The organism is Curtobacterium sp. Arg-1, from assembly GCF_025643395.1.
GTDB classification, from domain to species: domain Bacteria; phylum Actinomycetota; class Actinomycetes; order Actinomycetales; family Microbacteriaceae; genus Curtobacterium; species Curtobacterium poinsettiae.
Window position 1 is genome coordinate 1253734 of the sequence record NZ_CP095731.1, and the last position, 55197, is coordinate 1308930.

57 protein-coding genes (2 of these 57 cut by a window edge) are annotated in these 55197 nt (G+C 71.1%); 27 read left to right on the top strand and 30 right to left on the bottom strand.

Translation table 11 applies throughout. The features are described from left to right. Positions 1-30 carry the 5' portion of a TetR/AcrR family transcriptional regulator gene (locus MXD64_RS06020; protein ID WP_017885862.1) on the bottom strand. Its footprint begins 588 nt before the window's first position, so 30 of the gene's 618 nt are visible here — the first part of the coding sequence; its start codon is at positions 28-30; the stop codon falls past the left edge of the window. Between the two features lie 78 nt (positions 31-108). On the opposite strand from MXD64_RS06020, the gene MXD64_RS06025 reads away from it, so the two are divergent. The 3 genes from MXD64_RS06025 to MXD64_RS06035 all read left to right on the top strand — a co-directional run bounded on the left by MXD64_RS06025 (position 109) and on the right by MXD64_RS06035 (position 2464). Further along, complete coding sequence (locus tag MXD64_RS06025; RefSeq protein WP_263137250.1) at positions 109-1059, top strand: hypothetical protein; 951 nt, start codon at positions 109-111, stop codon at positions 1057-1059. A 52-nt stretch (positions 1060-1111) separates the two neighbouring features. After that, positions 1112-1300 carry a hypothetical protein gene (locus MXD64_RS06030; protein ID WP_263137251.1) on the top strand — a complete coding sequence of 63 codons (189 nt, stop codon included), beginning with the start codon at positions 1112-1114 and terminating at the stop codon, positions 1298-1300. Positions 1301-1399: 99 nt separating this feature from the next. Next, complete coding sequence (locus MXD64_RS06035) at positions 1400-2464, top strand: amidohydrolase family protein (RefSeq protein ID WP_081612183.1); 1065 nt, start codon at positions 1400-1402, stop codon at positions 2462-2464. A gap of 150 nt (positions 2465-2614) precedes the next feature. Here the strand turns inward: MXD64_RS06035 and MXD64_RS06040 are convergent, their stop codons facing one another. Both MXD64_RS06040 and MXD64_RS06045 read right to left on the bottom strand, forming a co-directional pair. Next, positions 2615-3808 carry an MFS transporter gene (locus MXD64_RS06040; protein ID WP_263137252.1) on the bottom strand — a complete coding sequence of 398 codons (1194 nt, stop codon included), beginning with the start codon at positions 3806-3808 and terminating at the stop codon, positions 2615-2617. A gap of 118 nt (positions 3809-3926) precedes the next feature. Then, on the bottom strand, positions 3927-4409 hold the full coding sequence (locus MXD64_RS06045) for a MarR family winged helix-turn-helix transcriptional regulator (RefSeq protein ID WP_263137253.1): 483 nt from the start codon (positions 4407-4409) through the stop codon (positions 3927-3929). Positions 4410-4464: 55 nt separating this feature from the next. Here MXD64_RS06045 and MXD64_RS06050 point away from each other — a divergent pair, with 55 nt between their 5' ends. Then, positions 4465-5661, top strand: a complete 1197-nt coding sequence (locus tag MXD64_RS06050) for an FAD-dependent monooxygenase (RefSeq protein WP_031259164.1) — start codon at positions 4465-4467, stop codon at positions 5659-5661. Between the two features lie 101 nt (positions 5662-5762). Here MXD64_RS06050 and MXD64_RS06055 read toward each other — a convergent pair whose 3' ends face one another. Beyond that, the gene (locus tag MXD64_RS06055; RefSeq protein ID WP_259577057.1) at positions 5763-6143 is read right to left on the bottom strand and encodes a VOC family protein; all 381 of its coding nucleotides are present in this window, start codon (positions 6141-6143) and stop codon (positions 5763-5765) included. Between the two features lie 96 nt (positions 6144-6239). Then, on the bottom strand, positions 6240-6935 hold the full coding sequence (locus MXD64_RS06060; RefSeq protein WP_263137254.1) for a helix-turn-helix transcriptional regulator: 696 nt from the start codon (positions 6933-6935) through the stop codon (positions 6240-6242). A 254-nt stretch (positions 6936-7189) separates the two neighbouring features. Between MXD64_RS06060 and MXD64_RS06065 the strand changes: the two genes are divergently transcribed. Next, entirely contained in the window at positions 7190-8260 is a 1071-nt protein-coding gene (locus MXD64_RS06065) for a magnesium and cobalt transport protein CorA (protein ID WP_056071174.1), read from the top strand. Between the two features lie 61 nt (positions 8261-8321). Here MXD64_RS06065 and MXD64_RS06070 read toward each other — a convergent pair whose 3' ends face one another. The 4 genes from MXD64_RS06070 to MXD64_RS06085 form a co-directional block, all read right to left on the bottom strand. Continuing rightward, positions 8322-9101, bottom strand: a complete 780-nt coding sequence (locus tag MXD64_RS06070) for a hypothetical protein (RefSeq protein ID WP_071252399.1) — start codon at positions 9099-9101, stop codon at positions 8322-8324. A gap of 25 nt (positions 9102-9126) precedes the next feature. Then, positions 9127-9666 (bottom strand): RNA polymerase sigma factor, encoded by a 540-nt coding sequence (locus tag MXD64_RS06075; RefSeq protein WP_083389453.1) that lies wholly within the window; start codon positions 9664-9666, stop codon positions 9127-9129. A 133-nt stretch (positions 9667-9799) separates the two neighbouring features. After that, entirely contained in the window at positions 9800-10744 is a 945-nt protein-coding gene (locus MXD64_RS06080) for a GNAT family N-acetyltransferase (protein ID WP_017887150.1), read from the bottom strand. A 129-nt stretch (positions 10745-10873) separates the two neighbouring features. Next, a complete protein-coding gene (locus MXD64_RS06085; RefSeq protein WP_259577044.1) occupies positions 10874-12391 on the bottom strand; it encodes a SulP family inorganic anion transporter in 1518 nt (505 codons plus the stop codon). Positions 12392-12603: 212 nt separating this feature from the next. On the opposite strand from MXD64_RS06085, the gene MXD64_RS06090 reads away from it, so the two are divergent. The 3 genes from MXD64_RS06090 (at position 12604) to MXD64_RS06100 (ending at position 15184) form a co-directional block, all read left to right on the top strand. Then, the gene (locus tag MXD64_RS06090; protein WP_042536882.1) at positions 12604-12990 is read left to right on the top strand and encodes a MerR family transcriptional regulator; all 387 of its coding nucleotides are present in this window, start codon (positions 12604-12606) and stop codon (positions 12988-12990) included. 170 nt (positions 12991-13160) lie between these two features. Then, on the top strand, positions 13161-13973 hold the full coding sequence (locus MXD64_RS06095; RefSeq protein ID WP_214584588.1) for an HAD-IIB family hydrolase: 813 nt from the start codon (positions 13161-13163) through the stop codon (positions 13971-13973). Continuing rightward, positions 13970-15184 carry a glycosyl transferase gene (locus MXD64_RS06100; protein ID WP_027464806.1) on the top strand — a complete coding sequence of 405 codons (1215 nt, stop codon included), beginning with the start codon at positions 13970-13972 and terminating at the stop codon, positions 15182-15184. Before MXD64_RS06095 ends, MXD64_RS06100 begins: the two co-directional genes overlap by 4 nt. A gap of 99 nt (positions 15185-15283) precedes the next feature. Here the strand turns inward: MXD64_RS06100 and MXD64_RS06105 are convergent, their stop codons facing one another. Then, on the bottom strand, positions 15284-16315 hold the full coding sequence (locus tag MXD64_RS06105; RefSeq protein ID WP_042536878.1) for an LLM class flavin-dependent oxidoreductase: 1032 nt from the start codon (positions 16313-16315) through the stop codon (positions 15284-15286). A gap of 57 nt (positions 16316-16372) precedes the next feature. Between MXD64_RS06105 and MXD64_RS06110 the strand changes: the two genes are divergently transcribed. Genes MXD64_RS06110 through MXD64_RS06125 form a run of 4 tightly spaced genes read left to right on the top strand, consistent with a single transcriptional unit; the run spans position 16373 to position 19114 of the window. After that, entirely contained in the window at positions 16373-17239 is an 867-nt protein-coding gene (locus MXD64_RS06110; protein WP_201300458.1) for an SMP-30/gluconolactonase/LRE family protein, read from the top strand. Then, positions 17236-17838 (top strand): hypothetical protein, encoded by a 603-nt coding sequence (locus tag MXD64_RS06115; protein ID WP_263137255.1) that lies wholly within the window; start codon positions 17236-17238, stop codon positions 17836-17838. The genes MXD64_RS06110 and MXD64_RS06115 overlap by 4 nt, the downstream gene beginning before the upstream one ends. A gap of 51 nt (positions 17839-17889) precedes the next feature. Next, a complete protein-coding gene (locus MXD64_RS06120; protein ID WP_082046784.1) occupies positions 17890-18258 on the top strand; it encodes an SdpI family protein in 369 nt (122 codons plus the stop codon). A 22-nt stretch (positions 18259-18280) separates the two neighbouring features. Continuing rightward, positions 18281-19114: an acyl-CoA thioester hydrolase/BAAT C-terminal domain-containing protein gene (locus MXD64_RS06125; RefSeq protein WP_197068609.1), complete on the top strand. Its 834-nt coding sequence runs from the start codon at positions 18281-18283 to the stop codon at positions 19112-19114. 107 nt (positions 19115-19221) lie between these two features. Here MXD64_RS06125 and MXD64_RS06130 read toward each other — a convergent pair whose 3' ends face one another. From MXD64_RS06130 to MXD64_RS06165, 8 genes are all read right to left on the bottom strand, one after another. After that, positions 19222-19536, bottom strand: a complete 315-nt coding sequence (locus MXD64_RS06130) for a DMT family transporter (protein ID WP_159557840.1) — start codon at positions 19534-19536, stop codon at positions 19222-19224. Beyond that, entirely contained in the window at positions 19536-19883 is a 348-nt protein-coding gene (locus MXD64_RS06135) for a DMT family transporter (protein ID WP_263137256.1), read from the bottom strand. The genes MXD64_RS06130 and MXD64_RS06135 overlap by 1 nt, the downstream gene beginning before the upstream one ends. Then, positions 19880-20494 carry a TetR/AcrR family transcriptional regulator gene (locus tag MXD64_RS06140; RefSeq protein WP_017887485.1) on the bottom strand — a complete coding sequence of 205 codons (615 nt, stop codon included), beginning with the start codon at positions 20492-20494 and terminating at the stop codon, positions 19880-19882. The genes MXD64_RS06135 and MXD64_RS06140 overlap by 4 nt, the downstream gene beginning before the upstream one ends. A 135-nt stretch (positions 20495-20629) precedes the next feature. After that, positions 20630-21898, bottom strand: a complete 1269-nt coding sequence (locus tag MXD64_RS06145; protein ID WP_056071139.1) for a sugar ABC transporter permease — start codon at positions 21896-21898, stop codon at positions 20630-20632. Then, complete coding sequence (locus MXD64_RS06150) at positions 21895-22659, bottom strand: ATP-binding cassette domain-containing protein (RefSeq protein ID WP_111038920.1); 765 nt, start codon at positions 22657-22659, stop codon at positions 21895-21897. Before MXD64_RS06150 ends, MXD64_RS06145 begins: the two co-directional genes overlap by 4 nt. Before the next feature lie 129 nt (positions 22660-22788). Then, a complete protein-coding gene (locus MXD64_RS06155; protein WP_042540478.1) occupies positions 22789-23904 on the bottom strand; it encodes a sugar ABC transporter substrate-binding protein in 1116 nt (371 codons plus the stop codon). 187 nt (positions 23905-24091) lie between these two features. Further along, positions 24092-25264 (bottom strand): ROK family transcriptional regulator, encoded by a 1173-nt coding sequence (locus MXD64_RS06160; RefSeq protein ID WP_056071133.1) that lies wholly within the window; start codon positions 25262-25264, stop codon positions 24092-24094. A 116-nt stretch (positions 25265-25380) separates the two neighbouring features. Beyond that, a complete protein-coding gene (locus MXD64_RS06165) occupies positions 25381-26316 on the bottom strand; it encodes a ketopantoate reductase family protein (RefSeq protein WP_159557844.1) in 936 nt (311 codons plus the stop codon). 96 nt (positions 26317-26412) lie between these two features. Between MXD64_RS06165 and MXD64_RS06170 the strand changes: the two genes are divergently transcribed. After that, positions 26413-26961 (top strand): TetR/AcrR family transcriptional regulator, encoded by a 549-nt coding sequence (locus MXD64_RS06170; protein WP_236559567.1) that lies wholly within the window; start codon positions 26413-26415, stop codon positions 26959-26961. 35 nt (positions 26962-26996) lie between these two features. Here MXD64_RS06170 and MXD64_RS06175 read toward each other — a convergent pair whose 3' ends face one another. Both MXD64_RS06175 and MXD64_RS06180 read right to left on the bottom strand, forming a co-directional pair. Continuing rightward, positions 26997-27956: a hypothetical protein gene (locus MXD64_RS06175; RefSeq protein WP_175470794.1), complete on the bottom strand. Its 960-nt coding sequence runs from the start codon at positions 27954-27956 to the stop codon at positions 26997-26999. Continuing rightward, positions 27953-28600, bottom strand: coding sequence for a MerR family transcriptional regulator (locus MXD64_RS06180; protein WP_017886941.1), 648 nt, complete (start codon positions 28598-28600; stop codon positions 27953-27955). The genes MXD64_RS06175 and MXD64_RS06180 overlap by 4 nt, the downstream gene beginning before the upstream one ends. A gap of 338 nt (positions 28601-28938) precedes the next feature. On the opposite strand from MXD64_RS06180, the gene MXD64_RS06185 reads away from it, so the two are divergent. The 6 genes from MXD64_RS06185 (at position 28939) to MXD64_RS06210 (ending at position 33684) form a co-directional block, all read left to right on the top strand. Then, entirely contained in the window at positions 28939-29508 is a 570-nt protein-coding gene (locus tag MXD64_RS06185; RefSeq protein ID WP_017886942.1) for an alternate-type signal peptide domain-containing protein, read from the top strand. Further along, complete coding sequence (locus MXD64_RS06190) at positions 29505-30092, top strand: hypothetical protein (protein WP_263137257.1); 588 nt, start codon at positions 29505-29507, stop codon at positions 30090-30092. The genes MXD64_RS06185 and MXD64_RS06190 overlap by 4 nt, the downstream gene beginning before the upstream one ends. Continuing rightward, a complete protein-coding gene (locus MXD64_RS06195) occupies positions 30089-31357 on the top strand; it encodes a ricin-type beta-trefoil lectin domain protein (protein ID WP_263137258.1) in 1269 nt (422 codons plus the stop codon). The genes MXD64_RS06190 and MXD64_RS06195 overlap by 4 nt, the downstream gene beginning before the upstream one ends. Then, positions 31354-31998 carry a signal peptidase I gene (locus MXD64_RS06200; protein WP_263137259.1) on the top strand — a complete coding sequence of 215 codons (645 nt, stop codon included), beginning with the start codon at positions 31354-31356 and terminating at the stop codon, positions 31996-31998. Before MXD64_RS06195 ends, MXD64_RS06200 begins: the two co-directional genes overlap by 4 nt. Positions 31999-32173: 175 nt before the next feature. Beyond that, a complete protein-coding gene (locus tag MXD64_RS06205; protein WP_042540505.1) occupies positions 32174-32767 on the top strand; it encodes a MarR family winged helix-turn-helix transcriptional regulator in 594 nt (197 codons plus the stop codon). Continuing rightward, a complete protein-coding gene (locus MXD64_RS06210) occupies positions 32764-33684 on the top strand; it encodes an NmrA family NAD(P)-binding protein (RefSeq protein WP_263137260.1) in 921 nt (306 codons plus the stop codon). Before MXD64_RS06205 ends, MXD64_RS06210 begins: the two co-directional genes overlap by 4 nt. Here the strand turns inward: MXD64_RS06210 and MXD64_RS06215 are convergent. From MXD64_RS06215 to MXD64_RS06225, 3 genes are all read right to left on the bottom strand, one after another. Continuing rightward, positions 33653-33961, bottom strand: coding sequence for a hypothetical protein (locus MXD64_RS06215; RefSeq protein WP_056071110.1), 309 nt, complete (start codon positions 33959-33961; stop codon positions 33653-33655). The two genes, MXD64_RS06210 and MXD64_RS06215, sit on opposite strands and share 32 nt — an antisense overlap. 5 nt (positions 33962-33966) lie before the next feature. Next, entirely contained in the window at positions 33967-34212 is a 246-nt protein-coding gene (locus tag MXD64_RS06220; protein WP_017886949.1) for a hypothetical protein, read from the bottom strand. A gap of 375 nt (positions 34213-34587) precedes the next feature. Beyond that, entirely contained in the window at positions 34588-40059 is a 5472-nt protein-coding gene (locus MXD64_RS06225) for a discoidin domain-containing protein (protein ID WP_263137261.1), read from the bottom strand. Positions 40060-40210: 151 nt separating this feature from the next. Here MXD64_RS06225 and MXD64_RS06230 point away from each other — a divergent pair, with 151 nt between their 5' ends. Then, complete coding sequence (locus tag MXD64_RS06230) at positions 40211-41365, top strand: low temperature requirement protein A (RefSeq protein WP_263137262.1); 1155 nt, start codon at positions 40211-40213, stop codon at positions 41363-41365. A gap of 135 nt (positions 41366-41500) precedes the next feature. On the opposite strand, the gene MXD64_RS06235 is transcribed toward MXD64_RS06230, so the two are convergent. Further along, positions 41501-43330 carry a BCCT family transporter gene (locus MXD64_RS06235; protein WP_240048699.1) on the bottom strand — a complete coding sequence of 610 codons (1830 nt, stop codon included), beginning with the start codon at positions 43328-43330 and terminating at the stop codon, positions 41501-41503. Between the two features lie 53 nt (positions 43331-43383). After that, entirely contained in the window at positions 43384-43668 is a 285-nt protein-coding gene (locus MXD64_RS06240; protein WP_017886936.1) for a YrhK family protein, read from the bottom strand. Between the two features lie 222 nt (positions 43669-43890). Here MXD64_RS06240 and MXD64_RS06245 point away from each other — a divergent pair, with 222 nt between their 5' ends. From MXD64_RS06245 to MXD64_RS06260, 4 genes are read left to right on the top strand one after another with little or no spacing between them, the layout of a single operon-like run. Continuing rightward, positions 43891-45198 (top strand): ABC transporter substrate-binding protein, encoded by a 1308-nt coding sequence (locus MXD64_RS06245; RefSeq protein ID WP_263137263.1) that lies wholly within the window; start codon positions 43891-43893, stop codon positions 45196-45198. A gap of 25 nt (positions 45199-45223) precedes the next feature. Then, positions 45224-46195: a carbohydrate ABC transporter permease gene (locus tag MXD64_RS06250; protein ID WP_263137264.1), complete on the top strand. Its 972-nt coding sequence runs from the start codon at positions 45224-45226 to the stop codon at positions 46193-46195. Next, on the top strand, positions 46192-47100 hold the full coding sequence (locus MXD64_RS06255) for a carbohydrate ABC transporter permease (RefSeq protein ID WP_214532580.1): 909 nt from the start codon (positions 46192-46194) through the stop codon (positions 47098-47100). The genes MXD64_RS06250 and MXD64_RS06255 overlap by 4 nt, the downstream gene beginning before the upstream one ends. A gap of 10 nt (positions 47101-47110) precedes the next feature. Next, on the top strand, positions 47111-49579 hold the full coding sequence (locus MXD64_RS06260; RefSeq protein WP_263137265.1) for a glycoside hydrolase family 31 protein: 2469 nt from the start codon (positions 47111-47113) through the stop codon (positions 49577-49579). 130 nt (positions 49580-49709) lie between these two features. Here MXD64_RS06260 and MXD64_RS06265 read toward each other — a convergent pair whose 3' ends face one another. From MXD64_RS06265 to MXD64_RS06285, 5 genes are all read right to left on the bottom strand, one after another. Further along, positions 49710-50756 carry a LacI family DNA-binding transcriptional regulator gene (locus MXD64_RS06265; protein ID WP_083389447.1) on the bottom strand — a complete coding sequence of 349 codons (1047 nt, stop codon included), beginning with the start codon at positions 50754-50756 and terminating at the stop codon, positions 49710-49712. 89 nt (positions 50757-50845) lie between these two features. Beyond that, a complete protein-coding gene (locus MXD64_RS06270; RefSeq protein ID WP_263137266.1) occupies positions 50846-51559 on the bottom strand; it encodes a GAF and ANTAR domain-containing protein in 714 nt (237 codons plus the stop codon). Then, positions 51556-52269: a GAF and ANTAR domain-containing protein gene (locus tag MXD64_RS06275; protein WP_042540450.1), complete on the bottom strand. Its 714-nt coding sequence runs from the start codon at positions 52267-52269 to the stop codon at positions 51556-51558. The genes MXD64_RS06270 and MXD64_RS06275 overlap by 4 nt, the downstream gene beginning before the upstream one ends. Next, positions 52262-52597 (bottom strand): hypothetical protein, encoded by a 336-nt coding sequence (locus tag MXD64_RS06280; protein WP_263137267.1) that lies wholly within the window; start codon positions 52595-52597, stop codon positions 52262-52264. Before MXD64_RS06280 ends, MXD64_RS06275 begins: the two co-directional genes overlap by 8 nt. A 117-nt stretch (positions 52598-52714) precedes the next feature. Further along, positions 52715-53068 (bottom strand): helix-turn-helix transcriptional regulator, encoded by a 354-nt coding sequence (locus tag MXD64_RS06285; RefSeq protein WP_263137268.1) that lies wholly within the window; start codon positions 53066-53068, stop codon positions 52715-52717. Between the two features lie 184 nt (positions 53069-53252). Here MXD64_RS06285 and MXD64_RS06290 point away from each other — a divergent pair, with 184 nt between their 5' ends. The 3 genes from MXD64_RS06290 to MXD64_RS06300 form a co-directional block, all read left to right on the top strand. Beyond that, complete coding sequence (locus MXD64_RS06290) at positions 53253-53585, top strand: hypothetical protein (RefSeq protein WP_017887473.1); 333 nt, start codon at positions 53253-53255, stop codon at positions 53583-53585. Then, positions 53582-54622, top strand: a complete 1041-nt coding sequence (locus tag MXD64_RS06295; protein ID WP_263137269.1) for an AraC family transcriptional regulator — start codon at positions 53582-53584, stop codon at positions 54620-54622. The genes MXD64_RS06290 and MXD64_RS06295 overlap by 4 nt, the downstream gene beginning before the upstream one ends. A 134-nt stretch (positions 54623-54756) precedes the next feature. Beyond that, positions 54757-55197: the start of a fatty acid desaturase family protein gene (locus tag MXD64_RS06300; protein WP_042540448.1), read on the top strand. It continues 669 nt past the right edge of the window; the window shows 441 of its 1110 coding nt (coding positions 1-441); it begins with the start codon at positions 54757-54759; its stop codon lies beyond the right edge, outside the window.

A 55197-nucleotide genomic window follows, 5' to 3' on the forward strand; every position in this document is an offset into this window, starting at 1 on the left:
GAGTGCCGCCGTGGGCGTTCCCTCCGTCATGCGTCCATCTTGCCAGACTGAGAGCTCTGATGTACGTTCGTCATCTACTGGACAACTGTAAAGGACATCATGACGCACGTGACCGAACCCGCACCGGACCGGCGAGACGGCCCGCAGCACCCGGCCTTCGAAGCGGCGGTCGCGGGCGGAACGCTGAACTCCGAAGGGCCGGGATCGGCTCATCGCTACCGGAACGTGATCCTCGGCGGGATCGCGATCCTGCTCCTCGCGATGGCGATGCTGACGAGCTACTCGAGCGCGTTCGGCGACCCGACGCCGAACAACGTGCACCTCGCGGTCACCGGCGACGCTGACGCGATCGTCGCGCTCGAGCAGCAAGGATCGCTGGACCTCACCGTCGTGGCCTCTGACCAGCAGGCGCGGACCGCGGTGCTCGACCGCGACGTCGACGGCGCTGTCGTGTTACCTGCTCCGGGGAAGGGCGCCGGCGTCACCACCTACATCGCCAGCGGCGGCGGCCGTGGCCTCGGACAGGCGATCTCCGGTATCGGTGACTCGATCGCAGCGAAACTGCGGACCACCAACACGGCCGCAGACCTCGCACCCCTGCCGAAGCAGGACCCGGTCGGATCGATCGAGTTCTACGCGATCCTCTTCGCCGGCCTGGGGGCCGCCCTCGGTGCGACGGTGTTCGGACGCGTCCTCGGCACTGTCGACACGGCGGCGAAGTTCATCGAGCGCAGCATCGTCCTCGTGCTCGACACCGGTCTCCTCGCCGGACTGATCACCCTGTGGATCGACTCCGCACTCGGAGCGGTGACCGTCGGCCCCTGGGCCGTGTTCGGGACCCTCTGGCTGACCGGACTCGCCATCGGGGGAGCGGTCACGGGCGTCGCAGCACTCGGCGGAACCATCGCGGCTCTGGTGATGACGCTCGCCCTGGTGATCCTCGGGAACACGTCGTCCGGTGGCCCGCTCGGGATCCACGTCCTCAACGACTTCTTCCAGACGCTCTACTACGTCTTCCCACAGGGCGACGCGCTCGACCTGCTGCGGTCCGTCCAGTAGCTTCGACGGCGCCGCGGTCGCCGCCCCGATCATCCGGCTGAGCATCTGGGCCGTGGCAGGCATCCTGCTCACGCTGACGGCGATGCTCATCCGGAACCGACGCGAAGCCGCGGCTCGACCGAAGGGCGGCCTCCGCTCCGAGCACGATCCCCGCCAGACGGCCGGACCCTCGGGCTCCCACCTCGAGGCCGCTGCAGTCACGCCCAACGCGGCCTTGCTGCCGTTGACCCCAACGCCCTGAATGCAACAGGGGTCCTCGACGGGCGGGGATCCCTCGAGGCACCCACTCCTGCACACGACAACCAGCCCTCATTGCTGAGGACGATCGGAGGACCGCACCATGCCAGGAAAGATCGATGTCCACCAGCACCTGCTCCCGCCCCGCTACTTCGAGGCGCTGGCAGCGGCAGGATCGAAAGCGATGGGGGCCGGCGCCCCGGGGGATGCGCCGGCTGCGACCGGAGGGTCCGCGCAGTGGGACCCGTGGGGTGGAAGCGGCGGGACCGCACCGCGACGAGGGCCTCGGGCCATCGGTGGCTGGCTGATGCCGGAGTGGAGCCCCCGAGCGGCGATCGAGATGATGGACGAGGCGGGAATCGAGACCGGAATGCTCTCGATCAGCGCACCCGGCGTGCACTTCGGTGACGACGCCGCGGCGCGGGAACTCGCCCGCGAACTGAACGACTACCAGGCCGAGCTGGTCCGTGAGGCGCCGGACCGGTTCGGGCACTTCGCGGTGCTGCCGTTGCCGGACTTCGATGGTGCCGTCGCCGAGGCCGTGCGAGCACTCGACGAACTCCACGCCGACGGGGTGCTCCTGCTGTCGAACGCGCACGGACGGTACCTCGGCGACCCCGCGTACGAGCCGCTCTGGGCAGAACTCGCCGCGCGCTCGGCCGTGGTCTTCGTGCACCCCACCGCACCACCGATCACCCAGCTGCCAGGGATGCCGACTGCATTGCTGGACTTCCCGTTCGACACCACCCGCACCGCCGTGGACCTCGTCGCGCACGGCGTGTTCGACCGGTACCCGAACCTCCGCGTCATCCTCTCCCACGCCGGCGGGTTCCTGCCCTACGCAGCCAGTCGATTCAGCGCCGCCGCGATGTTCAACCCCGACACCACGCCGGAGAGCATCCAGGCGGGCCTCCGGAAGTTCTACTTCGACACCGCACTGTCCGCGTCTCCCGCCTCGCTGCCGTCACTGCTGGCGTTCGCGGAACCCGGCCATGTCCTCTACGGCAGCGACTTCCCCTACGCGCACCCCGATTGGAGCGCCCGCTTCGACCACGACCTGGACACCTACGACGGCCCCGGCGCAGAACGACTGGGCGAGGTGCACCGAACAGCCGCCGAGCAGCTCTTCCCCCGCTTGAGCGCCGAGCGCGTTCCGGGGAGCGAGTGAGTGTCGAAGCGGTCCGTGAGCCGCCAGGCTGCACCAGCCTGACCGTTCAGCCGAGTGTCCGCGGGGTCTCACCCGCGGAGCCGATCCGCAGCGTCCGACGCGGCACCGACCATGCGGCGGATGAACGCGGCGTGGTGCTCGAGCTCCCCGTTACCGAACGGCGATCGTCCTGAGTGGTGAGCACATCGCCACGACGACGGCGCCGGCGAACACGAGCGTCACCGCGAGCAGCGCGACGCCATCTCCAGCGACGGTCATGAGCGCGCCGCCGCCCACTGCTCCTGCAGCCGCGACGGTCCTGTTCGCGCTGCGCATCGTGCCGTTCATCCGACCGAGCAGCGCGTCGGGTGTGACGGTCTGGCGGAGACTCATCTCGTTCGCGTTCTCGCAGCCCGCTGCAGCGCCGTGCACGGCGAAGGCGACGAACAACACCGCGACAGTCGCCGGTGTTCCTGCGGTGCCGGTGCCGACCGTCGTGAGCGTGACGGCGGCCCAGGCGACCGGGTACGCGGCTCGAGCGGCGATGATCGTCCGGCCGGCACCGAAGCGGGTACCGAGGCGCGGCGCAGCGGTGGCGCCGAGGAGCATCGCGACACCGCTGACGGCGAGGATGCCCCCGTACACGGCCGCTGGGAGCGCGAAGGTGCGGAGCGCGAGTGTCGCGAACACCGTCAGTCCGGCGGCGTTGGCGAGGAACCAGAGATGTGTCGACAGCGCCAGCGGTGCGAGCGTCGCATGACCGTACGTCCACCGCAGACCGTCGGCGATGTCGCTCCGCAACCGCGCACCCGCCGTGCGCGCTGGCGTCTGCTCGATGACGCGGACGCGCGCGATGAGGACGGCGTCGATGAAGTAGCTCACCGCGTCGAGGGCGATCGCGACCGGCGCGGTCACGATGCTGACCAGGACACCTCCGAGAGCCGGGCCCACCGTCTGCGCTGCCGCATCACTCTGGTCGACCCGCGCATTCGCCGCCAGGAGGAGCGGGCGAGGGACGATTCGAGGGAGGAGGGACTGCGTCGCGGCGAATCCGATGACGGACAGGATGCCGAACACCGGGATCGCGCCCAGGCACACGCCACGACCGACACTCGCCCAGATCAGGAGTGGCTTGCGCCGGAATCGATCGACGTACGCGCCGACGATCAGCCCGAACAACGCGTACGGGAGGAACTGGGCAGCGTTCACCAGCCCCACCTCGAACGGGCTGGCGTGCAGCACGGTCACCACGAGAACCGGTACGGCGACCGCGCTGACTGCTGATCCGAACGATGAGACGGTCGCGGCGGACCAGTACGAGCGGAACCCGGGTACTCGGCGCAGCGTGGTCACGTCCTCGCCCATGCGCCAACGCTGGCAGACGGCGACGCCGCGAGCAAGACACTTCCCACTCCGCATCGCTGTGGGGTGGTCGATCGGCCGACGAGAAGGCCAGTCCTCGATCGACGGACCTCGACGGCGTCTATCCGCGGAGCCGGTCCGCGGCATACGACGCGGCACCGACCATGCGGCGGATGAACGCGGCGTGGTGCTCGAGCTCTGCTGCAGGCACCTGTTGCAGGGCGGCAGCGATCTCGGCGGTCGACCGCTCCGTGAACGCCCGCGCACGCTCCCGTGCCGCCGGTGTCGGACGGAGCGTCACCCGGCGCCGGTCGGTGTGCTCGCGGCTGCGCGCGAGCAGACCGGCCGCTTCCAAGCGGTTCAGCAGGACGGTCACGGATCCGGAGGTCATCCCGATCCGCTGCCCGAGCCGGGCGGGTGACAGCGGTTCCCCGGACGAGTCTGCCCAGAGCACCTGTCCGAGGGCGTTCGCATCGGTGGTCGGCAGGTCGAGCCAGGAGGACATCAGCTGGTTGAGCTCCGCGAACGCCACCGCCCATGTCTGGAGCGCCTCCATCACCTCGACCTGAGGCGCGTCCCACTCCATCCCGAACACGTCGTCCATCAGACTCCTTTACTGTGTAGTATCTTTATTGTAAAGCTCGCAACGGAGGAACACCATGGCAAACCGCACCGCTGTCATCTCAGGAGCCAGTATCGCTGGCCTCTCGACCGCCTACTGGCTCCGCCGGACCGGATGGGACGTGACGGTCATCGAACGAGCCGCTGCGTTCCGTGACGGCGGACAGAACGTCGACGTCCGGGGCGTCGCGCGCGACGTGCTCCGCAAGATGGGCTTGTTCGACGCCGTGAAGGCACGGAACACCACCGAGACGGGCACCGTCCTCGTCGACGGGCGTGGAACAGTCACCGCTGAGCTGCCCTCCGACGGGGCCGGCGGTGCGACAGCGGAACTCGAGATCCTGCGCGGCGACCTCGCTCGGACGATCCTCGACAACCTGCCGCCCGGCGTCTCGTTCGTCTACGGCGACACCGTTGTCGACGTCGACGACGACGCCGCGGGAGTCGCCGTGACGACCGCGAAGGGCCAGCGCCTGCGTGCCGACCTGTTCGTCATCGCCGAGGGTGTGCGGTCCCGCACCCGTGCGATGGTCTTCGACCAGGACGACGTCGACCAGCGCGACCTCGACGTCACCATGGTGTTCGGGACCATCCCACGGACCGACGGCGACGACGACCGTTGGCGGTGGCACAACGCCGTCCGAGGGCGCCAGGTCCACCTCCGACCTGACCCGTACGGCACCACCCGTGCGATCCTCGCCTACTCTCCCGGGGACGACGTCATCGGTCTGAGTCGTGAGCAGACACTGGCGGCGGTGCGGCGCCGGTACGACGGAGTCGGGTGGGAGGCGCCGCGGGTCCTGGACGCGCTCGACACGTCGCCCGACGTCTACATCGACCAGCTCCAGCAGATCCGGATGCGGACCTGGCACCGCGGCCACGTCGTCATGGCCGGGGATGCCGGATGGTGCGTCACGCCCATGGGTGGCGGCGGCGCCTCGCTCGCGCTCACCGCCGGCTACGTCCTGGCCGCCGAGCTCTCCGACGCGACGCAGGACCAGGAGGCAGCGTTGACCGCCTACGAGACGTGGATGCGCCCACTGGTCGACGATGTGCAGGATCTGCCTCGTGGGCTCAAGGCCCTGGCGTACCCGCAGTCCCGACTCGCTCTCGCACTCCGCGGGCTCCTGAACAAGGTGCTGATGTCACGGCCGCTCCGACCGGTCGCCATGAAGCTCACGCAGGTCGCCGAGACCGACCGCGAGTTGCCGGCCCTGCGGGCCGTCGTCAGCTGAGGAGCCTTCGCCCCGCTCCTCGGACGTGCGCATCTGCCCCGCCGCCGGGTACGGCTTCACTGAGCCTCACCCATCAGCAGGCTCAACAACCTGCCTGGCCATCACACCGAGCTGGCGGCGGGCCTGCTGAACAGGTTGACGACGTTGCCGTCCGGATCACGGACCAGTGCGGAGCGGTTGCCCCACGGCATCGTGGTCGGCTCGAGGACGACGTCGTCGCTCCTCAGCTGCAGTCCGGTGAAGGCACCGTCGACGTCGGCGACCTCGAACTCGATGAGCACGGAACGGTTCGTCGCGGGCACCAGCGCATCGCCGAGCATGGCGACCGTGGCGGTGCTCGCGATCGCGAGGGTCCCACCCTGGCCGCTGAACTGCGCGAAGACCGGTGCGGGGCGCTCGGCCGGCTGGCCGGTGACCCGCTCGTAGAAGGCGACCACGCCTTCGAGGTCGTCGGTGATGATGCGGACGGATGCGAACGACATGGGTTCCTCACGGTGGTGCTGCTGACTCGGAGCGACCAGCTTCACCGGCGGTTGCGACACCGTCCTGTCGGTGTTTCCGGAAACCGACTGCGCCGGCTAGTCGTCGAGGACCGGCCGGAGTCGTCCGTACCGGATCGCGAGGTCCTCGGATCGCAAGACGCGCTGCGCGGGCCGCTCGTCGGTGACCTCGACCGTCAGCATCCGGTCGCCCCGGAACGCCCGCACCCCGTCGCGCATGCGGCACCAGGCGATCAGGTACCACTGACCGTCCTTCCCGATCGACCCCAACGGTTCGACGTCTCGGACCGACTCCGCTCCGTCGGCGTCCCGGTACCGGAGCCGCACCACTCGATCCGCGCGCAGGGCCGCCGCGAACTCAGCCGGGGCGACCACGTCCTCCTCGTCCTCCAGCAAGTGCACCCGGGACGCCAGTGCGCTCGCTCGTGTCGCATCTGCGGCGGACATGACCGCGAGCGTCTTCCTGGCGGCGGTGTGCGCCGCGTGCCGGAAGGGACCGCGCCCGAGCGAGCCGAGCCCGATCAGCACCGCGAGGGCTTCATCCGGCGTGAAGCCCGCCGGGCCGAGCGTCGCGGACGCGTCGATGACGTACCCGCCGGTCCGGCCGGGCTCCGCCCAGATGGGCAGACCCGACTGCTGCAGCGCGGAGATGTCCCGTTCGATGGTCCGCACCGACACCTCGAACCGTGCCGCGAGACGACGCGCGCTCCGCGGCTGAGGCGCGACGGCGCGCAACTCCTCCACGAGTCCGTAGAGCCGGTCGGTGCGGTTCACCCTGGTCATCTTCCCTGCCGCACCGGGATTCCGTCAGCTCCACGCCGTCTCGTCTGCCACGTGTCGGACTGGAGGCACGGTGCCAGCTGGCACCGTGCCTCCAGTCCGTCCTGGGTCGCGCCCAGGGCGTGTCAGGACTCCGACAGGAATCCGGCGCGCAGCGTGAGGGCTCCGTCAGGGAAGCGCTCGCACCGTCGGCGGTCCGGCATGATCGGCAGGTTGCCCGCACGCCCCACGGAACCAGGAGGACACCGGTGGCCCTCATCGACAACGGCATCTACGTCAACGGAACGCGGACCCAGTCGCCGCAGGACCTCAGCCTGACCTACGAGGCACTCGACGCCGCGGGCAGCGGGGCGATGGCCTGGATCGGGCTGTTCCGACCGACCGCCACCGAACTCGCGTCCGTCGCGGACGAGTTCGGGCTGCACCCGCTCGCCGTCGAGGACGCGCACAAGGGGCACCAGCGCGCGAAGCTCGAGCGCTACGGCGACACGCTCTTCGTGGTGCTGCGACCCGCCTGGTACGACGAGGACGAGGAGACGGTCGAGTTCGGCGAGGTGCACCTGTTCACCGGGCGGGGCTTCGTGGTCACCGTGCGGCAGGCGGAACGGCCGAACCTGGCCGACGTGCGGAAGCGACTCGAAGCCGATCCGGAAGCCCTGGGGCGAGGGTCCGAGGCGGTGCTCTGCGCCGTCCTCGACGAGGTCATCGACAGCTACGCCCCGGTCGTCGCCGGGCTGCAGGACGACATCGACGACATCGAGGACGACCTGTTCGACGGGGACGTCGACCCCGCGTCGTCGCGGCGGATCTACCAGCTGCTCAGCGAGGTCATCGGGTTCCAGCGCGCCATCGGACCACTGCCCGAGATGCTCAACGCGTTGCTCCGCGGTGCCGAGAAGTACGGCACCGACATCGAGGTGCAGAACCAGCTGCGGAACGTCCTCGACCACGCGATCCGCGTGACCGAGCGGGTGGACACCTTCCGGACGCTGCTCGAGAACGCCCTCACGCTGCACTCGACCCTGGTGACGCAGGAGCAGAACGACGCGATGCGCCGGATGACCAGCGCGAGCCTGGCGCAGGGGGAGGAGAGCCGGCGGCTGGCGCGGGCGTCGATGGAGCAGGGCGAAGAGGTGAAGAAGATCTCGTCGTGGGCGGCGATCCTGTTCGCGCCCACGTTGGTCGCGTCGATCTACGGCATGAACTTCGAGCACATGCCCGAGCTGCGGTGGGTGTGGGGGTACCCGGCGGCCATCGTCGCGATGGTCGTGTTGGCGGTCGTGCTCTGGGCGGTGTTCAAGCGGCGGCACTGGCTCTGAGCGTGCGTGGCGACGGACTGGAGGGACGGTGCCAGCTGGCACCGTCCCTCCAGTCCGTCGGTCAGTCCGTCCAGGTCTGCTGCACCAGGGCCTCGAGGAGGCCGTCGGTCGGGACGTTCGACTGCGTGATCGAGATCCAGGTGTCGCCGCGCACGAAGAACGTGTGCGTCGTCTCCACCTGATCCGAGTAGTACATCGACGTCTCGGTGTGCTGGCACGAACGTCCACCGAGCGTGTCGGTGCAGGTCCAGTCCTTGTCGGCGACGACGCGGAGGCGAGCCTGCAGGACGTCACGATCTGCCGTGCCCATCTCGAGGAACAGCCCCTCGTCGCCCTCGGAGGTACCGCCCGGTGTCCAGGAACAGACCAGCTCCGCGTCCTCCTTGAACGGGATCTCGGGGTCGATGTAGTAGTCGGTCCTGCCGCCCGGTACCTGGGGGCGGAACTGGGTGATCTCCAGCGAACCGAACAAGCGCGGAGCATCGGCGGCCGGCACAGCATCGGTGCACGCCCCGGGGATCGTCGCCGTGGTGTCGGCCGGCGCCGGGGTCGGCGTGATGCGGGCCGCGGACGGTGACGGTGACCCGGTCGGTGCCGGTGTCGGCGGTGCAGAGGACGGCACGGGTGCCGGTGCTGCGGCGAAGGGCGTCGGAACGAGTCCGAGCGCCACCGAACCGCTCGCGGTGCCGATGCCGAGCACCCCGATCAACGCCACGATGAGGCCGACGCGACGGCGTGCGGAGGCCGGGCGTGGCTTGTCGTGCATGCCCCGGACGACCTGCTGCCGCATGCCGGCGAGCATCCGGCGCATGTCGTCGCCACCGGGCGGCTCGTTGCTCATCGGGGACCCGTGGTCGCTTCGTCGTTCATCGTTCATCGTTCGTCACCGCCTTCTTGATCCGTGCACGGGACCGCCACACGCGCTGGGTGACGGCGCCGACGCTCATGCCGAGCAGGTCGGCGGCCTCGGCGTAGGAGCGGCCCTCGATGAGGCAGAGCTCGCACACCTGGCGATCGAGTGGTGCGAGCGCGTCGATCTCGGCGCGGACCCACCGCAGCCGTTCGCGGGCGTCGTCGTCCGGCTCGGGCGCGGCGAGCTCGTCGGGCAGGTCGACACCCTCGTGCCGCCGCTGCTGTCGCCGCAGGTTCGCGGCGTGGTTCCGGCACACGACGAGCAGCCACGGCAGGAGCGACTCCCCGGGGACCTCCACGGTGTCGGCCTTCTGCCAGAGGGTCAGGAACGCGTCCTGCACGATCTCCTCGACGTCCATGCGCCGCGTGACCAGTGCCCACGTGTACCGGGTCATGGTCTCGGCGTGACGGTCGAACAACGCGGTGACCGCACTGCGGTCGCCGCGCGCGGCTGCCGCCACGAGCGCGCTGTCCGGCTCGGCTGATCGGTTCATGTCCACCCCCTTCACTCCGCAGTGTGCACGGAGGGGACATCCTCACAGATCGGTCGTCGCCGGGCGTGTCGTCGGGTCTGCGCTCCCGCCGTGGCTCTGGCTCTGCCCGGCGTCCACGGCCCGCCCGCGCTCGTCACTGCGCGTGGACGATCCGCACGCGTGTGACGGCGAAGCCGGCTCGTTCGAAGGCCGCTCGCATCGGGGTGTTGGCGGCGTCGGTGGTCCCGACGATGCGGTCTTGCCCGTCGTCGTGGTGGACGTGGGTCATCTCGGCCAGCAGGTCGTGGACGAACCCGTGTCCGCGGTGTTCCGGCAGGACCCCGAGGTAGCTGATGCTCGCGTCGTACGCCGTCCTGGTGGGGATGATGAACCCCACGGCGTTGCCGTCGGACAGGTGCGCCGTGCGCCACGCGTGCCGGTCGCCGGGCAGCGAGCGGTAGAACTCGAGATCGTCGTCGGCCAGTGCATCGACGCCCTCGCGGGCGACCATGTCGTTGGTGTGGTCGTCGAGGGAACCGGGCGCGACGGCCGCGAACAGCGCCCGGAAGGTCGTGTCCTCAGCCGGGGCGAACCGGAGCCGCGTCGGACGCGGTGGTCTCGGGGTCGCAGCGGTGCGCGCGAAGCTGATGCGCTCGGTGGTCCGGGTGAAGCCGCCGAGGTGCGCTGCTTCGTGTCGCCACCGGACCGCTTCGACTGCTGCCGGGTCGTCCGTCCAGGTCGGCGCGACGTCCACGTTGTACTCGAGCGGAGCGCCGGCGCCGAACGCGTCGAGCCCGGCCCGGACCAACGCGGCACCGACGTCGACCGCGGCGGCGCCTCGAACACTCGTCGAGAGACAGTCCAGGGTGGCGGGTCGTTCGCTGTCTGCCTGCCCCCACCAGAGCGCTCGGCCGACGGGCTGCCCTGCGCGTTCGGCGATCCACGACCATTGCGGTCGGTAGTTGCCCGTGCGGAGTTCGTCGGTCAGGCGCTCGGCGTCGACCCACGCCACGGTCTCGTCGCTGCTCCAGCGGGTGAGGGCCGGCACGTCGTCGGGCGTTGCGCGTCGGATCCGCAGCTGCGGGGAGGAGTCGGTCATCGAGCACGAGCCTGACGGATCGGCGGTCGATCCGCCAGGCCCGCGCTGCTCCGGGATCCGCTGCGCGCTCGTCCCGGCGAACGGCCGACGCTGACGGGCGTTGCCAGGTGGCGGGCCGAGGTCAGGAGGTCAGTGACCGGCGCCGAGGTTCCCGGCGAGGCGCCCGTGGAAGGCTCGGCTGGCGTCGTTCAGCCCGGCGATCTCGACCCGCTTGCCGTGCTGGTGGTACTTCGTCTCGATGGCGTCGAGCGCGGCGACGGTGGAGGCGTCCCAGATGTGTGACCCGGTCATGTCGATGACGACGAGCTCGGGGTCGTCGACGTAGTCGAACTGGGTGGTGAGGTCGTTGCTCGACGCGAAGAAGAGTTCGCCCTCGACCGTGTAGAGCGCGTGCTGCTCACCGGTGCTGAGCGTCTCGATGCTCCGCGACACGTTGGTGAAGTGCGACACCCGGCGGGCGAAGACGATCATCGCGGCGATCACCCCGATGATCACGCCGATGGCCAGGTTGTCCGTGGCGACGACGATCACGACGGTGAGGACCATGACGACGGTCTCGCCGACCGGCATCCGCTTGAGGGTGGAGGGCTTGATGCTGTGCCAGTCGAAGGTGCCGACGGACACCATGACCATCACGGCGACGAGTGCGGCCATCGGGATGATCGCGACGACGTCACCGAGCCCGACGACGAGGACCAGCAGGAACACGCCGGACAGGAACGTCGAGATCCGGGTGCGGGCACCGGACGCCTTCACGTTGATCATCGTCTGGCCGATCATCGCGCAGCCACCCATGCCGCCCATGAACCCGGAGCAGATGTTCGCCACGCCCTGCCCGAGCGCTTCGCGGGTCTTGCGGGAGCCGGTGTCGGTGACCTCGTCGACGAGCTTCGCCGTCATCAGCGACTCGAGCAGGCCCACCAGCGCCATCGCGAGGGCGTAGGGGGCGATGATCGTCAGCGTCTCGAGCGTGAGCGGGACGTTCGGGATGAACAGGGTCGGCAGGCTGTCCGGCAGCTTGCCCTCGTCGCCGACGGTCGGGATGGCGATCGAGGCCAGCACGGTGACGAGCGTCAGGACGACGATCGCCACGAGCGGTGCCGGGATGGCCTTGGTGACACGGGGCAGCAGCACGATGATCGCGATGCCGACGGCGCCGATCGGCCAGACGAGCCAGTCGACGCCGATGATGTTCGGCAGCTGCGCGGTGAAGATCAGGATCGCGAGGGCGTTGACGAACCCCACCATCACCGACCTCGGCACGAAGCGCATCAGCTTGGCCGCGCCGAGCCCACCGAGGACGAGCTGGAAGACGCCGCCGAGGATGACGGTGGCGATCAGGTAGTCGAGCCCGTGGTCCCGCATGACCGGTGCGACGACGAGTGCGATCGCGCCGGTCGCACCGGAGATCATCGCGGCTCGCCCGCCGACGAACGAGATCACCACGGCCATCACGAACGCCGAGAACAGGCCGACGCGCGGATCGACGCCCGCGATGATCGAGAACGAGATCGCTTCCGGGATCAGCGCGAGGGCCACGACGAGGCCGGCGAGGACCTCGCGGAGCAGGATCTTCGGGTTCCGCAGGGCGGACAGGACGGTGGGGCTGGCGTGCACCGGAGCCGGTGCGGGCGTGACGGTCGTCACGGTTCTCCTTCGGTGAGGGGGTGCGGATGCTCGGCGTCCGCGGGGGAATGTCGTGGGGGCGCTTCGTCGCGCACTGACCGAGTGCGGCCAGGAACCAGAACCTTCCGCAACGGAAGAGTCGGTCGTGTCTGACTCTAACGCAACGGAAGGGTTGCTGCGCAAGCATCGGTACGATCGGTCCGGACCGGGCAACCGGGCGGAAGGGGTCAGCAGTGACGGACGCAGCAGGTGCATCGACGATGCGGATCGGTGAACTCGCAGACCGGACCGGGCTCTCCATCCGGACCGTGCGCCACTACGACGACGTCGGACTGCTCCACCCCACCGGACGGACCGAGGGCGGCTTCCGGCTGTACTCCGACGACGACCTGCATCGCCTGCTCGTGATCCGCCGGATGAAGCCACTCGGCTACTCCCTCGAGCAGATGGCGGAGCTCCTCGGCATCCTCGACGGGCTCGAGACGGCGGACGGCATCGAGCGCGACCGGCTGCAGGCGCAGCTCGACGCGTACGTCGTGGACACCGAGGAGCGCCGGGCGAAGCTCGCCCGCAACCTCGAGTGGGCCGACGAGTTCCTCGGCATCCTGCGCCGGCACTGAGGCGCCGTGACGGACGGGAGGCGCGGTGCCAGCTGACGCCGTGCCTCCCGTCCGTCCGCTGGTCGCGTCGCGCGACCGACGCCGGCTTGTTCACCCAACCGACGCATGCGCGTGGCAGGGTGGTCCGGGGCATCGTCGCCCGCAGCCCAGCCAGCCGCCAGCGGAGCACGATGCCAACACCCGACCTGATGATCGTCACGGACCTCGACGGGACGTTCCTCGACCACCACGACTACTCGTTCGACGCGGCCCTGCCGATGCTCGAACAGCTGCGGGCGGACGACGTCCCCGTGGTGTTCTGCAGCAGCAAGACGCGCGCCGAGATCACGGCACTGCAGACTCGCACCGGGCTCGACGGGCACGCCTTCGTGGCGGAGAACGGCGCGGTCGTGGTCGGACCGGCGGGCGAGGTGCTGGTCGGACCGCGCGACGGGGACCTCGAGCGGCTGCACGCGGAGCTCGTCCGCGTCCGCCAGTCACTGGAGCTGCACTTCGAGACCTTCGGCGGCGTGACCGACGCGGTCGTCGCCGCGTGGACGGGCCTCGACCTCGAAGCCGCCGGACGAGCGCAGCAGCGCGAGGCGTCCGAGGTCCTGCTCTGGCACGCCGAGGACGACGACCGGGCGGACGCGTTCCGCGCGGCGCTCGCCGCGGTCGGCCTCGACCTGGTGCGCGGTGGCCGGTTCTGGCACGTGCTGCCGACGGGCCGCGACAAGGGCGCGGCGGTCCGGACGTTGATCGTCGACCACGAGCGCCGAACGGGCACGGTCCCGCGCACGATCGGACTCGGCGACGGCCCGAACGACACCGCGTTGCTCGACGCCGTCGACTTCGCCGTCGTGGTCCGCGGACACGGCCCGGCACCGGGGCCGCTCGCCGACGACCGACCCGAGCGCGTCCACCGCACGACCGTCCCCGGCCCGCAGGGCTGGACCGAGGGCCTCACCCGGTTCACCACCCCGTCCGTCAGGAGCCACCGATGAGCGACTTCCACCAGAACGGCGTCATCACGACGTTCCACGACCTCGGTCGCCGCAGCACCGCGAGCCTCGAAGAGGACCTGCGGGGCTTCGCCGAGAAGCGTCCGATGAGCCTGATCCTGCCGGCGCTGTACTCCGAGCTCGAGCGCCCGGCGCTGTCGCGGATCGTCGACGAGCTGGCCGAGGCCGACTGGCTCAGCGAGATCGTGATCGGGCTCGACCGGGCTGACCGCTCGCAGTTCGAGCACGCCCGCGAGTTCTTCTCGCGGCTGCCGCAGCGGCACCGGATCCTGTGGAACGACGGGCCGCGGTTGCGCGAGCTCGACGCCGAACTGGAGCGCGCGGGGCTGGCACCGGGGGAGCCCGGCAAGGGCCGGAACGTCTGGTACTGCACCGGCTACGCCCTGGCATCGGAGCGGGCGGACTGCATCGCCCTGCACGACTGCGACATCACCACCTACGAGCGGGGCATGCTCGCGCGGCTGTTCTACCCGGTCGCGAACCCCGCGTTCGACTACGAGTTCTCGAAGGGCTACTACGCACGCGTCGCCGACGGCCGGATCAACGGCCGCGCCGCACGGCTGCTCGTCGGGCCGCTGCTCCGCTCGCTCCGCCAGGTCTACGGGGAGTCCGAGTACCTGGAGTACCTCAGCAGCTTCCGGTACCCGCTGTCCGGCGAGTTCGCGATGCGCGCCCACGTGCTGAACGGCCTGAAGATCCCCGGCGACTGGGGACTCGAGATCGGGATGCTCTCCGAGGTCTACCGCGACTACGCGACCCGGCAGGTGTGCCAGGTGGAGATCGCCGACGCCTACGACCACAAGCACCAGCCCCTCGCCGAGGCCGACGGCACCGGCGGCCTGGCACGGATGGGCAACGACATCGTGCAGTCGCTGCTCCGGAAGCTCGCGACGATGGGCGTCCCGCTCACGTCCGACTCGTTCCGGGTGCTCAAGGCGACGTACTACCGGAACGCGCTCGACATCGTCGAGGTCTACCGGCACGAAGCCGAGATGAGCGGGCTCGCGTTCGACCAGCACGCCGAGGAAGCCGCCGTGGAGCTCTTCACCAAGGCGATCCTCGACGCCGGCGGCGCCTTCACGGCGCGGCCGAACGACAAGCCGTTCATCCCGAGCTGGAGCCGGGTGCGCTCGGCGGTGCCGGACGTGCTCGACCGGCTGCGCGACGCGGTGGAGGCGGACCAGCAGGACTGATCCGGCGCCCTGCGCGCGCCCTGGGCGCGAGTCGACGGCGGACGGGAGGCACGGTGCCAGCTGGCCCCGTGCCTCCCGTCCGTCGGTCTGGCGCCGTTCTCAGGCCGCACCCTGCGGCGCCCAGCCGAGTTCCGGACCCAGACGCTCCGCGATGTCGGTGATGATCTGCGCGTAGTCGTCGGGCTCGAACGAGAACGGGAGTGCGAAGGCGACCTCGGTGACCGCCTGGTAGCCGACGTCGGTGCGCAGCCGGTCCGCGATCTCGGCCGACGTGCCGACCAGGTCCGCAGCGAAGAGCATCCCTGCTGGACCCATCGGCACGCCGACGCGGCTCGAGCGGCTGTCGACGTAGGCGCGGTAGCGGGCCTCCTGCTCGCTCGTCGCGGTGTCGGTCGGGATGACGACCAGGCCCTGCGAGACGCGGGCGGCAGCGGGGTCGGGGTGGACGTCGAGGTACGCGTCGATCTGGGCGCGCTGGTTCGTGGCGAAGTCGGTGCCGACCTCGCTGCGGGTGACGCTCGAGGTGAGCAGGTGGAAGCCGTTCTCGCCCGCCCACACGGCCGACTTCGTGCTGCCGGTGCCGTACCAGATCCGGTCGGCCAGGCCGGTGCTGTGCGGCTGGACGGTGCTCGCGAACTCCTCGATGCCCCGACGTTCGACGGTCTCGGTGTCCGTCACCGGGTCACCGCGCACCAGGTCACGGAAGCGCAGGAGCCGGTCGTTGCCGAGGTCCTCGTGCTCCAGGGTGTGGGGGTAGATCGCGTCGCGGTACAGGTCGAAGTTCATCGGGGTCCCGACGGAGAACCCGGGGTTCAGGCGGCCACCGAGCAGGACGTCGACCGTGCTGAGGTCCTCGGCCAGGCGGAACGGGTTCTCGGCGCCGATCGGGGTGACGGCGGTGCCGAGGTCGATGCGCGAGGTGCGCTGCGAGGCGGCGGCCAGCACCGCGACGGGGGAGGAGATGCCGTGCTGCAGGTGCCGGTGGCGCAGCCAGGCGCTGTCGAAACCCACGGCCTCGGCACGCTCGATCACGCGCAGGGTGTCCTCGTGGCCCTCGGACGGTCGGGCGGGGTCGAACGACCCGATCGTCAGGAAGCCGAGCCGGTGCAGGGGAGTTCCGTCGAGGGGCATGGGTCGATCGTGCCAGACCATCGGGTGGCGCGGGGGTCCGGATGGCAGGGTGTATCCGTGCACATCACCCTGGATTCTGCGACCGACATCGTCATCTCCGGCATCCGGTTCCCGGAGGGCAACCGCTGGCACGACGGGCGGCTCTGGTACTCGGACATGCACACCGGCGAAGTCTTCTCGGTCGACCCGTCCTCGACCGACGGCCCCCGGCTCGAGGCCACCGTCGACGGGCAGTCGTCCGGACTCGGGTGGCTGGCCGACGGACGTCTCATCATCAGCTCGATGGAGTCCCGCACGGTCGTCGCCGTCGAGCCGGACGGCAGCACCTCGGTGTTCGCCGACCTGTCCACGATCGAGTCGTCGCTCGTGAACGACCTGGTCGTCGACGCCCAGACCGGCCGGACCTACATCGGTGCCTTCGGCTACGACCTGTACGCGGGCGAGGAACTGCGCCCCGGCCCGCTCTACGTGATCGACCCCGACGGCTCCGTCCGTCTGGCCGCCGAGGGCCTGGTGTTCCCGAACAGCGCCAACGTCCTGCCCGGCACCCGGACCCTGGTGGTCAGCGAGACGTGGGGCGGCCGGCTCACCGCGTTCGACATCGAGGACGACGGTTCGTTGACCGGGCGTCGCGAGTGGGCAGCCCTGCCCGGTGGCGTGACCCCGGACGGCAGCACCGTGGACCGTGACGGTGCCGTCTGGGTCTGCTCGGTCGACACGGGGGAGTTCCTGCGGGTCGTCGAGGGCGGCGAGGTGACCGACCGCGTCGACGCGCCCGGGGAGTGCGCGATCGACTGTGCGCTCGGTGGCGAGGACGGTCGCACCCTCTACCTGGCGACAGCCGACAGCTACGACCCGGCCGTGACGGCGACGACGCGCTCCGGCCGGATCAGTTCGGTCCGGGTCGAGGTCCCCGGGTGGTGAACCCGAGCGACCTCGCCGAGGCGACGCGGCGCGCGGAGCACCTGGTCGAGCACGGGCCGACCGTGGTCGTCATGTCGCAGCAGGCGGGACTCGCCGCGCTGTCGGTCCTCTGGGTGGCCGCCACTGCCCCCGCCGCCTTGCGGCTCAGCATGCTGGTCTGGTTCCTCCTCGCCGTCGCCGGAGCGGTCGTGGCGGTGACCGCCTGGGTCCGCGCTCGACGGCACCGCAGGCTGCTGCCCTACATCGTCGACACGCCCGAACGGCCGCTCGGCGCGCTCACCCCTGCGGACCGCAAGTCCGTGACCCGGCAGTTCATCGGGCGGGCCGCGATGACGCCCGAGACCATGCCGCTCGTGCAGGCGCTGCTCGCGTGGCAGCGACGGTCGACGCGGATGGCGATCCCGGCGCTCATCGGTATGGGCCTCGGCCTCCTCGGCCTGGCGGCGTCCGCACTCGCCACGCTGGGTCCGTGGCGCTGGCTGTTCGTCGTGCTCATCGTCTGCGCTGCAGCGTTCGTCACCGTCTTGTCGATGATCGAGAAGCGGCGGCGCGACCGGATCCTGGCCGAGATCGATTCGGCAGGCGCGCCGGTCTCCTGACCTCGCGCGCGCCGCCTCCACCGCGCGTTAGCGTGGTGCGGGGAGGCCGTGATGGACAGTCCGGGCTGGTGGGCCGCGATCGGCTGCGCCGTGCTCCTGCTCATCGTCGAGGCGGCGATCTGGGGCATCGTGTCGATCGCTGCAGAGGGCCTGGGACGGAACCGCGCAGCGGGTATCCGACTGCCGTCGCTCATGCGGAGCGACGCTGCCTGGCACGCCGGACACCGGGCCGCCCGCCGGGTCATGCGGCCGTTGCTCATCGCCGCCGCGGTCGTGGCGATCGTGTCCGTACCGGCCCAGCTCATCCCGGTGCTCTACGTGGTGCTGCTCGGGCTGTCCCTGGCGACCACGCTGGCGGCGCTCGTCGTCGGTGCGGTGTCGGCGTCCCGTGCTGCGAACAGCGTTCCTCGCGACGATTGATCGGAGCGGCCATGCTGGTCCCGTGCAGCGAATCGGGCTCAGCGACCCAGAAGGTGTTCGGTTCGTCCCTCCCCGCGGATCGGGGACCGGCGTCCTGGTGCTCGCGGGGTCGAGCGGGCGGATCGACGAGGACCGCGCGCGGGTCTTCGCGGAACTCGGGCACGTCGCTGAATCGATCCGGTGGTTCGGGGGAGCCGGCCAGCAACCGGGACCGTGGTCCGTCCCCCTCGAGCTGTTCCTCGCCCGTATCGACGATCTCGAGCGGACCTGCGATCGGGTCTGGCTCGTCGGGACGTCCCTCGGGGCCGAGGCCGCGCTGGTCCTCGGCGCCCTCCGCCCCTCGGTCGCGGGTGTCATCGCGTTCGCGCCCACCGACGTGGTGTGGCCCTGGCCGGACGACGAGGGCGTGGAACGATCGCACTGGACCCTCGACGGCTCGCCACTGCCGCACGTGCCGTTGGCGTGGGACACCTGGCGGCGGGAAGAACCACCGCGCTTCCGATCGCTCTACGAACACTCGTACGAAGCTGCCGCGGACCGGGTTCGGGCAGCGGCGGTACCCGTCGAGCGGATACCGCAGCTCGTCCTGATCGCCGGTGAGGACGACCAGGTCTGGCCCAGCGCCCAGAGCGTTCGCCGCATCGCAGCTCGGCGAACCGCGGCCGGGCACACCACGACCGTGGTCATCCATCGGCACGCAGGGCACCGGGCAGTCCTGCCGACCGAGCCGGTCGTGGCCGGAGGGATCGCGATGGTGCGCGGCGGTACCGCCACCGCCGACGCGGCGCTCGGGCTGACGGCACTCGAGACGATCCGGATCGCCCTTGCTCAGGACCGCTTCCGTTCATCGAGCTGACCGCAGGGGCTGTCTGTCGCCGATCGGTGCGAGGTTGCACACGTGGTGCGAGGCATCAGGCTCGCACCACGCGTGCAACCTCGCACCAGGCGGAAATGGCACGACGCTCAGTGCCCGAGCTCGACGAGGAGCACGCCGACGATGATCAGCGCGATCCCGCCGAGCATGAGCGCCGTGAGCGGTTCGCGGAAGAGCACGCGTCCGAGGACGGCGGTCAGGGCGACGCCGGTCGCGGCCCAGATGCCGTAGACCACCCCGATCGGCAGGCCGAGCGTCAACGCGACCGCGAGCAGGCTGAACGCGGTCAGGTACCCCGCGACGACGGCGACGTACCAGACGCGTTTCCCGTCCGTCGCGAGCTTGAGGCTGATCGTCGCGCCGACCTCGGTGACGATCGCGATCGCGAGCAGGACCCACCCCATCAGCGGGCCTCCTGCTCGCGACGTGCCAGCGCCCGCTGGGACCCGATCTCGACCAGGAGCACGCCCACCGCGATGAGCGCGATCCCGACGATCATCGTGAGGGTCAGGGCCTGCCCGAACAGGACGGCGGCGAGCACCGCGGTCAGTGCGACGCCGGAAGCGCCCCAGATACGGTAGGCGACGCCGACGGCCATGCCGCTCCGGAGCACCCGGATGAGCATGACGAAGGCGGTGACGTACCCGACGGCGACGACGGCGTACCAGGCCGGTTGCTCGACGGCTGCCTGCATGGACAGGGCCCCCGTGACCTCGGCGACGATCGCGATCCCGAGGAAGAGCCACTTCACGAGGCACCGCCGCCGACGAGGCTGGCGATCGCCCGAGCCGCCGTGGCGACGGTCTCGGAAGCGGCGGTGTCGTCACGATCGGCGAGCCACGACCCGCTGACGCCGTCGGCGGTCGCGATGAGCAGGCGTGCGACCTGCTCGACGGGTACCGCCCACGTGATCCCGTCCTCGCTCGACCAGGCGTCGACGTGCGCGCGGACGGCTTCGAGGTACGCCCCCTGTTCCCACGCGGCGAGCTCTGCCAGGTCGGCATCGCGACGGGAGTGCGTGACGAGTTCGACGAGGGCGAGTGCGGTCGCCGGGTCGCTCTTGGTCTGCCCGAGGTGCGCCGCCAGGCCCGCGGCGATCCGCGCCCGTGGATCGAGCCGTGTGGTCGGCGTCGCGAACGCGGCCGCCATCGCGCCCCGCAGCTGTCGTTCGAGCACCGCCCGGAACAGCGCCGACTTCGAGGCGAAGCAGTAGTGGAACGCACCGTGCGGGAGTCCGGCGGCCGTGGTGACGGCGCGCGTGGTGAGCGCGGCGATCCCGCCGTCGCGCAGGACAGCGATCGCCGCGTCGACGAGCTGGTGTCGCCGTTCCTCGATGCTGCGGTGCTCCTGGTGCAGGGTCATGGACCGACCGTACCGCCTGACTTGGCCAGGTGGCCAAGTCAGGCGGTGAACTGTCAGGGACGAACGGACGGGAGGCACGGTGCCAGCTGGCACCGTGCCTCCCGTCCGCCGACGTGGCGGGGTCCAGGGCCCCGCTCAGGCCGCGCCGTGACTGGCGCGGCTGCGCCGTGAGAGCGAGTCGATGATGACGGCCAGCAGCAGGACCGCGCCGGTGATCATGTAGCGGATCGACGAGTCGAGGCTCAGCAGGGTGAGGCCGTTCGAGATCGACTGGATCACGATGATGCCGAGCAGCGCCGACCAGGCACTGCCACGACCGCCGAACAGGCTGGTCCCGCCGATGACGGCGGCGGCGATCGCGTTGAGGTTCGTGTCGCCGGCACCGGAGGACAGGCTCGCCGAGTTGAGGCGGGCGGCGGCGAGGATGCCGCCGACGGTGGCGAAGAGCGAGGTCAGCATGAACACTGAGATGTAGATGCGGTTCACCCGGATGCCGGAGCGCCGTGCAGCCTCGACGTTGCCGCCGACCGCGAAGACCGAACGGCCCCAGCGGGTGCGCTTGAGCACGAAGTTCATCAGCACGACCAGCACGATGAAGAACACGAACGAGGTGCCGGTGCCGAAGTCGCGTGACAGGTACCAGACCATCAGCGCCAGGCCGAGGAACAGGGCGACGGACTTCACGATCGTCAGGGACACCGCCCCGGTCGACAGTCCGGCGCGACGGCGACGGGCAGCGCGGCGGATCTCGGTGAAGAAGAGTCCTCCGGCGGCCAGGACGGCGAGCAGGTAGGCGAGCCACGGCGGCAGGTACGACGCCGAGGCGAACTGCACGATCGGCGAGTCGTACGGCAGGTTGATCGAGCCGTTCGGGCCGAGGATGAGCAGCTGCAGCCCGAGGAACCCGAGCAGACCGGCGAGCGTGATGACGAAGCTCGGCACCCCGAAGCGGGTGAACAACAGGCCGTAGAGCAGACCGGCGGCGGCACCGACGGCCAGGGCGACGGTGATCACGAGCCACAGCGGCCAGCCGAGCGTCGTGAGGCCCTGGCCGAGGATCGCGGCGGAGAGCCCGCTGACGCTGCCGACGGACAGGTCGATCTCGCCGAGCAGCAGCACGAGCACGATGCCGATCGCGATGGTGCCGACCGCCGCGCACTGCAGGGCGAGGTTGACCAGGTTGCCCGGGGACAGGAAGTCGGGGGAGAGCGCCTGGAACACCGCCCAGATGACGATGAGCCCGACGACCACCGGCAGCGAACCGATGTCACCGCCGCGGACCCGCCGGACGAACGCCTTCGCCGCGCCGCCGATCCCCTGGTCGCGCAGGAGCCGCTCGTCCTGCAGGTCGGCCGCCGAGGGGGTCGGGGTCGCCGCGGTGAGGGTCTCGTCGGTCTTGCTCATGCGCTGGTCTCCTGCTCGGTCCGGGCGGCGGCGCGACGGGTGACGGCGTTGTCGGTGGCGCCGGTGATGGCCGCGATGATCTCCTCGTAGGAGACGTCGTCGATGCGGAACGTGCCGTTGTTGCGCCCGAGCCGCAGGACCGCGACCCGGTCGGCGACGGCCTGCACGTCCGCGAGGTTGTGGCTGATGAGCACGACGCCGAGGCCGCGCTCGCGCAGGCGTTCGACGAGGTTCAGGACCTCGGCGGTCTGCGCGACACCGAGTGCGGCGGTGGGCTCGTCGAGGACGACCACCTGCGGGTCGCCGATCAGTGAGCGGGCGATCGCCACGGTCTGCCGCTGCCCACCGGACAGCGACGCGATGGGGATCCGCACCGACGGGATCCGGGCCGCGAGCTGCTGCAGGAGCTCCCACGAGCGGCGCTCCATCTCCTCTTCGTCGAGGAACGGGTGCGCGATCTCGCGGCCGAGGAACAGGTTCGAGACCACGTCGAGGTTGTCGGCGAGGGCGAGGTCCTGGAACACGGTGGCGATGCCGAGGGTCTGGGCCGCCGCGGGGTTCGGGACGGTGACCTCGTCACCGCCGAACGTGATCGTGCCGCCGTCCGGGGTGTAGACCCCGGCGAGGATCTTCACGAACGTCGACTTGCCGGCGCCGTTGTCGCCGACGATGGCGACCACCTCGCCCGGGTAGACGTCGAAGTCGATGTCACTGAGGGCCTGGACGGCGCCGAACCGCTTGGTGATCCCGCGCAGGGACATCACCGGTTCGGCGGAGGGGTGTGCTGCTGGTGACGCGTTGCTCACGGGTGTCGTGCTCACGGGTGTCGTCCTCGATCGGTGAGGCCCGCCCGGTCCGCAGTCGGACCGGGCGGGCAGAGGGGGTCGGACCTACTTGATACCGGCGCTGTCGCAGGCCGACTTGTACTGCGCGGTGCAGATCTTCGACACCTCGTACAGGCCGTCCTTGACGACCGTCGACTCGACGTTGTCCGTGGTGACGGCGACCGGGTCGAGCAGCGTCGACTGGACGCTGGCGCCGCCGGCGGTGTCGACGGTCGTGTCGCCCTTCGGGGTCTCACCCTTGGCGAACTGGATCGCCAGGTCGGCGGCCTTCGACGCCTCGGGCTTGAAGGCCTTGTAGACGGTCATGTACTGCTCACCGGCGAGGATCCGCTGGATGCCCGCGAGCGAGGCGTCCTGCCCGGTGACGGGCGGGAGCTCGGTGACGCCGGCCGACTTCAGGGCCGCGATGACACCGCCGCCGGTGTCGTCGTTCGCCGCGTAGACGCCCGTGATCTTGTCCTTGCCGAGCTTGCTGATCTGGCCGGCTGCCCAGTCCTGCGCCTTGGCGGGGTCCCATCCGGGGGTGTCGTACTCGGCGAGCACCTTGTAGCCGCTGTCGTCGATGACCGAGTGGGCGCCCTTCTTGAACTGCGAGGCGTTGTTGTCGGTCGGGGAGCCGTTCACCATGATGATGCCCGAGCCCTCCGGGACCTTCTTGGCCTTGAGGGCGTCGACGAGCGCCTGGCCCTGCAGCTCACCGACCTTCTCGTTGTCGAACGAGATGTAGTAGCTCAGGTCGGGGCTGTTGATGAGTCGGTCGTACGAGATGACCGGCACCTTCTTGGCCTTCGCCTGCTGGACGATGGACGCAGCGGCCTCGCCGTCGAACGGGTCGAGGACCAGGACCTTGACGCCCTGCGTGAGCATCGACTGGGCCTGCTGCAGCTGCTTCGACGCGTCGCCGTCGGCGTTCGCGTAGATGACCGAGCAGCCGCTGCACTGCTTCTTCACCTCGGCGGTGAAGAGCGGGCGGTCGGCGCTGGCGTACCGGGCGGTGACGGAGTCGGGCAGGAGCAGGCCGATCTTGGCCTTCGACGCGTCTCCGCCGCCTCCGCCGGAACCGGTCCCGGCGTCCGCGCCGTTGGAACAGCCCGCCAGGGTGGTGATCGCGAGCAGCAGGGCGCTGACGCCCAGCATCGCTCGTGTGGTGGATTTCTTCATTGAAACGTCCTCCAACAGTGGACCGCCCCCATCGGCGGTGCCCTGAGTGTGACAGTGAGCGTTCTTGGCAGCAAGAGTTGAACGCAAGGACCGCGTGCCGTGACGAAAACGTTATCCGGTGGGCGCGGAGCGGTGCGGCCGGTGCAGCACGGAGCGCCCCGGCCGGCACGCCCCGGCGAGGGTCCGCCTAGCGCGCGCGCGTCACGTCCACGGCCTCGATCGCCAGGGCCAGCGCGCCGGTCACCGAGGCCTTCTCGCCGAGCTGTCCCTGCACCACGTCCGGGGTGCCGTCGACGTCGACGATCAACGACGACTCGAGGGCGTGCCGCATCGGGCCGAGCAGCAGCTCCCCGGCACGGGCGAACTCGCCGGTGACGACGACCCGCTCGGGGTCGAGGACGTTGCACAGGCCCACCGCCGCCGAACCGATCGCCCGCCCGGCCTCGGCGACGGCGCGCATGCAGACCTGGTCACCGGCCATGGCGCGCAGGATCAGGTCCGCCAGCTTGAGGGTGCCGACCTCGTCGCGCACGCCCTCGAGCACGGCGGGTGCTCCGGCGATCGCCTCGAGGCACCCGCGGTTGCCGCACCGGCACAGCGGCCCGTTCGGCAGGACGGGGGTGTGCCCGAACTCGCCGGCGATGCCGTGGTGCCCGCGGAACAGGTGTCCGCCCAGCACGAGTCCGGCGCCGATGCCGTTGCCGACGTCGAGCGTCACGACGGTGTCGCGACCCCGGGCGGCGCCGCTCCGGTGTTCGGCCAGGGCGGCGAGGTTGGCCGAGTTGTCGACCTGCACGGGCTTGTCCATCCGCCGGGCGAGTGACTGGCCGAGCGCGATGCCGTCCCAGCCGCGCAGGATCCCGCCGCGCGCCGTCATCCCGGTGCGGGCGTCGATCGGGGCGGCCACGGCGAGGCCGACGGCGAGCACCTCGTCCATCGACGACTCGATGGACTCCGCCATGTCCAGCACGAGCAGCGCGGTCTTGTCGAGCTCGGCATCGGCCCGGTGGTCGCGGGCCAGGGGCATGTGCCGCTCGGCCAGCACGGCGCCGTTCAGGTCCGACAGCGCCAGCCGCAGGTGCCGCGGTGAGACGTGCACCCCGGCGACCAGCCCGAGGCCGTGCGGCAGGGTCACGCGGAGCGCCCGGCGGCCGCTCGAGGTGCTCGGCGTCGCGTGCAGGGCGCCGGTCGCGACGAGCTCCTTGACGATGTTCGACACGGTCGCGGGGGAGAGTCCGGTGACCCCGGCGAGCTCGACCTGGGTCAGCCCGCCGTGCCGCTTGACCGCGCTGACGACCCGGCCCCGGTTGGCTTCACGCAGTGAAGCTTGGTTCCCCGGACTGCGGCGCGGCTCTGACACGGGGACAGCGTAACGGGCGGGTCCGGAACGCTCGCCGTGCCGGACTGGAGGCACGGTGCCAGCTGGCACCGAGCCTCCAGGCCGTTGCTGGTCGCGTCCACCGCCCGCACCCGTCGTCAGGCGCGTCGCGCCGCCCGGTCGAGGCGCGGGGTCGGGATGCCCAGGGCGGCGGCGGTCCGCCGGACGTCCTCGAGGACCGCCAGGGGTTCCGCGGCGGTCGGGTCGTCGTGCGCGGCGAGGCTCGCACGCGCGATCGGGACCAGCGCAGTGCCCGCGGCGACGAGCGTTGCCGTCGTCCCCGGCAGTCGGACGGGCAGCGTCGTGGAGCGGTGTCGGGAGAGGTCGACGCCCCGCGCCTCCAGCACCGGGAGGAGTTCCCGCCCGATCCGGAACGCCTCGCGGAGCGCCCGCCGATCCCCGACCATCGTCGCCAGACCACCGCTGTGCAGGGCCTGCGCGAACATGCCGGCGTCGAGCACGACGTGCAGCCACAGCCACCCGCGGATGTCGTCCTCGTCCTGCACGGTGAACCCGGCCCGCTGGAACACCGACCGCACGAGCTCCTGCCGGCCCGGAGCCGTGCCGGTCGTCCCGAGCCGGACCGACCGGAGGACGGCACCGTGCAGGACCCCGTCGGCGTCGAACCCGCCGCCGGCGCCCGGGAACCCGAACAGCACCCGCTCCGCGGCGAGCGGTGCGACCGCGGCGAGGGGTTCGTCCCACACGTTGCCGAGGACCAGCACCGTCGCGTCACCGATGTGGGGCACCAGGGAGGTCACGGCATCCTGCAGCCGATGGTGGCCCACGCTGACGACGATTAGGTCGTACGCGTCCGCCGTCTCGATCGACTCGACCAGTCGCGTCGGCGACGTCGTTCGGGTCCGCCGGCCCAGGGGGCCGCGGCGGCCGTCGATGACGTCGGTCTGCACGGTGTCGCCGTACTCGGCCGCTCGCCCGGGCCGCACCAGGTGGTCGACGTGGTGTCCGGAGTGCTGGAGGGCCTGGCCGTAGATCGTCGCGATGACGCCCCGTCCGAGCATGAGGATCCGCATCAGGCACCTGTCCGCTATTCTGGAGACGATCTCCACTTGGAAGATATGGAGATCATTTCCACTTGTCAAGGAGTGCCTGTGCCGGACGAGCAGCCGATGCCCGCTGAGAAGCCGATGCGTGCTGACGCCCGACGGAACCGCGACGCGATCGTCGCGGCTGCCCGGACGGCGTTCGAGCGTGACGAGCAGCTGCGCTTCGACGACTTCGCCGGACGTGCCGGGGTCGGGGTCGGCACCCTCTACCGGCACTTCCCGACGCGTGCAGCGCTGGCGGCGGCGGTGTACCGGGGCGAGGTCGATGTCCTGTGCCGGCGTGCTCGCGACTCGACGCTCCCCCCGGTTGAGAGCCTCGACGACTTCCTGCGCGGGTTCGTGGAGTACGTGGTCGACCACGCGGGGCTCGCGCGCACCCTCGCAGCAATGGTCGACGCCACCACCCAGGCGGAAGGCGGGGGAGAGCTCGAGCGGACGCTCGCCGAGCTGCTGGCGCGCGCGGCCGCCGACGGTGCCATCCGGTCCGACGTCACCTCCGGCACGGTGCTCATGCTGCTGCACGGCATCGGGGCCGGGATCGATCGCCCCGGGTGGGCGATGGAAGCCCGTGCTGCCGCCGACCTGGTCTCCCGAGGGCTCCGGGCCCGCTGACCTGCGACCGGTGGGGTCGTCCGGCCCGCGACCCGTCAGCGCAGTCGCCCCACCGGAGCGGTGCAGGCGCGGAACAGGACGGTCACGCTCGCGGCCGCGGCGAGCAGCACGAGTGCCCACGCCGCGGTTGCCACCACGCCGTTGGGGTGGACCACCGACTGTCCGACCGCGGCCTGCACCGTGAGGAGCACGGTGCCCGCTGCCCATGCGACCGCCACGATGACCACGATCCGCACTTGCGTGGTCTGGTCTGCCAGCCACGGCAGGCGCCGACCGGCGGCGGCGAGCACGAGCGCGACCAGCGGGAGTACCTGCAGGGCGTGCATGCCGACGAAGTGGGCGACCCGGTAGTCACCGGCGACGGTGCTCCACCCGAGCAGCGGCACCCCTGGGCCGCCGTCCGCGATCCCCACCGTGTGGGCGCCGACGATCCCGTCCGGAGCAGTGAGCTGGGTGGGGGTCGGGCCGGTCATCAGGAAGGCGACCCCGATGCCGACGAGTGCGATGACGGCACCGGCACGGACGGCGATCGTCAGCGCCGGGGTCGGCAGGCGCAGGAAGAACAGGGCGATCGAGGTGACGAAGGTGCAGAGGTAGAGCGTCGTGATCGCCACCGCCATCACCGCCCACACGACCACGTGCACGCTGTTCGACACGTTGAAGTGGCTCGTCGTGCCGGTCGCGGCGGCCCACACGATCAGCGCCTGTTCGACCACCAGGGCCACGGCGACCACGGTGCCGAGCCGCCGAGCGAGCGTCCGCCACTTCGGCAGGTGGGCGATGAGCCACGCCCAGGTGACCGCGTAGAGCAGGATCGACAGCGAGAACTTCAGCGGCTTCGCCCACGCTGGTGCCCCCAGGATGGTCCGGGGGTCCACGACGAGGCCGACGACGCAGACCGCGGTGGCCACGACCATCAGGCCGGCCACGGCCATGAGTGCCGGGTGCCACGCCACCGCTCGGCGCACGGCGGCGATCCGGCCTGGCGCGCTCATGCGCCGGCCTCGTCCGTGTCGGCGACGGGGAACAGGTCGTGGGTGGCGTCCTGCTGCGCCAGGCGCCGGAGTCCCGCGAAGAGCGGATCACCGAGGACGGTGCCGATCACCATCAGCTCCGCCATCGCGGTCCGGCCGTCGCGGTGCTGCAGCGCGGCGACGTCGGCGCGTGCTGCGCTCGCCGCTGCCGACACGTAGGCGTCGAGGTAGTCGTCCGGGGCGTCGAACCCGATGGTGCGCAGCCCGTCGAGTGCCCGCGCCGCGGTCTCGAGTCCCGGGTTGTCCGACGTCGCGCACCAGCCGGCGGCCGACACCCGTTCCTCGATCCGGGCACGTGCCTCCGGCGTCGCCGCGGACTCGGGGGACCGCGGGGTGGTCATCGCGTACTGGGCGACGGCGAAGACCTCGGCCAGCGGTGCCGTCTCGGCGTCCAGCACGGCGAGGACCTGCTTCGCGACGGCGACGGAGAGCCCGCCGGTCTCCAGGAGTGCCCGGACGAGCCGGACCCGCTCGACGTGCCGGTCGTCGTAGGCGGTCTGGTTCGGCGCGGACTTCTCGCCAGGGGGCAGCAGGCCTTCGCGCTGGTAGTACTTGACGGCGGTGACCGGCGTCGACGACGCTCGGGCAAGTTCGGATATTCGCACTATCGGAGAGTAACGCTATCTGAACTTGCCGACAAGGGGCGGCGGACCGCTGCAGATCCATGAGGGACCGTCAAGCTGTCAGTCCGCCTGTGCCTCCGCGCAGTTCGGCACGTGGGCCGTTGTCATGTCATACTCAGCGCAGCAGCAAGGTCGGCCGTCGGCCGGTCACTGCTCGCAGGGTTCGTCTCCTGCCCCTGCCACTCCCAGCAGGTCGAGCACCACGTCCCTCGGTCGATGCGCCGCCCCCTCACCAGGGGCCGGCTGCCACCAGCTCATCGAGCTGTTCGACTGGACACGGTCGACGCGTATCCGACGTCCGACGTCGTAGAGAGCACACCATGCAGAAGATCATCACCGCCTCGATCATCGGCGCCGCTGGCGTCGCACTCCTGCTCGGAGGCGCCGGGACGTTCGCGCTCTGGAACTCCAGCGCAGCGACCGCCGGGGGCCACATCGTCGCCGGCGCGCTCGCGATCAAGCCGACCACGCAGGCGGCGAGCTGGACCGTCAACGGTGGGTCGCCGCTCTCGACCCTGGACGGCTACCCGATCGTGCCGGGCGACGTCGTCACCTACTCGCAGGACATGGTCGTCACCGCGAACGGCAAGGGCTTGAAGGCGACCCTGGCCGTCGATCCGGCTTCGGTCGAGGCCACCTCGACGTCCGCCCCCGCCGACGTCGCGCTGGCGAAGTACCTGTCGGCGAACGCCGTGCTCACCGCGAGCGGTGACGGGGTCTCCGGTGCCGGTGCGCCGTACACGGTGACCGGGCAGACCGGCTCGCAGCAGGACGTCCGCGTCGGGGTGACCATCACGTTCCCGAAGAGCACCACCGCCGGTGTCGAGGACGGCATGCAGAACGGGTCGGTCGACCTCGACGCCATCGCCGTGACCCTGACCCAGGCGTGAAACACCGGCGCCGTGGGGCTGCGCTGACCGGCTGGCCGGCGGCGACGTTGCTCGCCGTCGCCGCGGTGGGGGTCGTGGCCGTCGTCGCGATCTCGACCGACGGTGGCACGTTCGCACTCCTCAGCGCCCGGTCGTCCACCCAGCCGGCGACGATCACCGCCGGTTCGGCGGACCTGTCGCTCAGCAGCCTCACGCTGCCGTCTGCACCGCTGTACCCGGGCGCCACCGAGTTCGGCGTGGTCACCGCGACGAACACCGGGGACGTCCCGCTCGACCTCGGTGTCGCGACGGGACGCGCCGGCACGACGACGGCGTCGGGTTCGGCGTCCGCCGTGCGCAGCGACCTGCGGGTGACCGTGGGCGCTGCGACGTCGGCGGCTGCGTGCCGGTCCGGCAGCGTGCGCCCCACGTGGTCCGGCACCCTCGACTCCACCTCGCCGCGGTCCGCAGGCATCACCCTGCGGCCGGGGGCCGACGTCGTCCTGTGCCTCGCCGTCGCGATGCCGGCGGATGCGGCCGCCTCGCAGCAGGGCCTCAGCGCCGACTTCACCACCACCATCAGCGGGACGCAGGCAGGATCATGACCGACAGCACACGACGTCGACGAGTGCTCCTGCTCGGAGCGACGGCCGCCGCGGTCGTCGCGATCGAGCTCGCGGGCGGCGGGACTGCCTGGGCGACCTGGACCGCTCCGGCGCAGTCCGTCCGGGCCGCGGCCACGACCGGGTCCGTGGCCGTCGGCATCCGTGGCGTCGAGGACCTCGCCACCACGTACTCCTCGGACGCGCTGACCCGCACCGCGCTCGTCACGGTGTCGAACTCGGGGTCCGTGCCCGCGGCCACCACGTTGTCGCTCGCCGCGACCGCCGGATCGGCCCTGTCGAGCGCCGTCCAGGTCGACATCTGGCAGTCCACCAACGCCAACCCCTGCTCGGGCGCTCCGTCCAGTGCTGCGATCACCGGTTCGGGCACGACGATCGCCCCCGTGGTCGCCACCCTCGCTGCCGGTGCCAGCCGTTCGACCTGTGTGCGGACGTCGGTCAGTCAGGGGCAGCGCTTCGACCTGTCCGGAGGCGCGACCACGCTCGACGCGACCGTCACCGCCCGACAGGGATCCTGGACCGGCATCGCGCACGCCCGCGCGGCCCAGGTCATCGCCGACACCGTCACACCGTCCGTGCCGTCGAAGACCGCCGAGACCGACAGCAGCATCACGCTCACGTGGGCAGCGCCCGCGGACACGAGCGGCATCGGTTCCTACGCCGTGTACCGGGACGGCGTCCTGGTCCGCGTCGTGCCGGCGTCCGTCCGGTCCTTCACCGACACCGGGCTGCTGGTCTCGAAGTACTACGCGTACACCGTGCGCTCGGTCGCCACGGGCACGGGCGGCAACGCCTCGCCGATGTCACCGGGCATCCAGCACGCCACCGGGTGGCTCACCGCCACCAGCCGCTACGTCCTGCGGAACGACGCCACCGGCACGTGCATCGCCAGCGGGGGGACGGCCTCCGGCTCGCCGATCGTCACGACGTCCTGCACGACGAGCGCGACCCAGACCTGGCAGTTCACGCCCGAGGAGTCCTGGCTCCGGGTCACCTCACCGTCGAACTCGTCGCTGTACTGGGACGCCCCGAGCGACCGGTCCGCCGTGCTCCGTCCCGTCAACGACATCAGCGCCCAGAAGTGGACGGCCGAAGCGGTCGGCGCGGGCAGCGGGCTCTTCCGGTTCCGCAACCGGAACGACCTGTGCCTGACGGCGTCGAACGGGTCCGGCAGCACCAACACGATGACCGTCGCCGACTGCAGCACGTCCGGCCTCCAGCTGTTCTCGTTGCGATCGACGTCGTGACGTCCGCACCGCCGAAGCGGGAGCAGGCGCCGGTCACCCGCTGGTCGGGCGCACTCCGGCTGCTGGGGCAGACGGTCGCGGTCCTGCTCCTGATCGCCGTGGTGGGGATCGCTGCGCTGGCCATCGCGGTGCCGCGCATCACCGGGTCGGTGCCGCTCACCGTGCTGACGAGCTCGATGGAGCCGGGGATGCCGCCGGGCACCCTGTCGGTCGTCCGCCCGGTGGACCCCGCGGACATCGGCGTCGGCGACATCGTCACCTACCAGATCCGGGTCGACCGGCCCGGGGTGATCTCGCACCGGGTCGTCGCCATCGCCGTCGGTGCCGACGGTCGCCGCCTGTTCACCTTCAAGGGTGACAACAACGCAGCCGTCGACCCCGAGCGGGTCGTCGCCGCGCAGATCATGGGCCGGGTCTGGTACTCGATCCCCGGACTCGGCTTCGTGAACACCGCAGTCGACGGCGACGCCCGCGCGTGGCTCGTGCCGACGCTGGGCGCCGCGATGATCGGCTACGCCCTGTTCCTGGTGGTGCGGTCGGTGGCCTTCACCGGAGCCCGCGGAACGTCGCACGGACGTCGCCGACGAGCAGGCCCGGCTGTTCGAGCATCGCGAAGTGCCCGCCGCGCGCGACCTCGTTGAAGAACACCGGGTCGGTGTACCGGTGTAGCCCGTCGACCAGTGTTCGGCCAGCATTCGTCGGCGCAGGTCGTCGAGCTCTGTCCGGGGGACGTCGACGGTGAACGGGGTGATGCGCTCCGTCCTGATCGCAGATGATCTTTGCGCAAGACGATCTTGTTGCGGTACGTTCTTCGCCATGGACAGTCCGATGCCGACCGATGCGCTCCCCGAGATCGACTGGGGTGCCGAGGGGATCGAATCCGAGCTCGGGTGGGCGCTCCCGCTGGCGCTCCAGGGCTTCACACGGCTGGGCAGCGAAGCGGTCGCCGACGTACCGGGCGGTCCCCGCGGCTACCAGGTGCTCGTCGCGACCACCACCGAGGAACCGTCGTCGCAACTCGGACTCGCGCAGCGCCTCGGGATCGACAAGACCCAGATGACCTACATCGTCGACGCGCTCGAGACGGGCGGGTTCGTCGAGCGCCGCCCCGCCCCGACGGACCGGCGGGTGCGGCAGGTCCACCCCACCGACGCCGGCCGCGCCCTGCTCGCCCGGACGCGGTCCGCCCTGCGCAGCGCCGAGGGCGTGCTCATGCGGCACCTCGACGACGACGAACAGACGACGCTGCGCCGGCTGCTGGCCCGCGTCGCCCTCACCGCCGGGCTCGGCCCCGCCGGACCCGACCACGCCGACCCCTCGTTCGAACACCCCCTCGCCGTCCCGGAGCGATCCCGACGGCGCACCACGACGACCACGTCGACCACCACAGCAGTGAGGCCCCGCCCATGACCACCACCATCCTCGTCGCCGGCGCCACCGGTGACCTCGGGCACCGCATCGTCCGCGAACTCACCCAGCACGACGTGCGGGTGCGGGTCCTCACCCGGCCCGGCAGCACGACCGCCGACGAGCGCTTCGGGGACGACCCCCGGGTCGACGTCGTCACCGCCGAGTACAGCGACCACGACGGCCTGACCCGGGCCGTCAGCGGATCCGACGTCGTGGTCTCCGCCGTGAGCGGGACCCGCCCGGTGATCGTCGACGCCCAGCGCGCGCTGCTCGCGGCGACCGCGGCGGCGGGCGTCCGGCGGTTCATCCCGTCCGACTACTCTGCCGACTACCGGCGGATCGCACCCGGCACGAACCGCAACTTCGAGCTGCGACGCGAGTTCGCCGCCGACCTCGACGCCGCCCCGGTGCAGGCGACCTCGATCCTGACGGGCATGTTCACGGACCTGCTCACCGGCGACGCCCCGATGATCCTGTTCGGCCGTCGGCTCGTGCTGTTCTGGTCGTCGGCGGACCAGGTGCTCGACTTCACCACGAAGGACGACGTCGCCCGGGTCACGGCGCTTGCCGCACTGGACGACGATGCTCCGCGGGTGATCGAGATGGCGGGCGACCAGGTCACCGCACGCGACGTCGCACGCACCATGGGCGAGCTGACGGGGGAGCGCTTCCGGCTGCAGTGGGCCGGCACCACCGGCACCCTGTCCGCGATGAGCGCCGTCGGCCGGCGCCTGTCGAAGAATCCGGACGAGACGTTCCCGGCATGGCAGGGGATGCAGTACTTCGTGAGCATGTTCAGCGGGCAGGCGGAGCTGCACCACGTCGACAACGACCGCTACGGCGTGCAGTCGTGGACGAGCGTCCGTGACGTGCTCCGCGCACACCTCAGCGCGCAGGGCCACCCGGCGACGGACTGACGGGCGCGGTGCGCGGTCGTCGGCGGCGCAGCAGGAACGCGAGCCCGACGACGACGACCGGCACCAGCGCGAGTGCGGCGAGCCAGACGAGGACGTCCCACTCGGGCGAGAGCGGCACACCGAGTGCACTCGACGACGTCCGCCAGACCTGGTCGCCGGGCCCCTCGTGCTCGGTGGCCCCGGTGACCGGGAACAGCAGTGCCGTCACCAGCGCCCAACCCACCAGCACCACGACGGCGATCAGGGTCCACGGGCGCGGAGCGGACTGGGCCGGCATCTGTGTCACCGGGCGGCGGCACGCGAGCGCTCGGCCCGGGTGCCCCACCACGTCGCGACCAAGGCTGCTGCCCCGAGTGCGAGCCCGACGACGCCGGATCCGAGACACGGGATGAGGACGAGGCCGAGGCCGATGTTCGCACCACCGCCTTCGGGGCCGAAGAACGCGTCGTACATCAGGGCACCGACGCCGAGGAACCCCACGGCGAGGAGCACGGTGCTGACCCAGTGGAGTGTGCGGGCTGTGGTCATGGTGGTCGTTCCCCTCGGGAGTGCGGTTGACGAATCCTCGCACGGTCGCTCCGCGACACATTCCCCGAGCGGCATCAGTCGATCCGCACGCGTTCCACCGTGCGCTCCGTCCTGTCCGCGATCGGTGGCTCAACCATGCCGCACGCCGGACCGGACCGGTGTCTCGATCCTGCAACGACTCAGTCGTGCCGACAGGCGGACTGGAGGCCCGGTGCCAGCTGGCACCGCGCCTCCAGTCCGCCGGTTGGTCGCGTCCACCGCTCGGCCCGAGTCGGACGCCGGAACCTGCGGACGGCGGTCAGGTGGTCCGGATCGTGCAGGCCTTCGCGACGACGTCGCCGCCGGACAGGTGTGCGTGAAGCGGGGGCGTCGGCGCTACCGGATCTCGAGGTCGTACAGCGAGTAGCCGTACGGGGTCGCCCGTTCGACACCGTGCACGCGGACGTACCGCCACGAGCCGTCCAGGTCGTGCCGGTCGGTGCCGCCGTTGCCGTCCGTCTCGGTGGCGAGCGTCGTCCACCCGTCGTCGCCGGCGTTCCGCGCCTCGATCCGGTAGGAACGTCCGAAGGCGTCCTCCCACCGGAGCACCGCGCCGTGCAGGCGCTGCGGTGCGCCGAGGTCGACGGCGAGCCACTGGTCGTCGGTGTGTCCGCTCGCCCAGCGTGACCCCGGGTCGCCGTCCACGGCGTTCCGTGCGGGGACGCCGTCGCCCTCGTCGGCCGATGACGACACGGTCGCCCGTCGTGCCAGGTCCGGCGTCGGTCCGCCCTGCGTCGAGGTGACGCGGAGGTCCCAGAGGGAGACACCGAACGCGGTGTGCCGGCGGTCCGCGACGACCCGGACCCAGCGGCCGGTGACGTCGTCGCCCTCCAGCCGGTGGATCACCTCGCCGCCGGTCCCGTGGGCTTCTTCCGCGACGGTCCGCCAGGGGGCGTCGGCGTCGTCGCGGACCTGGACGCGGTAGGCCTCGGCCCACGCGGCCTCCCAGTCGAGCTGCACCTGGTCGATCGGCACGACCTGCCCGAGGTCGACCGCCAACCACGCACCGTCGCGTGCTGCGCTGGCCCACCGGGTCCGGGCGTCGCCGTCCACCGCATTGCCGCCGGACAGGTCGCCGCGCTCGTCCGACGAGGTGGTGACGGGCTTGCCGGCGGCCACGTCGCGAGAGCGGGCGGGTGCCGTTCCGCCGTCGTCGTCACCGTCGGTCGCCTCGTCGAGGGTCGTGACGGTGGCCGTCCCGGATGCTCCCGGCACGGTGGCCGTGACCGTCGCGGTCACACCGCCCTCGGCCGCTGCGGTGATGACACCCTCCCCGTTCACACTGCCGCCACCGGAGACACTCCACTCCGGACGGTCCGCGGCGAGCCGCCCGCCGAACCCGTCGTGGTCGAACCCGTAGGCCGCCATCCGGACCGTGTCACCGGCGCGGACGGTCGTGGTGCGTGGTGCGACGAGCACGTCCTCGACGTCGACGGTCGAGGCCGCCGGGGTGCCGGACACGTGCACCTCCCAGATGGAGTACCCGTACCCGGTGAGGCGGTCGGTCAGGTGCAGGCGCACGAACCGGGCGGTCTCGCCCACGGGCACCGTGTCCGCGTCGGCGGTGGTCTTGTCGACCGTCCGCACGTCGCGCCAGGGGTCGTCGGCGGTGTCCCGGACCTGCAGCACGTACCGGGCGGCGGCCGCGTTCTCCCAGTCCACCCGCACGGTGTCGACGTCGGTCAGCCGCCCGAGGTCGATCGTGTAGTCGACCTCGTCCACACCGTGCGCGCTCTCCCACCGGGTGCTGCGGTCCCCGTCGACGGCCTTCCCGGCGACGTTGCCGCCGTCCGAGGAGCTCGCGTCGACGTCGGCACCCGCTGCGGCGTCGGGGATCGACGTCACCGAGGCGACGACCGCCGAGCCCTCGACACCGCCACCGGTCGCGACGACGTACCCGGAGCCCGCGGCTGTGGTCGTCACGGTGCCGTCGCTCCCGGCGCTTCCGGCACCGGTGTACGACCAGGTGACGTCGGCGGGCAGGGCCGCCGGGTCGCCGTACTGGTCGTGGCCGGCGGCACGGAACCGCTGTGGCGTCCCGACGACGAGCCGGTCGAAGCCGGGCGTGACGTCGAACCCGGTGAGGACCGGTGCCGGTGCGACCCGGAAGGCGTACGACCCGTGCACGCCGCCGATCGTGGCGGTGACGGTCGCCCGCTCCGCGCGCTCCGATGCACGGTGGACGCCGTCGGCGCTGATCGTGCCGGTGTCGGTCGACCAGGTGACGTCGTCCAGCGCGACGGTGGCGCCGTACTGGTCGTAGCCGGTGGCGGTGAAGGTCGTGGTCGCACCGGGGACGATCGTCTTCGGGGCTCCCTGGGCGCTGACGACCACCTCGGTGAGCCGCGCGTCCAGGTGCGAGGTGATCTGCGTCTGCGCCGGGACCGCGATCTGGCCGATCACCTCGGCGCCCTCGTAGACGTCGTACGTGTGCTGCACGGTGTCGGGGTTGTCGAGCACGTAGCTGATCGTGCCGTCGGGTGCGCGGAACACCTGGCTGAGCGGGTCCGAGGTGTGCCGGTCGGTGACCTCGGTGCCGACGGTCCGGTTCGACATCGCCTGGTGGTAGACGAGGCCGGCCATCGACTGTCCGGTCACGGCCGGGTCGTCGGCCGCCCACAGTGCGGCGTGCACGTCGGCGTAGGTGTCCGGGTCGTACTGCCCGAGGAACCCGAGCACGACGTTGCCGAGCGCGTCGCCCATGCCGCTGAACACCCGCGCGGCGTGCTCGGTGTCCTCGCCGGGGGTGTGGTCGGTGAGGTCGACGCCGTACAGCTGGTCGATGGTCCGGGTGTCGGCGCGGAAGTCGTCCACCAGGAACGGCATCAGCGGGGACGGGGTCGGCCAGTCCTGGGGCCTCCGGTCGGCGGTGGGACCGTCGAGCTCGGAGGGCACCAGCGAGTCGGGCAGGTTCTCCGGGGTCCAGTACCGGTCGGGGAACACCACCCGTCCGTCGTCGTCCACGCTCACCAGCAGGGTGTCGGTGGCCGGGTCGTACAGGGGGTTCGCCGCGGTTCGCCGGGTGACGTACCCGGGGTGGTTCGTCTCGACCGCACGGATCGCGTCCTGCAGCTCACCGATCGCGGCCGGGCGGTCGCGGGTGATCTTCACGTCGCCGTAGCTGCCGACGCCCCACCACTTCTTCGTGAGCATCTGGATGCGTGCCGCGTTGCCGTTGGTGACCCCGGCCTGCCCGATGGACTCCGGGCGGGCGGCCATCATCTCGCGCATCAGGGCCTTCGAGAAGCCCGGGTCCCAGCCGAAGTAGTCGAACCACGGGGCGATCGGCATCCACTGGATGCCGGAGATCCAGGCGGGGTCGCCGGAGAAGTACGTGGCGTGGGCCTGCCCGGAGTCGAACAGGATCCCCGCCTGCCCGTGCTCGTACTCGTCCGGGAACGCGCCGTTGCCGTCGTACGACGCCGAGGCGGGGTTGCCGCGGGCGTTCTGCCAGTACGCGCGGACGGCGGCCCGCTCGGTGACGTACTGCACCGCACCGGCGGCCTGCATCTCGTCGTCGCCCAGGACCGAGCCGAGCAGGAAGAGCCCCGCCTCGGACTGGATCGCCTCGGACGAGGACTCCTGGTTGTTGCCGCCGGGGGACGACACACCACCGGCGTTCGACCGGCCCTCCCAGACCCCGAACGTGCGCATGTGCGGGAACCGGGCGTCGTCGCGGTCCCAGTTCGCGTACTGCTTCGCGACGAGCGTCGCCATGCCCTGGTACTTCGCCGCCCACGCGTGGTCGACCCGGCCGAGCATCGCCGTCGCGACCGCGAAGTAGCCGTAGTGGAAGTGGTTGTCGTTGAACTGCGCGGACCCGTACGAGTCGGCGAACCCGATCAGGGCCTTCCACGTCGGGTACATCGCGAAGAAGTGTTCCGCCTCGCCGTCCGTGTACGTGTACCAGTCGGTCAGGGCGCGCTCGAGGGTGTCCTGCAGCGTCCGGGCGTCCTCGGTGGCACCGATCTGCCGCGCGATCGTCATGTACTCGGCGAGCTGCAGGACGTCCTTGCCGCCCCAGTAGGTGTCCCCGCCGTACGTCGTCTTCGCGGCGTAGTCGTGCAGGTACTCGCGCATGATGCGCTCGGAGTACGGGTCGTCGCCGACCGCCTCGGGTGTGGCGCCGATCGGGGTGATGCCCGTGAACGCGTAGTCCAGGGTCCAGCCGCCGTGGCCGACGGTGGTCCGCATGGTGCCGCGCGGGGTCTCGTACGTGGCGCCGGTGAAGCGCAGGTTCGTGGTGGCGTCGGCGTACTGGTGCTGCAGCCACCCCTGGACGGTGTCGTGACTGTCGCCCTGCAGCGTGTCGGTGCGGATCGACCACTGCTGACGGACGTTCGCCGCCGCCGGGTCGTACGCGTACGTCATCGTCGTGTCACGGGGGACCGCGAACGCGGTGCGGTGCAGGTCGTCGAGGGACAACCCCTGCTCGGGCACCGCACTGAGCACCAGGTAGGGCGTGCCCGACGAGGCCTCCAGCGTGTTCCCGGCCCGGGTGAAGGTCGTGTCGTCGGGGGCGTGCACCCCGAAGACGTGGCCGTCCTGGCGGATCTCGAACCGGTCCGTCGTCACCGGCAGGTCGAGCGGTTCGCCGTCCCCGTCGGTGATCTCGGCGCCGTCCTGCAGGGTCAAGCGCGGGGTCATGCCGTGGAACTCGAACCACTCGTACGGCGAACCCTGCACGCTCGTGACGTCCATGTACTGTCCGCCCGGGCCGTCCTGCGGCATCCGCCAGCTGACGTTCCAGTCACCCCAGCGGAGCGCGTCGGCCTGCTTCGCCCGGAACGTGGTCGCGAAGCGGTCAGCGAGGCCGTCCGGGGCGTCGGTGAGCAGGACCTGGTCGACCAGGACGTGTGCCCACCCGGCCCGCAGGTCGTCCACGATCCGCAGCTGCGCGGACTGCCCCCGGTGCGCGGAGACGTCCCAGCTGTCCCACCGCAGCTGTTCGCTGTCCGTCCCGGTGCTGCTCGCCACGACGTCGCCGTCGACCAGCAGCTGCACGGCTTCGTGGTCGGGGTGCCGGCCGCCGCCGACCAGGAACGCCAGGGTCGAACGGTCGATCGTGAACGCCGGCGAGGTGAGGGTGCCGGTCGCGCCGTCGCCGTCCTCGTCGCTGAACGAGTTCAGGAAGTGTCCACCGAGCCACCCGGAGACCGCGCTCTGCCCGGCGGCCGTCCCCATGGCCGTTGCCGTGAACGCGTCACCGGTCGCGGTCCAGCCGTCGGGCAGCCCGTCCTCGAAGTCCGCCAGGGTGCGGTCGCTCGCGTCCGGGCTCGGTTCGACGGTCCCGCCGACCGTCACCGGTGCCTCCAGACGCATCGCCGTGCCGTCGCTGTTCCACCGCGTCGGGATCGTGAGCTTCGTGCCGGCGGCACTGTTCGACGAGACGAACGGGTACGCCCACATGTCGCCGGAGTACTTGCTGACCAGCAGGTCCGTCCACCACTGGTTCGTGGGCACCGGCTCGCCGGCCTTCGACGGATCGATGTACAGCTCCTGGTCGAGCGTCTTCCGCACGTCCGCGATGTCGGTGATCTCGTCGGGCGGGGTCGGCGCGTAGGAGCCGGCACCCACCTGCACGCCGTCGGCGGCGGGACCGACGCGGGACGAGCCTCCAGGCTGTCCCTGCGGTGCGGCAACCGCAGCACCCGGATCGGCCGGCGACCGCCGGGTGTCGGACGTCGCGGCGTGCGCCGTGGTGACGGCGGACGCCAGCAGTGTGGCGACGGTCAGGGCGCCGGCTGCGGCGCTGACGGCCGCTCGGCGGAACGACCTGGGACGGACGGCGGGACGCGGTGAGCTCACCGGGACTCCTGTCGGAACGGTTCGGCCGCGCACGACGTACACGGCCGTGGACGGCGGGGTCTGGTGGTGCTGGGCCTGCACCCGGACAGATCGGCAGCACCGGTCCCGCCGTCAGCAGTCCGCGTTCTGGGGATGCCCTACCGTTGGCCCCATGCCGACCATCGGACTGCGCCGGATGGTGCCGCGCGACCCCGACCAACGACACCGGGCAGCGAGTCCGCTCGAGCTCCTGTTCGACCTGGTGTTCGTCGTCGCCGTGGGCTTCGCCGCCACCAACCTGCACGAGATCGAGGTCGAGGGGCACGTCACCTCGGCCGTCCTGGCCTACGGGTTGGTGTTCTTCTCGATCTGGTGGGCGTGGATGAACTTCACCTGGTTCGCCACGTCGTTCGACACCGACGACTGGCTCTACCGGGTGATGACCTTCGTGCAGATGGCGGGGGTGCTCGTCCTCGCCGCCGGGGTGCACGCGGCCATGGTCGAGGACGACTTCACGATCGGCGTCATCGGCTACGTCGTCATGCGGCTGGCGCTGGTCGGGCAGTGGATCCGCGCCGCCGTGTCCTCCACCCGCTCCCGCCGCACCGCCGTCCTGCACGCCGTCGGCGTCACGGTCGTGCAGCTGCTCTGGGTGCTCTCCCTGGCCCTGCCCGACGACGTCTGGGGGTACGCGGCACCGTTCCTCGTGCTCGCCGAGCTGTCCGTGCCGATCTGGGCACAGACCTCGACGGGGACGACCCCGTGGCACACCCGGCACCTGGCCGAGCGGTTCTCGCTGTTCACCCTCATCGTCCTGGGCGAGGGACTGGTGGCCTCGGCCGGTGCGGTGATCGACGCCCTCGCGCACACCGAGCACCTCGGAGCCCTGCTGGCGCTCGCGGGCTGCGGACTGGTGATCACCGTCGGGATGTGGTGGATCTACTTCTCCCGCGAGCAGCACGCGCACATCCGCTCGCTGCCCACCGCGCTCGTGTTCGGCTACGGCCACTTCTTCGTCTTCGCCGCCGCCGGCGCGCTGCCGGCCGGCATCGAGGTCGCGGTCAGCGCCGACGCCGGACACGTCGCACTGTCGTCCGCCTCGGTCGCCGCGACCGTCGCGGTGCCGGTCGCGGTGTTCGTGCTGTCGATCTGGGCGCTCGCGATCCGGCCGTCGTTGTCCACGCGGGCCAACGCCGGGGTGGTGGCCCTGGTGCTCGTCGTCCTCGCGTCGATCGCGGTGCCGGCGGTGTCGCTGCCGCTCACCGCGCTCGCCGTGGCGGCGGTCGTCGTGACCCTCGAGGTCGCGTCCGCGCGGACCGACACCTGACGGACGACGGACGGGAGGTGGGCCCCAGCAGCCGGTACCGGCGCGACGCGCCAGCGGCGGGACGGCCGTGCCTGGAGGGACGGTGCCAGCTGGCACCGTGCCTCCCGTCCGCCAGGTGGTCGCGTCGACGGCGCGTCAGCGCTCGGGCTGCTCCGTCGCCGACGTGTCGGCCGACGTCGGACGCGCGTCGAGGCTCGGGTCGACCGCCGGGTCGGGCGAGATCGACTCGGGTCGCACGGGGAAGTCCTCGAGCGCACCGGCCTCCACCGTCGGAGCCGCGGCTCCGCGGCCACCGCGCACGCGGCTCTTCACCGCTGCCCACGGACGGCCGAGAGCGGACCGTGCGGGACGCTCGGAGGGCGCCTCGACCTCGAGCCCGTAGTAGGCGCCGACGTGCTCGAGCAGGACCTCGCGCTCGGCCTTGTCGTAGGCCCGGCGCTCGCGGGTGAAGGCGATGATCGTCGACCAACAGGTCAGGATCAGGACGATGCTGAACGGCAACGCGGTCGTGATCGCCGCGGTCTTCAGTGCGTTCAGCCCGCCGCTCAGCAGCAGCGCGACGGCGAGCAGTGCCGACACGGCGGCGAAGAAGACGCGCAGCCAGTTCTTCGGTTCGATGTCGCCACCCGACGCGATCATCGCCATCACGAGCGACCCGGAGTCGGACGAGGTCACGAAGAACACGCCGATGAGCAGGATCGCGCCGTAGGTCAGCACCACGCCGGCGGGCAGGTCACCGAGCAGCGCGAACAGGGACCCCTCGATGTCGACCGAGCCGTCCGAGCCGACGAGGCCGCCGGCACCGTCGGTCTGGCGGTGGATGGCCGCACCACCGAGCACCGCGAACCACAGGAACGTGAGCGCGGTCGGCACCAGGAGGACACCGAACACGAACTGTCGGACCGTGCGGCCCTTGGAGATGCGGGCGATGAAGACACCGACGAACGGCGCCCACGACATCCACCAGCCCCAGTAGAAGGTGGTCCAGGCGCCCTGCCAGGCCTCGCCCTCGGCACCCTGCTGCGCGGTGACGTTGAACGACAGGCCGACGATGTTCTGCAGGTAGGAGCCGATCGACTGCACGAAGTCACGCAGCAGGAACTGCGTCGGACCGACGATGAGCACGAAGAGCAGCAGCGCGGCGGCGAGCAGCAGGTTGAAGTTCGACAGGATCTTCATGCCCTTGGTCACACCGGTGACGAGCGAGACGATCGTGACGGCGGTGATCACCGCGATGATGGCGATCTGGCTGACGATGCTGCTGTCGGCGATGCCGGCGCTCTCGAGTCCGGCGCCGATCTGGATGACGCCGAGGCCGAGCGAGGTCGCGACACCGAACAGCGTGCCGACCAGGGCGATGACGTCGATCAGGTTGCCCCAGCCGCCGCGGACGCGGTTGCCGAGCAGCGGTTCGAGCGCCCAGCGGATCGACACCGGGCGACCCCGGCGGTGGATCGCGTAGGCCAGGGCGAGGCCGAGGACGACGTAGATCGCCCATGCGTGCAGGCCCCAGTGCAGGAAGGTCTGGGTCAGTGCCTGCTGCGCGAGTTCCTTCTCGTTGCCGGTGACGCCCGGGCGCGGGGAGGCGAAGTGGCTGAGGGGCTCGGAGACGCCGTAGAACACGAGGCCGATGCCCATGCCGGCGGCGAACAGCAGCGCGAACCACGAACCGGTCGAGAACTCGGGCTCGTCCTGGTCCTTGCCGAGCTTGATGTCACCGAAGCGGCTGAAGCCGACGAACAGCGAGAAGCCGACGAAGAACGCGGCGATCAGCACGTAGTACCAGCTGAAGTTCTGGACGATGCCGTCCTGCAGTCCGAGGAACATCGCCTCGGCGGTGGACGGGGAGATCAGGGTGAAGGCCACGAACCCCAGCACGATGACGGCGGCGGGCCAGAACACCCACCGCCGCAACTGCGGTGTCGTGGTCACGGGTCCGGGCAGGGGAGGAGTGGTGCTTGCCATGCAGTCCATGGTGCCTGCTCGCGTTCCTGTGTGTTCGCCCAGGCGTGTCGTGGTCAGAAGTCGCGCGCGGACTCCGAGGGGTTCCCGCGGCCGACCCGACCCAGGTGGAGCCTCCGCGACAGCCGGATGACCGGGCGGATGAGCAGCTGGATGCTCCCGATCAGGAACAGCCACGTGCCGGCCGTCGTGGTGCTCTCGGAGAAGAAGAGGACGCTGCCGACGATGAACCAGAGCGCCACCATCACGTCGTTGACGATGCTGATGGTCTCGTAGAGTCCGCGGATGCGGAGCTCTTCGTGCCCCACCCGGAGTGCGATGTCCCGTTCGTCCTGCGCCATCAGACGATCCTGTCAGTTCTGTGGCGCGTCCGTCCCAGTGGGTGGCGGGGCGCGGCCGTGGAAACGCTGCGCGGCGGACGGGAGGCGCGGGGCGGGCTGGCACCGTGCCTCCCGTCCGTAGGGCGCACTGACCACCGCCACATGCGATTACAACGTTGACGTACGCTTTACAGCGCTGTAAACAGGAGCCTGCGCGACGATGCGCGACGAGGGAGAGACCCGATGGTGGGAAGCAGGACCGCAACACTCCAGGCCGCGGTGAGCCGGCGGGGGTTCCTCACGGGCGCGGCCGGAGGCATCGCATTCGGCACGATGGCGCTCGCCGGGTGCGCGACCCCTGGGCGTGCCGCCGGTGGAGCCACGACGCTCCGCTTCTACGAGCAGAAGCAGGAGGTCATCGCGTACTTCGACAAGCTGCTGCGGCAGTTCGAGGGGGAGCACGCCGGCACGTCGGTCGTGCACGACAGCACGGCGGCCATCGCCCCGCAGTTCGTCCGCGGCGAACCGGCGGACGTCGGGTGCTTCAACGACAACCTCGAGCTCGCCCGGTACATCTCGCGCGGCGTGCTCAGCGACCTCGGCGACCTGCCGTCGGCCGCGCGGGTCCGACCCGACATCGACACCCTGACGAACCAGTACGCGACGTTCGAGGACCGCACGAGCGTGCTGCCGTACTCGCTCGCCGCGGCCGGCGTGATCTACAACAAGCGCATCTTCGCCGACCACGACCTGCCGGTCCCGACGACGTGGGACGACTTCGTCGAGGTCTGCCGGACCCTGCAGAAGGCCGGCGTCACGCCGATCTACGCCACCGACCGCGACACGTGGACGCTCTGGCAGGGCCTGTTCGACTACTCGGTGGGCAGCCTCGTCGACACCGGCTCGTTCTTCCGCAAGATGAAGGCCCTGGGCGCCGACGTCGGCCCGGACTCCGAGGTGTCGTTCGAGCAGGACTTCGCGGTGCCGATGGAGCGCGCGAAGACCATCTCGTCGTTCTTCAACCGCGACCACGCCACCCGGGCCTACGCCGACGGCAACCTGGCGTTCGGCAAGGGCGAGGCCGCGATGTACCTGCAGGGCCCGTGGGCGCTCGGGCAGATCGCGCTGATCGACGCGGAGCTGCCCGTCGGCACCTTCGCCCTGCCGGTGTCGAACGACCCGGCCGACCGCAAGGCCCGGGTCAACATCGACCTCGGGCTCTGGATCCCCACGGCGTCCGAGCACCCGGAGCAGGCGAAGGAACTCGTCGAGTTCCTCATGCAGCCCGATGTCATCGACGCCTACAACCGCGACAACCTGGCGTACTCGCCCCGCATCGACGCACCGCCACAGCAGGACGAGCGGCTCGCCGGCCTGCAGCAGTACGTCGACGACGCGGCGTTCTACCAGGGCGCCGGCACCTTCATCCCCACGTCGATCCCGCTCGGCAACTACCTGCAGTCGGCGATCCGGAGCGGGGACTTCACCTCGATGCTGCGGCGGCTCGACTCGGACTGGCGGCGGCTCGCCGGCCGTTCCGCGACGGTCTGAGCCGGACCAGGAACCAGGAGCCACCATGACCATGCAGACCCCGCTCTCCCGCGACACCGACCCGGCGACGTCCGGGCCGGCCACCGACGCAGCCCGCACGCACCGTCGTGTGGGTTCCCGCGGTGTCGGTTCACTCAGCCGCACCGAGGGCATGTACTACCTGTTCCTCGTGCCGGCCCTCGTGCTGTTCACGGCGTTCGTCGTCGCCCCCGCCTGCGTCGGCGTCTTCTACAGCTTCACCGACTACCTCGGGTTCGGGCAGTGGGACTTCATCGGCGTCGAGAACTACAAGGCGCTCGTCTCCGACCCCGCGATCCTGGCGTCGTACGGGTTCACCCTCGGCTTCGCGGCCGTCACCGTCGTCGTCACGCAGGTCGTCGCGCTGACGCTCGCGATCGCCCTGGCGAAGAAGATCCGGTTCGCCGCCGGACTGCGGTCGGTGTTCGTCATCCCGATGGTGATCTCGGGGATCATCGTCGCCTACGTGTTCAACTTCCTGTTCTCGAACACCGTGCCGGCCCTGGCCACGGGCGTCGGTTTCGGCCCGCTCGAGCAGAGCATCCTCGGCGACCCGAACCTGGCCTGGCTCGCGATCGTCATCGTGTCCGCCTGGCAGACCGTGCCCGGCGCGCTCCTCATCTACACGGCGGGCCTGACGTCCATCCCCGAGGAGCTGTACGAGGCCAGTGCACTCGACGGGGCGACCGGCTGGAAGCAGCTGCGGGCGATCACGCTCCCGCTGCTCGGCGGCTTCATCGTCATCAACACCGTGCTCGGTGTGAAGGGCTACCTCGGCGCCTACGACGTGATCGTCGGTCTGACCAACGGCGGGCCCGGCAGCGCGACCAGCAGCGTCGCGATGACGATCTTCGGCGGCTTCACCGGCGGCGACTACGCCTACCAGATGGCGAACGCGACCGTGTTCTTCATCATCACCGTCCTCATCTCCGTGCTGCAGCTCGCGGCGACCCGCGGAAGGAACCTGCGACTCGCATGACCGCCACCGACACACGACCCCCGACCGACACCCGCGCCGTGACCACCGGCGGCGGACGCTCCGGCCGCGGACACCGCCGACGACTGGGCGGCACGAACTGGACGCTCACCGTGGTCCTCGGCCTCGCGTCGCTGACCGTGCTCGTCCCGCTGTACGTGACGCTCTCGATGGCGTTCAAGACGACCGAGCAGTCCGTCGACGGCAACGCGCTCTCGCTGCCGTTCCCGTTCAACCCGGGCTCGTTCGCCGAGGCATGGCAGCTGACCCGGTTCCCGGTGTCCTTCTCGGTGTCGCTCGGCGTCGCAGCGCTCACCGTCGTCGCGACCCTGCTGCTCAGCTCGTTCGCCTCGTACGCGATCGTCCGGAACTGGCACAAGCGGTTCTTCCGGTACTCGTTCGTCTACCTGCTCGCGGCGATGTTCCTGCCGTTCCCGGTGGTGGCGCTGCCGCAGATCAAGCTGACCGCCGAGATCGGCCTGGACAACCCGATCGGTGTCGGGATCCTGCACGCCATGTTCCAACTGTCGTTCAGCGTGCTGCTCTACTCGGCGTACCTGCGGTCGATCCCGGTCGAACTCGAGGAGAGCGCCCGCATCGACGGGGCGTCCACGTGGCAGATCTTCTGGCGGATCATCCTGCCGCTCCTCGGCCCGATGAACGCGACGGTCGGCATCTTCGCGTTCCTGGCATCGTGGAACGACTTCATGATGCCGTCGCTCATCACGGCGGATCCGGGGTTGCAGACCCTGCCCGTGGTGCAGAACATCTTCCAGAGTCAGTTCGGCACCGACTACAACGTCGCCTTCGCCTCGTACCTGATGGCGATGGCCCCCACGATCATCGTCTACCTGTTCGCGCAGCGCTGGGTCATCAGCGGCGTGACCCAGGGCGCGGTCAAGAGCTGAGAGGCACCACGTGAGCAGCAGCACCACCGGCACCACCGGCACCACCGGCGCCGTCCTCCCTACCATCCGTCCGTTCCCGGGTTCGGACCCGGTCGCCGACCCCGCAGCCGTCGTCACCGGCGACCGCTGGCGCATCACCGTGCTCGACGCCGGGGCGTTCCGCATCGAGTGGAGCGACGACGGCGGGTTCGAGGACCGGGCGTCGACCTTCGCGTTGCGCCGCCGCCTGCCCGTGCCGGCCTTCACCGTGGAGCAGACGGCCGCCACCGACGGCACCGGCACCGACGGCGTCGTCATCACCACCGACCGCGCCCGCCTGCGCTACGACGGCCGCCCCTTCAGCCCGAGCGGCCTGGTGGTCGAGACCACCGGACCGGACGCCAACCGCTGCCGGTGGGGGCAGGAACCGCGCGACCTCGGCGGCACCGGCCGCACCCTCGACGACGTCGACGGCCGGATGCCGCTCGAGGCGGGGATCCTGGCCCGCGACGGCATCACCGCACTCGACGACAGCGAGTCGTTCCTGTTCGCCGACGACGGCTGGATCGGCACGCGGGTCCCCGGTCGCCGCGACGTCACGGTCTTCGCGTACGGCCGCGACTACGACGCTGCGCTCCGCACGTACCACGCCGTCTCCGGCCCGCCGTCACGGATGCCGCGGTGGGCACTCGGCAACTGGTGGAGCCGGTACCACCCGTACAGCGACACCTCGTACCTCGAGCTGCTGGACCGCTTCGCCGACGAACACCTGCCGTTCTCGGTCGCCGTCATCGACATGGACTGGCACCGGGTCGACTCGGTGCCGCCGCGCTTCGGCAACGGCTGGACGGGGTACTCGTGGGAGCCGTCGCTGTTCCCGGACCCCGAGGCGTTCCTGGCCGAACTCCACCGCCGGGGGATGCGCACGACGCTGAACCTGCACCCGGCCGACGGCGTGCGGGCGTTCGAGGACGCCTACCCCGCGGTGGCCCGGGCGATGGGCGTCGACCCGGAGACCGAGCAGCCGATCCCGTTCGACCCGACGGACCGCCGGTTCCTGCAGGCCTACTTCGAACAGCTGCACCGCCCGCTCGAGGAGCAGGGCGTCGACTTCTGGTGGATCGACTGGCAGCAGGGCCGCGAGACCGGGCTGCCCGGGGTGGACCCGCTGTGGCTGCTCAACCACTTCCACCTGCTCGACTCGGCACGACACGCGCCGTCCGGCGGCGCCGACGCGGGCCCGGACGCCGACGCAGCACCGGCCCCCGTCGACGGCATGACCTTCTCGCGCTACGCCGGCCCCGGCAGCCACCGGTACGCCGTCGGGTTCTCCGGCGACGCCGTCGTGTCCTGGGCGTCCCTGGCGTTCCAGCCCGAGTTCACCGCCACAGCCGCGAACATCGGCTACCCCTGGTGGAGCCACGACATCGGCGGCCACACCCGCGGCGTCCGCGACGACGAGCTCGCCACCCGCTGGGTGCAGTTCGGGGTGTTCTCGCCGATCATGCGCCTGCACTCGGCCAACAACCCGTTCATCCGCAAGGAGCCGTGGGTGTTCCCGGCCGAGGCCCGCGCCGCGATGGGTGAGGCGCTCCGCTTCCGCCACCGCCTGGTGCCGTACCTGCACACGATGAACCACGGCACGGCCGAGGGCACCGCGCTGGTCCGGCCGCTCTACCACCTGGAGCCGCGCCGCGACGAGGCGTACCGGGTGCCGAACACCTACGCGTTCGGTTCGGAGCTGCTCGTCGCCCCGATCGTGGCGCCGCGCGACCCGGTCAGCCGGCACGGGGTCGCCCGGGCCTGGCTGCCGCCGGGCACCTGGACCGACGTCTTCACCGGCACGGTGTACGCGGGTGACCGGTTCGTCGACCTGCACCGCACGCTCGACACGGTGCCGGCCCTGCTGCGCGCCGGCGGGGTCCTGCCGCTCGCGGCGGCCGACCAGCTCGACGCCACCGTCAACCCGACGGCGTTCGAGGTCCTCGTCGCACCGGGTGCACCCGGCGAGTTCACCCTGGTCGAGGACCACGAGGGCGAGGGCAGCCGCACCGCCCGGACCCGTCTGACCTGGGATCCCGAACACGCCGAGTTCCGGGTGCACGGCACCACCGGAGCCCTCGACGTCGTCCCCGCCCACCGCGACTGGCGGATCACGTTCCTCGCCGCGCCGGCCGACGGGCAACCGACATCGGCTCGCTCGGTCGACCGGTTCTCGGTCGACCTGTCCGTCGACTCGGCGTCGGGCGGATCGATCACGCTGGTCGGTGCTCCGGTCGTCGGGGTCGACGCGCGGGACGCCGTCCGGCAGGTCCTCGAGGGCGCGCAGGCCGGCAACGCGGAGAAGCTCGAGGCGTGGGAGGTCGTGGCGAAGGACCTGCCGCGTGCGGACCGCATCGTCGAGCTCGGCACCGTCGGGCTGCCCGACGCCCTGCGGGACGTCGTCGTCGAACTGCTCGGCAGCGTGCACCCGGGGGAGTCGGCTCCCGCAGGTCGCTGACGGCAATCGACGGGGGAAAGGCGGACGGGCGCGGCTCGCTCAGCAGTGTCGCGCCAGCGGCACGCGGGCCGCGCCGACCGAGCCTGCGAGGGAGGGGTGGCGGCGCCGCCACGGGCCTCCCGTCCGCCGTTCACGCGCCCTGGTGCGCCGCCCGGTCGGACGTGCCGTCAGCGTACGGCGCGCTCTCGCCGACGAGCAGGCGGTGGCCGACCGTGACCAGCCGGCCGGGCACGTCGGAGCCGTCCATCCGCTCGACCAGCAGGTCGAGCGCGGTGTCGGCGAGGGCGACCGTGTCGGGCGCGACGGAGGTCAGGCTCGGCACCAGGCTCGACCCGAGGCCGACCGCGTCCCACCCGACCACGGCCACGTCGCGGGGCGCGTCCAGACCGCGCAGGCGCATGGCCCGGAGCGCCCCGAGCGCGGCCAGGTCGTCGCGGCAGAGCAGCCCGTCGACGCGGAGTCCGGCGTCGAGCGCGGTACCGAAGGCGACCTCGGCACCGGCGGCGTCGCCGACCTCGCGGGGGACCAGCAGCGCGTCGTCGAGCGGCAGACCCGCGGCGACGAGTCCGGCGCGGTAGCCGTCCAGGCGCAGTCCGGACGTGCGCGACGACGGGCCGGTCTCGTGCCCGAAGAACCCGATGCGGCGGCAGCCGAGCGCCACGAGGTGCGCGACGGCCTCGGCGGCGGCACCGGCGTTGTCGATGACGACCTGGTCGGCGTGCGGGGGCCGGACGTCCTCGCCGAGGAACACCACGGCGGTGTCGCCGCGGATCCGGTCGATGGCCTCGGGCGTGAGCACCTGCGGGTGGATCACGACCCCGTCGACCACCCCGGCCTCACGCCCGCGCACGGCGGAACGCTCACCGTCCGGGTCGCCGGCGGTCTCCTCGAGCAGGAGCTGGTAGCCGCGGTCGGCGCAGACCCGCGAGAAGACGTGGGCCAGTTCGGCGAAGTACGGGCGTCGGAGGTCGGGGAACGCGAAGGCGAGCATGTTCGAGCGTCCGGTCGCCAGGGACCGGCCCGAGACGTTCGGGCGGTACCCGAGTTCGTCGATCGCGGCCTGCACCCGGCTGCGCATCGGGTCGCTGACGTGCTGGTAGCCACGGACGACGTTGGACACGGTCTTCATCGAGACGCCGGCGTGCGCGGCGACGTCCTGCAGCGTGACCTTGCCCATCCGCTCACCGTAGCGGGCGGCGGGGGCCGTGGTTGCTCGCCCGTGGTCGTGCGTGCTCCCCCGCGGTCGGGGTTGCTCGCCCGCGGTCGTCAGGGGACGAGTCGGCGCTGCACGACCGCGCGGGCCACCTCGGAGAGCGGCTCGCGGTGCTCGAGCGCGTACCCGCGGATCACCGCGAAGGCCTCCTCGATCGAGACACCCCGCAGGTACGACACGACGCCCTTGGCCTGCTCGATGACCTCGCGCGAGCCGATGGTGCGCTGCAGCTGCGCGCGGACGACCTCGTGTTCGCGCAGGGACCGCTCGTGCAGGATGCCGATCGTCGCCACGTCGGCCAGGGCACGGGCGACGCGCAGGTCCGATCCCCCGAGGGCACCCACGGCGATGCCGAACAGGTTGAGTGTGCCGATGACGGTGCTGCCCAGCCGGAGCGGGACGGCGTGCACCGACCGGAACCCGAGTTCGACCGCGCCCGTGCGGAACATCGCCCACTCCTCCGGCGCTGACTCGATGTCCGGGCAGGCCACGACCCGTCCGGTCGCGAACGAGGTCATGCAGGGTCCGGCCTCGGCGTCGAGCTGCAGGACCTCGACGAGCCGGCTCGCTTCAGAGGTCGAGGCCACGACCTCGAGCTCTTGGTCGTCGTTGGCCAGCAAGATGCCCGCAGCGTCGATGCCGAGTACCTCGGCGCAGGTCTCGACCAGGGTCTGCAGCAGCTCCACGACGTCGTAGGCGTCCACCAGGGTGTCGGCGAGCGACGTGAACGTCTCGAGGATCCGGGCTTCTCGGCCTGCCGTCGTCACTGGACCTCCTCGATCAGGTCGCCTCGCTTCTCGAACCGGACCGTGCCGTCGAGGATCTCCTCCGCCACCCGGCGCATGGTCGTCCGGCGGGCGAAGGCATGGCCCTGCAACAGCAGGTAGGCGTCCTCGGGGCTGATGTCGAGCTGCGCGAGCACCACACCGGTGGCCTGGTGGACCACGCGCCTGGACGACGGGCTCCGGTCGAGCAGGGCGTCGTCCTGGTCCGCGATGGAGCGGAGGGCTCGGCGGAGCACCCGGCGGCTGACTGCGGAGGCGAGGGTCATGGCCTGGCGTACGGTGTCCTCCTCGATCGTCGCGGGCTGCGGGACGTACACGTCGATCGCGCCGAGCGGGAACGGCCCGAAGGCGACCGGGAAGGCGAAGACCGCGCCGACGGGTTCGCTCCGGACGGCTTCGTTGAAGGCTGGCCACGCGGCGTTCGGACGCTCCACCAGATCCGTCTCCAGCACCGGGGCATCGGTCGAGAGCGCGGCCCAGCACGGTCCCTCGGACAGGTCGAGCTGGATCTCGTCGATCCGGGTGGCGACCTCGTCGGTCGCGGACACGGTCTCGCTCGGGCACAGCTCACCGAAGGTCGAGATCGAGACACCGCCCATCGGCAGCGCGAGCGCGAACGGCCGACTGAGTTGGTCGTCGGCGACGTCCGCCGACCGGAGCGCACGGAGTGCACGCTCGAATGCGTCATCCATGGGCGCCTTCCCTGCCGTCTCTCGATCCTACGCGCTGGGCGGTGTCGGACGACCCCGACGGCGCGGGCACGTTCGGCGGTGGGCCGGCACGCCAGGCCGGGAGCTCGGCGGGCTGGTACGTCCCCTGCTCGTCCTGCACCCGGAGCATCGCGTCCAGGGCCACCAGCGTCACGCCGGAGGTCTCGCGCACCACCGTCCGCACCGCGTTGCCGAGCAGGAACGCCATCAGGTCCTCGCTGCCGCCGTCGGGCCGGTAGTCGCGCCATGGACCGGCCCCAGCACGCTGCAGCGCCCCGGCGAGCACCGTCTGGGGGTCGTCGACGTCCACCTCGCAGTCCAGCACCAGCCGGAAGCGCCGCTGGTTCCGGTCCGACAGGCTCGGTGCGCCGTCCTCGCCGTCCTCGCCGTCCTCGCCGTCCTCGGGCGCGAAGGAGCGCAGCGCCGACTAGGGCGCGATCCCGTAGGCCGTCCGGAACGCCGCAGCCATCCGACCCGCGTTGCTGAACTGCCACCGCTGGGCGATCGCCGCGATGGTCCGCCGGTCGGGTGTGCCGGATGCCGCCTGCAGGTCACGACGCACCCCCTCGAGCCGCACTGCGCGCAGGAAGGCGCCCGGCGTCTGCCCGATCTCGGTCCGGAACCGCTTCTGCAGACTCCGCGGCGACAGCTGGACCGCCGCGGCGACGTCCGTGACGGTGATGTGGGTCGTCGCGTGCTCCTGGACGAACCGGAGCGCGTCCCGCACAGCACGTGAGAGCCGACGCGGGACGTCCCGTGCCGCACCGCTCCCGTCGTTCATGGGCCGACCGTACGGGAACCGTCCACGGTGCGTTGCCAGGACCCCGATCCCGGCCGCGGATGATCCGCCAGACGCGGTCTGGTGTCAACCCCTGACGTGACGGGAAACGTCCTGTTGATACTGAAAGTGTCTCGTGCGCCGCTGGTCGAAGCAGTGCACCACATCGAACCGACAGGGAGGCGCGATGGGACACGCACAGGGAACCTCGACCATGGTCATCGACTCCGTCGTGCGACAGCAGGTCGTCCACACCGAACGGATCCGGGCACTCGCCCCGACGGACCCGACGGACATCCGGGTGCAGCCGGTCGACGCCGGGTGCTGGCGGGTCGTCGACGCTGCATCCGCCTGGGGGGACCCGGACATGCTCCTCGGCTGCGTCGAGCGCACTGTCGACGGGGTCGACTGCACGCTCGTGGCGACACTGCACGAACAGGAACGGCTTGCGAGCCTGCGGGACGCCCGCTCCTGGTTCGAGCAGCGATGCGGACAGCACCTCGACGAGGCACCGTGTTGACCGCGGTCCACGGGGACGACGCGGCCCGGACCGTCACCGCGCGGATCGACACCCAGCGCCGCCACACCGAACGCTCCGGCACCGACCGGTCCTTCGCCGCGTGCGTGCTCGCCCAGGCCGGGCACGGTCGTGACGTCCGCTTCGACGTCGACGACGACAGTTCCCGGCTGCCCTTCCGGTTCCGGTACCGAACCCGCCGGGACGGATGCGTGAGCCTCGTCACGGCGTCGGCGACCTCCGGCTTCTCCGGGACCTTCGAACCCGTCGACCGCATCGTCGTCGGGTGGTCGAGTACCGGTGGCGTCCGGATCGCCGTCCAGGACGGTGCCGTCCTCGAGACCCGGCCCGGCACGCCCGTCCTGATGCCGACGTCGGGGGAGTTCTCCGTCCGCGCCCCGACGGGCACGCTGCAGCTGGTGAGCATCGACCGGTCACTCCTCGACCAGGTGCGCTCCTCGCTCGGAGCCGCGGCGCCGGAGCTGCCGGGCCGAGGTGCCGAACCCGCCGCGGGGGTGCTCGAACACCTGCGCCGGTGCGTCGAACAGGTGGCGGTCACCGCGACGCGCGACGGCTTCACCCAGGGCGCCAGGACCAGCGCGCAGGTCGCGCTCGTCGAGGCCGTCCTCGGAGCGTTCGGGACGCGCGTGCCCGTGAGCCTCCGGCGTGCCGTGACCCCGTCGACGGTCGAACTCGCCGTGGCGTACCTCGAAGGACACTGCGATCAGCAGCTCTGCCTCGCCGACATCTGCGACGCGGTGGGTGTGAGCCCCCGCACGCTCCAGACGGCGTTCATGCGGGAACACGGCGTCTCGCCGATGACGTTCCTGCTGCGGATGCGGCTCGACCGGGTGCGCGCGGCGCTGGAGTCCGGCAGCCGGCAGGAGACCAGTGTGAGCGAGGCGGCCCTGACATGGGGCTTCCGTCACCTGGGGCGCTTCTCAGGCACCTACTTCCGCCGATTCGGCGAGTACCCGGGCCAGACGTTGCGCGCATCGTCCGGTGCGTGCGCAGCGGGTCCGGAGCGACACGCGGGGTGATCTCGAAGGTCGTGCGACGTGTTCCGGACACCACGGTGAACACGCAAGTTCGGCCCCTAGGGTCGCCGCAAGCGCAATCGCGTGAACTCTCTCGAACCGGTCGAAGGACCGATCCGTGACTGAAAGCGGTCCACATGACCACGACTCCGCTCGCTCCGGGTTACACCCGCACTCGCCCCGCTACGGGAGCCCGAAAGGGCACCTCGACCTACTCCGCGCTCCTGGCGCAGGTGAAGGAGAACGGCCTGCTCCGCCGTCGTACCGGTTTCTACTGGGCACTGTTCAGCGCACTCGTCGGCAGCCTCGCCCTCACCTGGGTCGCGTTCGCGTTCCTGGGTGACTCGTGGTTCCAGCTGATCGTGGCCGGTGCGCTGGGGGTGCTGTTCACGCAGTTCGCGTTCCTGTCGCACGAGGCTGCGCACCGTCAGGTGTTCGAGTCCCAGAAGTGGAACGACCGCGCGGGCCGCTGGCTCGGCACGTTCCTGGTGGGGCTGAGCTACTCGTGGTGGATGAACAAGCACACCCGGCACCACGGCAACCCGAACACCGTCGGCAAGGACCCGGACATCGCCCCT

What these genes read in the sequence shown, in the direction of transcription:
- MXD64_RS06145 (WP_056071139.1), bottom strand. Translation starts at nt 21,898, where the DNA reads ATGAGCAAGACCGACGAGACCCTCACCGCGGCGACCCCGACCCCCTCG.
- MXD64_RS06080 (WP_017887150.1), bottom strand. Translation starts at nt 10,744, where the DNA reads ATGACCGACTCCTCCCCGCAGCTGCGGATCCGACGCGCAACGCCCGAC.
- MXD64_RS06100 (WP_027464806.1), top strand. Translation starts at nt 13,970, where the DNA reads ATGAGCGACTTCCACCAGAACGGCGTCATCACGACGTTCCACGACCTC.
- MXD64_RS06250 (WP_263137264.1), top strand. Translation starts at nt 45,224, where the DNA reads ATGACCATGCAGACCCCGCTCTCCCGCGACACCGACCCGGCGACGTCC.
- MXD64_RS06195 (WP_263137258.1), top strand. Translation starts at nt 30,089, where the DNA reads ATGACCGACAGCACACGACGTCGACGAGTGCTCCTGCTCGGAGCGACG.
- MXD64_RS06220 (WP_017886949.1), bottom strand. Translation starts at nt 34,212, where the DNA reads ATGACCACAGCCCGCACACTCCACTGGGTCAGCACCGTGCTCCTCGCC.
- MXD64_RS06130 (WP_159557840.1), bottom strand. Translation starts at nt 19,536, where the DNA reads ATGGGGTGGGTCCTGCTCGCGATCGCGATCGTCACCGAGGTCGGCGCG.
- MXD64_RS06185 (WP_017886942.1), top strand. Translation starts at nt 28,939, where the DNA reads ATGCAGAAGATCATCACCGCCTCGATCATCGGCGCCGCTGGCGTCGCA.
- MXD64_RS06235 (WP_240048699.1), bottom strand. Translation starts at nt 43,330, where the DNA reads ATGGCAAGCACCACTCCTCCCCTGCCCGGACCCGTGACCACGACACCG.
- MXD64_RS06105 (WP_042536878.1), bottom strand. Translation starts at nt 16,315, where the DNA reads ATGCCCCTCGACGGAACTCCCCTGCACCGGCTCGGCTTCCTGACGATC.
- MXD64_RS06230 (WP_263137262.1), top strand. Translation starts at nt 40,211, where the DNA reads ATGCCGACCATCGGACTGCGCCGGATGGTGCCGCGCGACCCCGACCAA.
- MXD64_RS06120 (WP_082046784.1), top strand. Translation starts at nt 17,890, where the DNA reads ATGGACAGTCCGGGCTGGTGGGCCGCGATCGGCTGCGCCGTGCTCCTG.
- MXD64_RS06150 (WP_111038920.1), bottom strand. Translation starts at nt 22,659, where the DNA reads ATGTCCCTGCGCGGGATCACCAAGCGGTTCGGCGCCGTCCAGGCCCTC.
- MXD64_RS06140 (WP_017887485.1), bottom strand. Translation starts at nt 20,494, where the DNA reads ATGACCCTGCACCAGGAGCACCGCAGCATCGAGGAACGGCGACACCAG.
- MXD64_RS06095 (WP_214584588.1), top strand. Translation starts at nt 13,161, where the DNA reads ATGCCAACACCCGACCTGATGATCGTCACGGACCTCGACGGGACGTTC.
- MXD64_RS06275 (WP_042540450.1), bottom strand. Translation starts at nt 52,269, where the DNA reads ATGGATGACGCATTCGAGCGTGCACTCCGTGCGCTCCGGTCGGCGGAC.
- MXD64_RS06265 (WP_083389447.1), bottom strand. Translation starts at nt 50,756, where the DNA reads ATGGGCAAGGTCACGCTGCAGGACGTCGCCGCGCACGCCGGCGTCTCG.
- MXD64_RS06170 (WP_236559567.1), top strand. Translation starts at nt 26,413, where the DNA reads ATGCCCGCTGAGAAGCCGATGCGTGCTGACGCCCGACGGAACCGCGAC.
- MXD64_RS06210 (WP_263137260.1), top strand. Translation starts at nt 32,764, where the DNA reads ATGACCACCACCATCCTCGTCGCCGGCGCCACCGGTGACCTCGGGCAC.
- MXD64_RS06215 (WP_056071110.1), bottom strand. Translation starts at nt 33,961, where the DNA reads ATGCCGGCCCAGTCCGCTCCGCGCCCGTGGACCCTGATCGCCGTCGTG.
- MXD64_RS06285 (WP_263137268.1), bottom strand. Translation starts at nt 53,068, where the DNA reads ATGAACGACGGGAGCGGTGCGGCACGGGACGTCCCGCGTCGGCTCTCA.
- MXD64_RS06055 (WP_259577057.1), bottom strand. Translation starts at nt 6,143, where the DNA reads ATGTCGTTCGCATCCGTCCGCATCATCACCGACGACCTCGAAGGCGTG.
- MXD64_RS06045 (WP_263137253.1), bottom strand. Translation starts at nt 4,409, where the DNA reads ATGGACGACGTGTTCGGGATGGAGTGGGACGCGCCTCAGGTCGAGGTG.
- MXD64_RS06075 (WP_083389453.1), bottom strand. Translation starts at nt 9,666, where the DNA reads ATGAACCGATCAGCCGAGCCGGACAGCGCGCTCGTGGCGGCAGCCGCG.
- MXD64_RS06035 (WP_081612183.1), top strand. Translation starts at nt 1,400, where the DNA reads ATGCCAGGAAAGATCGATGTCCACCAGCACCTGCTCCCGCCCCGCTAC.
- MXD64_RS06165 (WP_159557844.1), bottom strand. Translation starts at nt 26,316, where the DNA reads ATGCGGATCCTCATGCTCGGACGGGGCGTCATCGCGACGATCTACGGC.
- MXD64_RS06290 (WP_017887473.1), top strand. Translation starts at nt 53,253, where the DNA reads ATGGGACACGCACAGGGAACCTCGACCATGGTCATCGACTCCGTCGTG.
- MXD64_RS06240 (WP_017886936.1), bottom strand. Translation starts at nt 43,668, where the DNA reads ATGGCGCAGGACGAACGGGACATCGCACTCCGGGTGGGGCACGAAGAG.
- MXD64_RS06070 (WP_071252399.1), bottom strand. Translation starts at nt 9,101, where the DNA reads ATGAGCAACGAGCCGCCCGGTGGCGACGACATGCGCCGGATGCTCGCC.
- MXD64_RS06255 (WP_214532580.1), top strand. Translation starts at nt 46,192, where the DNA reads ATGACCGCCACCGACACACGACCCCCGACCGACACCCGCGCCGTGACC.
- MXD64_RS06205 (WP_042540505.1), top strand. Translation starts at nt 32,174, where the DNA reads ATGGACAGTCCGATGCCGACCGATGCGCTCCCCGAGATCGACTGGGGT.
- MXD64_RS06050 (WP_031259164.1), top strand. Translation starts at nt 4,465, where the DNA reads ATGGCAAACCGCACCGCTGTCATCTCAGGAGCCAGTATCGCTGGCCTC.
- MXD64_RS06155 (WP_042540478.1), bottom strand. Translation starts at nt 23,904, where the DNA reads ATGAAGAAATCCACCACACGAGCGATGCTGGGCGTCAGCGCCCTGCTG.
- MXD64_RS06040 (WP_263137252.1), bottom strand. Translation starts at nt 3,808, where the DNA reads ATGGGCGAGGACGTGACCACGCTGCGCCGAGTACCCGGGTTCCGCTCG.
- MXD64_RS06175 (WP_175470794.1), bottom strand. Translation starts at nt 27,956, where the DNA reads ATGAGCGCGCCAGGCCGGATCGCCGCCGTGCGCCGAGCGGTGGCGTGG.
- MXD64_RS06245 (WP_263137263.1), top strand. Translation starts at nt 43,891, where the DNA reads ATGGTGGGAAGCAGGACCGCAACACTCCAGGCCGCGGTGAGCCGGCGG.